Origin of the sequence: Psychrobacillus sp. NPDC096389, assembly GCF_044762855.1 — a bacterium.
GTDB lineage: Bacteria > Bacillota > Bacilli > Bacillales_A > Planococcaceae > Psychrobacillus.
Genome location: NZ_JBIWFB010000004.1, coordinates 288,099 through 340,809, shown reverse-complemented (window position 1 = coordinate 340,809; position 52,711 = coordinate 288,099). Strand labels below are relative to the sequence as shown.

Here is a 52,711-nt window from a genome sequence, read left to right as displayed (position 1 = left end):
CTTGCCACCTACGTATTACCGCGGCTGCTGGCACGTAGTTAGCCGTGGCTTTCTAATGAGGTACCGTCAAGGTACGAGCAGTTACTCTCGTACTTGTTCTTCCCTCACAACAGAGTTTTACGATCCGAAAACCTTCTTCACTCACGCGGCGTTGCTCCATCAGACTTTCGTCCATTGTGGAAGATTCCCTACTGCTGCCTCCCGTAGGAGTCTGGGCCGTGTCTCAGTCCCAGTGTGGCCGATCACCCTCTCAGGTCGGCTACGCATCGTCGCCTTGGTGAGCCGTTACCTCACCAACTAGCTAATGCGCCGCGGGCCCATCCTGTAGTGACAGCCGAGACCGTCTTTTAACATCTCCACATGTGAGGAAATGGATTATTCGGTATTAGCCCCGGTTTCCCGGAGTTATCCCAATCTACAGGGCAGGTTGCCCACGTGTTACTCACCCGTCCGCCGCTAAATCAGAAGAAGCAAGCTTCTTCGTCATTCGCTCGACTTGCATGTATTAGGCACGCCGCCAGCGTTCGTCCTGAGCCAGGATCAAACTCTCCATAATAGAGAACTTAAAAAGCTCATGTTGTTTTGCTGGCATCATCATTAAATGATGTCAAATTTGTTTGCTTATGAAATTAATCAATAAGCTATATATCTTAACGTTTTGCATGTTCAGTTTTCAATGTTCATGGTTTAAATAATGGAGCGGGTGAAGAGAATCGAACTCTCATCATCAGCTTGGAAGGCTGAGGTTTTACCACTAAACTACACCCGCATATATAAAGTTTCATATTATTGTTTGTTTGGCGCGCCCGGCAGGAGTCGAACCCACAACCTTCTGATCCGTAGTCAGACGCTCTATCCAATTGAGCTACGGGCGCTTAATGTGTGCTTTGGTGCGGCCGAGAGGACTTGAACCTCCACGGGGTTATCCCCCACTAGGCCCTCAACCTAGCGCGTCTGCCATTCCGCCACGACCGCGTAGTTATTAGTTAGGACAAGTCTTACTATACTCTTTTCAACTAAGCTTGTCAACAATAAATGATGAGCCATGAAGGACTCGAACCTTCGACCCTCTGATTAAAAGTCAGATGCTCTACCAACTGAGCTAATGGCTCGTACAAATAAATGGCTGGGGTACCTGGATTCGAACCAGGGCATGACGGAATCAAAATCCGTTGCCTTACCGCTTGGCTATACCCCAACATGGCGGTCCCGACCGGGATCGAACCGGCGATCTCCTGCGTGACAGGCAGGCATGTTAACCGCTACACCACGGGACCTTTAAAGATATACAATCGAAATGACCCCTACGGGATTCGAACCCGTGTTACCGCCGTGAAAGGGCGGTGTCTTAACCGCTTGACCAAGGGGCCATATAATGGCTCCGAAGGTAGGACTCGAACCTACGACCAATCGGTTAACAGCCGATTGCTCTACCACTGAGCTACTTCGGAATATTTTTTGTCGTTTTGTTCTTCTCGACTTTTTCTATTATAGAGAGCCTTTTACAAAACGTCAACTACTTTTATGGAATTTATTTAAGTTTTTTTGAAGAAACTAAAATAAGGTCTCCCAAACACTTGCCACATCTGTATTTGCTCGTATTTAAACGAATTTTCCGATTATATAACAAAGAGCATTTTACGCATTTATATGTGTAGATTTTACTTCTTACTCTCTCATTCTGCTCTACAAGAGTTGAACAAAATCTTGGAGAATTAGTTCTTTTTAAAAGCTCTCTAAAATCTCCATCTCGATGTTTATACCCTTTTCCTTCTATATGTAAATGATAATGACAAAGCTCATGCTTGATCACCCCGATCAATTCATCCATCCCGTGTTTTTCAAAAACAAGCGGATTAATTTCTATATGATGTGTTCTTAACATATATCTCCCACCTGTCGTGCGAAGACGTTTATTAAAATAAGCATCATGTCGAAAGTCTTTCCTAAAAACTTCTTTTGATACACTACAAACTAATTCAGTCAATTTTTCATCTGTCATATGCTGTTCCACTCCTGTTTTAAAAAGATTGTCCAATGCCTTAGCATTGGACAACCCCTCATTTATTACACTTGTTGCTCTGGAGGAAGCATTGTAAGTGCAATTCTTCCTTTATTCGCATCGAATTGATCTACCCATACTGTTACTATATCACCTAACGAAACTACATCCAGCGGGTGTTTTACAAAGCCTTTTTTCAATTTGGAAATGTGGACTAGTCCATCCTGTTTTACCCCTACATCTACAAAGGCACCAAAATCTACTACATTCCTAACTGTTCCTTGGAGTTCCATTCCTGCTTTTAGATCTTCCATTTTAAGTACATCTGTTTTCAGAATAGGTTGCGGGAAAGCTTCTCGTGGATCACGCGCTGGTTTGATCAATGTGTCTACGATATCTTTTAATGTAATGTCGCCAATTTCTAATTCTTTACTTACTTCTTCTATAGATATGTTTTTTAAAGCTTCTTCCGCTTCTTTAGAGCCAATTTGTTCTTTTTTCAGGCCAACGATTGCTAAAACTTGTTCAGCAGCCTTATAACTTTCAGGATGAATTCCTGTTGCGTCGAACGGATTTTTTGCATCTGGTACTCGTAAAAATCCGATTGCTTGCTCATATGTTTTCGCACCTAGACGAGGTATTTTCTTTAGTTGTGCTCTAGAAGTGAATCTTCCTTGCTCATTCCGTAAATTCACTACGTTTTCCGCGACTGTTTTGGATAGCCCTGAAACGTATTGTAACAGGGATGCAGATGCAGTGTTTACGTTAACTCCTACTTGGTTAACAGCAGTTTCTACTATAAAAGAGAGTGACTCGGATAATCTCTTCTGCGATACGTCGTGCTGGTACTGTCCTACCCCTACCGCTTTTGGATCTATTTTCACCAGTTCTGCTAAAGGATCTTGCAATCTTCTCGCGATTGACACAGCGCTTCGCTGCTCCACTTGAAGGTCAGGGAACTCATGTCTTGCGGTTTCGGAGGCAGAATATACACTTGCTCCCGCTTCGTTGACAATCACGTAAGCCACATCACCATCCACTTCTTTAAGACAATCTACTATAAACTGCTCTGTTTCACGAGAAGCGGTGCCGTTGCCAATAGCGATCAACGAAATTGGATACTTCTTAATATAAGAAAGAACTTTCTTTTTGGAACCTTCTACATCCATTTTCGGTGCGTGCGGATATATTGCGGAAACCTCTAGTAGTTTACCAGTGTCATCAACTACTGCTAGTTTACAGCCGGTACGGTATGCAGGATCGACTCCAAGAATTACTTTCCCCTTTAAAGGTGGTTGTAATAAAAGGTTTCGCAAGTTCTCAGAGAAAATATGAATTGCTTGCGCTTCTGCTTTTTCTGTCAGTTCCGTTCGAATTTCACGCTCTACAGAAGGTTGTATTAATCGTTTGTACGAATCTTCTATTGACAGTTTTACATGTTCTACTGCTTCACTTGATGAATGAGTTGGTACCCATTCTGTTTGCATGACTGTCGTTACTTTATTGATTGGAACTTGAATGCTTACTTTTAGTACATCCGCTTTTTCTCCGCGATTCAGCGCTAAAATACGATGTGGTACAATTTTTTTAACCGGTTCTTCGTATTCATAGTACATTTCATATACATTCTTTTCGTCTAATTCTGCTTTTTTTACAGAACTAATCATTAGTCCATCTGCACGTGAGATGTTCCGTATTTGTTCGCGAATTTTTGCATCATCTGCAAATTGCTCCGCGAGAATGTCTCTTGCTCCTTGAAGAGCATCTTCTATTGTAAGCACTTCTAGTTCCTCATTCAAAAAGTCTTTTGCTAGAACAACAATTGACTCTTTAGGGAAAGTCATTAACAAGCTTGCAAGTGGCTCTAAGCCTTTTTCTTTGGCAATAGTCGCTTTTGTTCTACGTTTTTGTTTGAATGGACGATATAAATCTTCCAATCGTTGTAGAACGGTTGCATTTTGGATAGCGCTGCTTAGTTCTTCCGTTAACTTTCCTTGTTCATCAATGAGACGAATCACTTCTTCTTTTCGCTGCTCTAATTGTTGTATGTAGTTGTAGCGATCTTCAATTGCTTTTATTTGAACCTCATCTAAAGATCCCGTCTGTTCTTTTCTATAACGCGCTATAAAAGGAACTGTATTTCCTTCTTCTAATAATTTGATAACCTGTTCAGCTTGCGTTGATTTTACGCCTGTTTCTTTAGAAACGAGCTGTAGCATTTTCTTTATTTCCAAAACAAACACACCCTTTCCGTATAAGTTATATTTTAACACAAAAAAGCTTACTCTAATCTTCTAGAGTAAGCTTCCTACTATAAAAGTCGCGTCATCGCCATGTTCAATGGATTCGAGAACTGAATGGTAGAGACACCTGGCGTTTCGTGCGCTTTTAATCGTTTTTTTAGGACTATTCATATTCACACCATCCGAATGTAATATGAATAAGTCATTTTTCTTACATGCGTAAGTTTGTGTTTTTACTTTTTGTTTCCTACCTGATAAATAGCCCATCACAGGTAGCGGGTAAATCATTTTATCTGTTTCTTGTTGGTACATATAAAACTTAATATTTCCTATGCAACTATAGGATATCGTTTGGAGTCTGTAATCGATTTTCACGAGAGCAACAGCCGCTCCTCTTTTTTGAACCATCCGTTCGTTGCATAGTAATAATAATTCATCAAGTGACTCTTCAGGGTATTTCTCCAGTATTTCTGGAATAATATCCGCAGATTCTTTTGCAATAGGTCCGTTCCCTAAACCGTCGGCAATAGCGCATAACATGAAATCTTCGTTTTTAGATACATAGTATGTATCTCCCGATTCTAAATTACCAGACTTGGCTTCTTGAAACACTAATAACTCTACGTTCTCGTCTGAAAGATTTTTCACTTAACTACTCCACCTGACGCTAATATTGCCTCTTGCAATTTTTTGATCGCTTTTCTTTGAATTCTCGAAACATGCATTTGTGAAATCCCAAGTCGATCTCCTGTTTCCTTTTGGCTCAGTTGCTCCATATATGTAAGTTGAATTACTTCCTTTTCACGTTCAGATAACACACCAAGAGCATTGGCTACAAGTAAACGTTGATCTGTCTTTTCGAATTCCCCGTCTGCTTTTCCAATTACATCAAATAACGTAATCGTACTTCCATCTGAATCGGATTCAAGAGAGTGATCCATTGATAATGCTTGATAGCTTTTTCCCATTTCCATCGCTTCTAATACATCTTCTACTTCCACATTTAAATACTCGGCAATTTCGGGAACTAAAGGAGAGCGTTGAAATTCAATTGTAAGTGTTTCTACTGCTGCTCTAATTCTAGGTCCAAGTTCTTTTATTCTCCTTGGTACATGCACTGCCCATGTTTTGTCTCGAAGAAAGCGTTTAATCTCGCCTATGATTGTTGGAATAGCGAATGCCTCAAAGTTTTTACCAAATGTTGGATCATATCTCCGTATTGCACCGAGCAGTCCTACCATCCCAACTTGTACAATATCCTCATGATGGGATTTACCATTGGAATATTTTCTGGAAATAGACTCAACCAATCTAGTGTAATTTAAGACTAAATTGGTCTGAGCTTCTTCACTCTCTGTTTGTTGATATTCACTTATCCATTCTAGGATTTTTTCCTTGGATTGCTTGTTAGGAAGAGACGTGTTTGACATTACCATCCACCTGCTCTATTCCGACATGCTTCGTCATAAATACAGTTATGCCTTCCTGTTGATGGACTTTTACTTCGTCCATTAATGTTTCGATTAAATATAACCCAAGCCCACCTTCTCTTAAAAAGGATACTTCCTCCATTTCACTATAAGGTCCAACTTGCGCTTTCGTTTCTTCGAAGTCAAAACTCTTTCCATGATCTGCTACCATGATTTCAATTTTGCTTTCGTACATTGCACATCCAATTACAACTTCGCCATCCTCATCTTCGGAATAGGCATGCTGTACTGCATTTGTGATTGCCTCACTCGCAGCTATTTTTAAATCCTCTATATCGTCATATGTAAATCCAACTCGATTGGCTAAACCCGAAATAGTTAAACGCGCTACACTTACATATTGTGGCTTTGCAGGTATTCGAATTTCTACATAATCAAACGGTTTCATCTATTTTCACCTCTCCACTACTTGCTTGAATATCCATTATTTCGCCTAAACCAGTAATATCAAACAATCGTTTTAAACGAGATGAAAGACCGATTAACTCCATATGACCATTGGAAGCATTAACACTCTTATAAAAGCCAACAAATACTCCTAATCCTGTACTGTCCATATAAGATACATCTGATAAGTCTATGATTACTTGAAGGTTTTCTTTAAGATCAATCTCAGATAGTTTTTCTCTTAGAACTGGCGCTGTAAATGCATCAATTTCTCCTGAAATGATACCGTTAACTATTAGCAAATCTTTTTGTTGTAGCTTTACTGAAATATTCATGTATTTTATCCCCCGTTTTATCTATATGTGTTTTTTATACCACCATTCAACTAAAGTTAAACATCCTTTGCTATAAAAGATTATACTTTCTTGAAAATCACAAGGGTGAAGTCATCTCGTTGTTCAAAGTCTTGCAATTCTTCCAACTTATGAAACACATATTCTACCATTTCCTGGGCAGGTTGATCTTTTACATTTTCAATAATATCCATAATCGTTTGCTGTTCGATAAAGCCCTCTTTTGAACGGCATTCCGTTACCCCATCTGTCATCATCACAACAAAGTCGCCTTTATTTAGGGTGATGGAATGTTGTTCATACTTTACATTTGGAATAACACCTAACAGTAGACCTTTCGCCTGTAATTCAGAAAAACTAGATGACTCCGAACAGTAAAAAAGTGGTGGTTCATGTCCTGCCGAAGCATACGTAAATTCACTTTTCGGCGTATCATATTTTCCGTAAAACATCGATATAAACATTGAGTCGCTTACACTTTTCTCCACGATTCGGTTGATCACATCTAACACAACTACTGGATTTGTTTCTGCCCCGTCCAGACTGTCCATCCCATATTTAATCATAGACATACACAACGCTGCAGGAATACCTTTTCCGATAACGTCTGCTACTGCTATCCCTACATGTTCACTGTCATGCAAAAAGTGCGCGTAATCTCCGTTCATTTCTTTTGCAGGCACAGAAATCATGCCGATATCTAAATCTACTATTTTCGGTACTTTCGTTTTCAGTAATGTTTGTTGCACATTCGCAGCAAGTTCCATTTCCATTTTGATATTCTGCTGTTTTTGGATTAACGTTTGGTGTTCTTTGAGTGCTAACCCATAACGAACCATCACTTCAATGAGTAGATCAAATGAATGCCATACTTCTTTTGGTAAATCCAGCATAATCTCTTCTAAAGACGCCTTATGTATGCTAATTACTTCCTCAGGAGAGATATTCTTCTGAATAAGTTGCCTACTAATATTTTGCCCTTCGTATAAATTATGTTCCGTCTGTCTTAATATATACTGTTCTAATATTTCTTTATATTGCTTTTTAAATTCTTGAGGCATTATTTACTCCATCCTTCCTAACTACCTCATCCACTTGGTTGCTGTAATCACCGTTCCTTCGCCTACTACCGTTTCAATCTTAAAGTTATCCATGAGCCTTTTCACTCCAGGTAATCCAGCCCCTAATCCCCCTGATGTTGTAAACCCATCTTCCATCACTTTGCGAACGTCTGCAATGCCTGGACCCTTGTCGGATGCAATAACTAATAACCCTTTAAGATTGCCTTCTGTAATTTGTTTTATTTCTATGTTTCCTTTTCCAGCATATAAATAAATATTACGAGCAAGTTCACTAATCGCTGTTGTAATTCTAGCTTGGTCAACTGTACCGAAACCAACATCTTTCGCTTCATTTCTTCCAAGCTGCCTAGCAGCAACGATGTCCCACTCCGTTATAATATCAACAGAAGACCTTAAGTTCATAATGGATTAGTCCTCCAATTCTCGTTCTAATTTTTCCAATCCATTTTCTAAATCTAACGCCGTTACAACGTTTTCTAGTCTAATACCTAGTTCGATTAATGTAATGGCAACGGCAGGCTGTATACCTGTAATAACTACTTTTGCCCCCATTAAGCCAGACATATTAATGACATCTCCAAGTACTTTTGCGATGAACGAATCAATAAAGTCAATTGGAGTCAAATCAAGTACTACTCCTCTTGCAGCAGTTGTATGCAATTTGGCCAATAAATCTTCTTGGAATGCTAACGCAGTTTGATCATCTAATTCCCATTGGATAGAAACGATTAAGCAGTCTCTTAGTTTTAAAATTGGAATTCTTGCCATCATTATGAATCCACCTCTACAATCGCTCGATTTGTTAAAGCCAGAGCTTGTTCCATACCTCTTTGCAATGTACTCGTCGTAGTAAAATCAGTCAAATTTATACCGAGCGTTACAATTGTTTGTGCAATTTCTGGGCGTATACCAACAAGCATACATTTGGCCCCTACTAAACGAACTGCATCCGCCGCCTGAATAATATGATGAGCGACCATTGTATCTACTACAGGAACACCAGTAATATCAATCAACACAACCTCTGCACGATGCTTTACAACGCCTTGTAGTAAGTTTTCCATGATAAGTTTGGCGCGTTCCGTATCAATCGTACCTACTAGCGGCATGACAGAGATTTTATCAAATACAGGAATGAGAGATGCCGAAAGTTCTTGCAATGCAATTTTTTGTAAGCTCACAGTTTTTTCCCATACTTTAGAATAAGCATCTACCACACTATGATTAAGAGGAGTAATCCACTTTGTCAATATTTCTCTAAATGATTTATAATTACTTTCATTTAACGATCCCGCTTCTTCCATTTCTTCATAGATTACTTCGGTAAAATTGGTAAGTGCTCTTAACACAAAAGTGATCGACCAGCCATAACGAACAATTTGAATAGAAAAATCCTTCAACTTTTCATCGTAGGTCTCTTCACTTGCTGTTAAACTAGAAACCATCAATTCACCAAATTCGCGAACTGCAGTATCAACCACTTGATCCGACATTATTTGAAAGAAACGGTCATCTTGATCATCTTCCATTTTCACTTTCCACTTTTCTAAAATATTGTCTATATTTACTTGAATGTATGTTGCAATTTGTTTGTCCATATTCTATCGTACAACTCCTCTTTTAAATACTCGTAATTATATTCTAACGAAAATCAGGCTATTTTACATCTTTTAAGGCAAAAATAAAAAACACAATGCGTATTTGTCGGCTACACATTGCGTTTTGTCTATGTATTAAAATTTTACAATTCCTAAGCTGATACCTAATGCATGATCTACCTCACACATAACATCTTCATCTAAATGCGTAATTTTATCCGTCAACCTAGATTTGTCTATCGTACGCAATTGTTCTAACAAGATAACTGAATCTCGTTCAAAATCATACTGTTTCGCATTGATTTCTACATGTGTTGGCAATTTCGCTTTTTGAATCTGTGCAGTAATGGCCGCGATGATAACAGTAGGACTGAATCGATTTCCTATATCATTTTGAATCACCAAAACGGGTCTGGTTCCACCTTGCTCAGACCCGATTACAGGTGATAAATCTGCAAAAAAAACGTCCCCACGTTTTACGATCAAGTTTTCATCCTCCACTTACGAGTCGCTCTGTCGTATGTTGCGCTTCATATTCTGCATGTAAACATTCCGAACTTATGGATAAATTTATATGAGACATCTCAACATAACCTTTCATCATCGCTTCTCTTATAAGATTTGCCTGGCCTTTCTTAATGTATTCATTTGCTTGGACACGAGCAATATTTTCACTAGTAGCTAATGATTGTTTGACAATCTTTACTCCTTCATTAACCATTTGCTTTGGAAGCTCGATAATTGCTTCCTTTTTCTTTTTTCCACTTACCACAGCAAACACCTCCGACAAAACATTTCCCTATATGACAATATACTTAATCTTACCATTACTAGAGGCATAATAAAAGACATTATAAGAAATGGTTAGACAAATCATGCACGGAGTACGAGTTTTGTCGAAGAGTTATTCACTATATAATCTAGGGAGTCTATTAGAGAAGGTACAGCAAATTTCATATGGTATTGTCTGCAAAGCGTTTGCCCATTCTTCTATTCTAATCTCTTCATTCATTTGTTTCCCTAGCAATACCACTTTTTCACCGATACTCACTTGTTCATCTAAACGGATCATGCATTGATCCATGCAAATTTTACCAACAATCGGCATTCTCTTTCCTTTTATTAGAACGAATTGGTTATGCAATTTTCGAAGGAATCCATCTGCATAACCAATCGGAAGCGTTGCAATCCATTCATCCGATGAAGCCGTGTATTCCGCACCATAGCCTATTGTGGCACCTTTTTTCACTTTCTTCACATGCACTACTTCTGTATGTAGTGAAAGGGCTGTTTCCAAGGGAAATGGAAGATTCTCTCCGATCCAAGATGATGGGGCAATCCCATACATCGATATACCAAAACGTACAGCATCCCAATATTGACTGGGGATTCTAAGCGTTGCCGCACTATTGGAAGAGTGTATGGTTGCCGGTCGTTGTTCAAATAAACGAAGCATCCGCTCGAAAGCCGCTATTTGTTTCTTTAATTGATATTCGTCTTCTTCATCTGCTGTCGAAAAATGGGTATATACACCCGTTACTTCTATCCAATTTTTTTCTTTAATGAAAGCAAGTGCTCTCTTTAATTCTTCTTCTTCTACAATGCCAAGACGCCCCATACCGCTGTCAATTTTCATATGCACTTTAAAAGGTTTTGTATAGTGACTTGTAGCAAATAACCACTCGAATGAATATGCTGTTAAGGTAATGTTGTGTTCTGTTGCAAAGGGTAAAAAAGCGATCGGGGAAGCTCCGAGAACAAGTATATCCGCAGTGATTCCTGCATCTCTTAACTGAATCGCTTCCTCCGGAGACGCGACGGCTAATTGTGTAGCTCCTGCCTGTAAGGCAGTATTCGCCACTTCAATTGCCCCATGCCCATATGCATTTGCTTTTACAACAGCCATTATATTGGTATGTTCCGGCAGCATTTCTTTTAAGCGTTTGATATTAGTCTTAATTGCTTGTAAATTTACGTGTATAAATGTTGGTCGATAGTATGGATGAGTCATGAGACTTCCCTCTTTTTTCATTTGGTTTACGATTATTTTTCTAATTATCCTACTTGTGAGAAGAAGTCGTCAATCAATTACGCCTCGATGTAGCTTCGTCCAAATTTTATTTCAGTCCAGCGATCGTCATAGATGCTGCTACTTCAATCATTTCTTCTTTCGTCAAAGATGTAGAGGCGATGAAGAATGACATGCCATCTTGTTCCCAACTAAGAGACTGATCTGTTACTGCTCCAACTGCTACCCCTAGGTCTACAGGGTCACCTGGTGCAAATACTGGTATTGTAGAAGATGTACTTGGATCGCTTAATTGCTGAATAATCGTAAACTCTTTTTCACCACTAAATGTTAAAATAACTCGTTTATCGTCTTCCACTTTCATCTCTTTTTCATCGATTAAGTGAACACCTTCCCATTGAATGACAGGATAATGTGTTTCAAATTCTTTGTTCTCCATCTCTGCTGATGCTTCTACAGTACCCTCTTCTGCTTTACCAGTTGGTGTCTGACTAATTTTATACTCTCCTGCTGCATGTGTTTTACCAAGAGATACTTGCTTGAATTTAATGTGAATTTGTTCTTCGTTATTTTCATTTAATATCGCAACATCTTTTGGCAATAAAGTCTTTTTGTCGATGTAAATTCTTTGAGTTGGCAGCATGTTTTTGTGATTGTTCGATGTTTTCGTTTCGAATACATAGTTATTTCCTTCTTCTTTGAATGTAGAAGATTTATCATTTTTAATATCTTGCGCAAGCGAACCGATTAAGTAAGCTTGGCTATTTTCCGCAGGCCAGTTACTTTGGAACTTATACGTTTTGTTAAGCGCTGGTGTTACAACAAAAACTCCTTCTGTATTGCGTACAATCATTTGCGTATTTTCAGTATTCGCATCCGATACTTTTACGCGGTAAAAATCAGGCTTTGTATGCCAAACTTCCACACCATACACTCTCGGCTCTTGACCAGTTAAGATGCTCATCTCCGCAGTTAACTCATATCCTTTTGCATCCACCCACTTATTACTCAATTTTTTTAATACATCTTCTTTTGACTCAGCTCCACATGCAGATAGTACCAGGATCATCATTGCTAATACAAATAACAGTTTGGCCACTCGGCTTTTCAATCAGTCCATCCTTTCTATTATCACTGCGTTCGTTCATTGTATGTAGTTGGACGACCGGTTATGATTGTAGAATTACTTGAGCGGCTGCATATTCTTTTGTATGGGTGATGGAGACAAAGCCATTTACACGTTTTCCTTTAAAATAAAGACTTGGTTTCCCGTTATTTTCCTTTAAGATTTCAATATCATGAAAGCTACATTCTTTTCCTATTCCCGTTCCTAACGCTTTGGAATATGCTTCTTTTGCTGCAAATCGACCTGCTAAAAATTCAATTTGTCGCGAAGTAGATAATTGATGCATTTGTACAATTTCTTTGTTCGTTAAAATACGCTCTTCAAATTTACTTGTTTTTTCTTTAATTTTTTTTATTCTAATTAATTCCGTTATATCTAAACCTATTCCAGTAATCATGAGCGTTTCTCCTTTCAAATGTAACTTATACACGCTATACTATTAGTAGAAAAATTGAGGTGAAATAATGTTTACGAGAACAGAAAATTTTAAACAGTACATTCGATTATATCCGGTCGTTTCTACTTTACTTGCTTTAAATATCGCTATTTATATTTTAACAAATATTCCTATTCTCGGAGACGCAATATACTCTAAAGGGATCCATTTTAATTTACTTATTAGTGAAGGGGAATATTGGCGTTTAGTTACCCCTATGTTTTTACACGCAACTTTTTTTCATCTGTTATTCAATATGTTCTCACTTTATCTATTTGGTCCAGAGTTGGAACAGATTGCGGGTAAGGCTCGTTTCTTAACCATTTATATGTTGGCTGGTTTAGTAGGTAATATCGCCACATATTTAATACATGATTGGAATTACATGAGTGTAGGCGCTAGTGGGGCAATTTACGGTATTCTCGGCGCATTCGGAGCATTGGTTTATTATACAAGAAATTTCATGCCACAGCTAAAACAAATTATTGTCCCAATAATAGTAATAGGTGTTGTTATGACATTTCTTCAACCACGTATTAATGCCACTTCACATATTGCAGGTCTCATAACCGGGTTTGTGATTGGTTTTATTTACTTCCACCCAAAGAGAATTGCAGCTTGGAGAGCACGTAAAAGCCACTTAAAATCAGTAAAGTAAAAAAAGAACAGCCTAGTCTAGTGGCTGTTCTTTTTCTATGTTTGTTTTTCGATATGGTTCGTACCAATCAAATAACATTTCTGCATCTGATTTATCGATATGCGGGATGATGGTAGATGCTCCGGTCACACCAGATTTAATCGTTGTAATAATAGAAGAAACATCCGCTCTTTTTTGAAAAATAGTAGTTCTTTCCGTCATCGATTGAATCCGTTTTTTCTCCATCCACACCCTTGTTTTACTAAATAGACGATATTGTATAACCAACTGACGTTCATTCATATAAAAGCCCGCTGTTTTCTGTTGCCAAATTCCAAGCCCATAGCTTAGTGGAAATAACAGCAAGGAGAATAAGCCAAAGGGAAAGAAAAAATAACTAACTGCCGCTGCAACTGGAATCATCCATATAAAATCTAAACGATAGAAAAATCTTCTCGACCTTCTCGGTACTTTCGTAAGGGCAGGATTAAATTGAAGTTCTGGAAATATTTCTTCTAATATTGGTGTTATTTTCTCTTTTTTAATAAGTGGAATTAAACGGATCTTTTCATCTTTTTCCGCTAAAGAACCCCCAGCACTATCCACAATTACCGCTGCATAGCCCATAAGTTGACGCAAAGGATTTTCAACTACTCGTATCCCTTGAATTCGGGAAAGTGGAATCGTTACTTTTTTCTTTTCTAACAATCCTCTTGTAATAATAATCTCTTCATCCTCTACTACAATTGTAAATTCATAATAGTTAATGAACGTGAGCACCACGGATACAATCCAAGCGATTAACAAAACAACAAAAACAACTAAGGCCACAATAAGTGCTCCAAAACGTATGAACACAACGATTTCTTCATAAATCGCTTCATATGGAATAACATTTGAAAATTGAGAAACAAAGACGGCTAGCCCTGAGAAAAATACCCCTACTCCACCAGAAGTGCTCGCCAGTATAAACAAGTCTTTTCCTGACATTTTAAAAATTGGTCGTTTTTCCTCTTTTACAAGTGGTTGTACTTCCAGAGACTCCTCTAACTCTTCTGGTAGTTTATTTTTCGCGTGTAGCATTTCATATTTAATCTGTTCTGCTGCTACTTTTGTAATCGCTGTTAGTTCTGCATCCGCTTCTTTAGTAGCGCCTCCACCAGCTGTTTCTACTTTTACTTTCACTAAACCAAAAGGTCTGTGAAAAATACCTTCTGTATAGTTCAAACTTTGAATTCGCTCAAAAGGGATATATCGCTTTTTCTTCACAAATAAACCATATTCAATACGAAGTTCCTCATCTTCGAACCAATACCTGAAACGTTTCCATTTAATAATGCCACTAACCAATAAAAAGATTAAAACAATTGTATAAATACCATACATAATATAAGAGGACCAATCCCCAGAATCCTCACTTCCACCAAATCCATTGACGGCGATTACTACAATAAATGGGATTATCATATCTTTTAATACTTTTACAAAATTGATCACTGCAGAAATCGGATGTAATTTATATTTTTCTTTAGACATCATCTTCCGCCACCCTTGCAAGTACAGAAATTCTGCCACGTAGTTCATCCGCTTCTGCCGTAATTAGTGCGGGTATTGTATGATTCGTTGCTGCTGTGGAAATTGTAATAGATGCCAAATCATATTTTCGTAAAATGGGTCCTTGCTCTGTGTCAACATGTTGCACACGAACCATTGGTACTAGTGTCCGTTTTACAACAAATAAACCATGCTGCAGTTCTATTTCTTGTTCTCTTACTTCATAGCGCCAACGCATCCATCTTACTTTTGGAAATAAATAAATTAGCAAGTAAGCAATGATTAATACGATTACCACATCCACTATGTACAGCCAAATGTACTCGCCTGTAAAGAAATTTATAACTCCCACTCCTGTACCGAGTAGCAATGCAATGAGTGTTTGAAAGACACCATAGATTCTCCACACACGTAATCCTTTTTCCGATATTCTATTTATTGGTTCTGCTCTCATTATCAACACCTCTTCCCTTGTATTGTATACGATTTTAGGGAGGAAATGTTTCAAATTAAAAAGGAATGTTTCTAGGCTAGTGAATTATCCTATTCTGCTTATTTTAGGAATAATAAATACTCATTAAAAAAAATCGTTCACAGTTTAAGGATGATACGTCCTAGTATATTCGCTATGATTAACGCTGGAGAGCGTAGAGTCATTCTCGCCACTTGTACGTAGGTTGAGCGGTCTCTCCTCGAAGTTGGACGATCTCGCCTGATAGTTGGACAATCCCTTCGCAAAATTGGACAATCATTGAAGAGTTAGGCAATCTCCCTTCCAACCACTGCAAATAGATGAAATTATGCATATAAGCTGAAACTAATTGAGCTTCCTTGCGATGCATTATCTCTATAATACAAAAGAAAAAGGACGAACCTGCATCGAAATGCAAGATTCATCCTTTATAATATTTATTTTAGTTTTCGTTACGTGGAGAACGAGTTCTAGTGCTACGTTGAGTAGAGCCGTCACGTGGACCACTGCTACGACGAGAGCTGCTAGGACGTGAACCGCCACCTGAGCGTGCAAATCCACGGTCGCTTCCAGAGCGTCCTGATGAACTACGTCCGCCGCTACGGTTACCTTTGTAACCACCGCCGCCTGAACGAGATCCGCCACCACCACTACGTTCTCTGCGAGCAGGTAGTGGACGCTCTTCAGAAAGAGCGATTGGAGTATCATCTGGCTCTTTTGTCATTGATTTTAAAGCTGCAGCAATTACATCTACTGCTTCAAATTTTTCAAGCATTTCCGCAGCTAAAGTACGGTAGTCGCCTAAATCATTTTTATTCACAATTTCTGATAACGTCTCAATCGCCACACGTTGTTGACCGATTAGCGCTTCGTCAGAACTTGGTGGACGAAGTGGAGTCATACGTTTTTTCGTTGTATCTTCAACAATACGTAAGTAACCCATTTCTCTTGGTGTTACGAAAGTTACAGCGACACCATTTTTCCCTGCTCGACCTGTACGACCGATACGGTGAACATAGCTTTCAGGATCTTGTGGGATATCAAAGTTGTAAACATGTGTTACACCAGAAATATCTAGTCCACGTGCTGCCACGTCTGTTGCAACTAGGATATCGATTTTATTCGATTTAAATTGTTTTAAAACAGACATACGTTTCGCTTGGCTTAAATCACCATGAATTCCTTCTGCAAGGTAACCACGGATGCTTAATGCATGCGCTAATTCATCTACACGACGTTTAGTACGACCGAAAACAATTGCAAGCTCTGGTTGGTGTACATTCAAGATTCTTGATAATACATCAAACTTTTCACGCTCATGCGCTTTTACAAAGAATTGCTCAATGTTTTCAACAGTCATTTCTTTAGACTTGATCTTTACTTCCACTGGATCTTTCATGAATCTCTCTGCAATTTTACGAATAGGTCCTGGCATTGTTGCTGAGAACAATAGCGTTTGACGTTCAGCAGGAACGCTTTCTAAAATTGTATTGATGTCTTCGATGAATCCCATGTTAAGCATTTCATCTGCTTCGTCTAAAATAAGTGTTTCTACTTGATCAAGTTTCAATGTACGACGGTTAATATGGTCTAAAATACGACCAGGCGTACCAACGATTACTTGTGGTTTATTTTTAAGTGCGCGAATTTGACGACCAATTTCTTGACCACCATAAACAGATAATAGACGAACTTTTTTATCGTACCCTAATTTATAAAGCTCTTCTGAAACTTGGATTGCAAGTTCACGTGTTGGAGCGATGATTAACGCTTGAATATTAGGATTTTTAGTATCAATTTTTTCAATCATTGGGATACCAAATGCAGCAGTTTTACCTGTACCAGTCTGTGCTTGACCGATAACATCGCGTCCACCCATAGCATGTGTAATAGTACCTTCTTGGATTGGTGTTGCTTCTTCAAATCCCATACGTTGAACGGATTTTAGAGTAGAAGCACTAATATTTAATTCTGAAAAATTTGTCAAAATTTTAATCTCCTTTTTCTTGTGTTTTGACAAATGGTTACATTTTCAGATGAAATTGCGGCAAATTCGAGCCTATACGAGGAACGTTTCCGTTACTTAAAATTCTCTGTGGTTTACAGTTCAGAGGGGTCTTATATAAAGGGAAAGCCCGGTCTTTTGCCGAGCGGTTCGTTAATGAGTGATTTAATCATACTACTTCAACAAACCGTTATGTTCAAAAAAAAGTACTCTTCATCAAATTCTGAAGAGTCTTCACACAAAATGTATCCATTGCTCTAAACGTAGTATATCATGCCTTATTATTAGTTGCAACGAAATAGCAACTGTTGTAATTATTAGTTTAATCATCCGCTCCTTTGTCGTTTAAAAATGTTAATGCACGTTGAAACCAATCTTCACAGTCATCACAATAACAAATATGGTGTTTACCCGTTTCAGAAAAGATAAGTTCTTTTTCTGCCGAGCCAATTTGATCAAACAAGAACTCAGCGGTAGTGTAAGGGACAATACCATCTTTTTTACCTTGGACTAAACAGACTGGTATTTTAATTTGGCTATAGTAGGGTTCAACTATACGTACTAATCGGATAAATTCGAGCGTCGCACGAATGGGCGTTTCTTTCCATTTGGAACTGTATCGCTTGTACAATATATTTTCTTCTAGTTTTCCTTCCACTGCTTCTTTCGCCATTTCTTTAATATCTTGTAAGAGCTGTGCAGGATAAATATATTTGGCTGCAGCACTTAGCAAAACAAGTTTAGCAATTGGGTATCGCATCGCTAAGTACATGGCAATAATACCACCCATAGAAAACCCAACAATATAAATCTTGTCCACTTCTTTTTGAAGTTTTCTTAACGCCAGTTCTGCCGCCATCAACCAATTTTCTGCAGTTAGTTTTTTAAGTGCCAACGTTTCCCCATGACCAGGGAGAGTCGGGACAATAATTGTCCAATTTGTCCTTTCCTGTAAAAAATCCACGAATGGCTGCACCTCATATGGTCCACCAGTAAAACCGTGAATACAAAGGACACCTGTTTTCATATTGCCCGACTCCTTTTTCGCTGTTATTTTTGGAAAGGTTCAATGATGCGTTCTAACTGCATTCCACGTGAGCCTTTTACTAACACAATCGATGCTTCATTTATTTTTTTATGCAAAAATGAAATAATTTCCGCATATTCATGTTCTACCCAAATTAGCTGTTCCACACTAAATTGGTCTACTAGTTTTTTGTAAAGCCATTCCATTCGCGGTCCGAATAAACAAACACCTGTAAACACTTTGTCTGAGATATATGTGCTCATCTCTTCATGATACTGCTTTTCGTTTTCACCAAGTTCCAACATATCACCAAGTACAAGCCATTTTTCTGATTTAATCGTCGACTGCTCTACAAAAGAAATGGCAGCTTTCATCGAGGTTGGTGCCGCATTATAAGCATCATTGATGAAAATAGCTCCGTTTTTCGCTTCCATTACTTGCATACGCATGTCAGTTAAAACGATTTCTTTTAATGCATCTCGCATTTGTTCCGCAGTCAGTCCTACTTCTTTAGCGATCAATAAAGCCGCTAATGTATTTTTCACTTGATGCTCTCCAAGTATTGGAATAGACATTTCTTCACTTAACAAGCCTTCGGTACGGAACTTACTACCTTGTTCAGTGAATGCCACTTCTGCTATACGTAAATCATTAGCTTCATCTACACCAAATGATTTTGAGAGCAAGGAAGGGGTATTTTCAATAAATGGACGAAGTAATGGCTCATCACCATCATAAAAAAGTTTCCCTTTCGCCTGTAAACCTGCAATAATTTCAAACTTCGCTTTGGCAATTCCTTCACGCGAGCCAAGGTCTTGCATATGTGCTTCGCCAATATTTGTAATAACTGCATACATTGGTTTTGCAAGCTTCGATAGAAACTCTATCTCACCAAAAGAACTCATTCCCATTTCTAGTACGGCAAATTCCGTATCTTCTTCTAGGGAAAGGATTGTTAAAGGTAATCCTAATTCATTGTTAAAATTTCCTTCTGTCTTTTTCACACGGAAATACGGGGAAAGTATGCCAGCTACTAAATCCTTTGTAGACGTTTTCCCGTTCGATCCTGTAATACCTATGAAAGTAGCTTCCAATTCCGCTCGGTATGCTACAGCCATTTGTTGAAGTGCTTTTTCACCACTATCTACAATTAAAAGTGGAACATCCTTTGGAGGATTTGGCTCATCCTTTAACCAAAGTGATGCGACAGCCCCTTTATCAAAAGCATCTTGCACAAAACGGTGCCCATTTACATTTTCCCCTCGGAAAGGGATAAACAAATCGCCAGGTTGCAATGTTCTTGTATTAATGGAAACACCTGTTACAAGCGGATTATTTTCAAGGGATACATCTCCCCCTAACCAGTTTGCGATTTCGGCCAAACTTTTTTTCAATTTGCTCACTCTCCGTCCTTCGAATGCTCCAGCTGTTGCTTTTCCTCGTAACGTTCTAGAGCTAGCGTAATTAATTCTTCAATTAGCTCCGAATAAGATAAACCAGATTCGATCCAAAGCTTCGGATACATACTAATCGGGGTAAAACCTGGCATTGTATTTACTTCATTAATAATAACTTCTTCCTCATCCGTCACAAAAAAGTCTGCACGAACAAGCCCAGAACAATCGAGTACTTTAAATGCACGTACCGCTGCATCTTCCATTTTCTTCAACAACTCATCAGAGACTATCGCTGGAATCGCATAGTTCGTCGTGCCGTCTTCATATTTTGCTTCGTAATCGTAAAAGTCTTTCGTCGGCAAGACCTCTCCTGCTATGGAACATTTTGGCTGATCATTACCTAACACACTCATTTCTAATTCGCGTGCCTTGATACCTTGTTCCACAATAATTTTCCGATCATATTTGAATGCTAATTCTATTGCTTTCATGAGTTCTTCTCTATTGGCTGCTTTTGTAATACCTACGCTTGATCCAAGATTTGCCGGTTTGACAAATAAAGGCCATTGCAAACTTTTTTCCATTTGATCAAGCAGAGTCTTTTGATTATTTTTCCATTCTTTACGGATGAAGTGCATGTAAGGAACTTGGGATAATCCCGCTTGTGCAAATAATTGCTTCATCACTACTTTATCCATACCTGCTGCAGATGCGAGCACACCATTTCCAACGTATGGTAAATTCAATACTTCTAACAACCCTTGCACCGTGCCATCTTCTCCATTTGGTCCATGTAGAAGCGGGAAAATAACATCGAGCTTCGATGTTTCATCATCTTCAACTGGTAAAAAACTTGCGATGGAATTTGGTTTAGATGCTTCCGAGCCAAATTGAAGCGTCTTTGTGGACTCTGCCGGACCAACAAGAGCGCTTCCTTTTATCCATTCACCTGTTTTTGTTATATAGATTGGATATACTTCATATTTATCAAAATTTATCGCTTGGGATACTGCTCTTGCTGTAAGTAACGACACTTCATGCTCAGCAGATTTACCACCGTATAGTAAGCCTAATTTTATTTTCATTTGTAAATAACCTCCACGTTTTGGGATATTACTAGTTTATCACGGACAGCATCATTAGATGAATCATTATCCGAATAATTTCAAGCCAACCACTCCAAAAATAATACAACTTAAAAAGAATAGTTTTTTCCAGCTTTTCTTTTCTTTAAAAAAGTACATTCCTATTAATACACTTCCAGCTGCTCCGATTCCGGTCCATACCGCATAGCCAGTACCTACTGCTATATCTTTCAACGCAAGCGATAATAGGAAAAAGCTTAAACATGCCGAAATAATAGTGAAAATCGTATATTTCACATTTTTAAATCCGTCCGAAAGTTTCATATTGACCACGAATGCTACTTCAAATACACCTGCGATTATTAATACAATCCACTCCATTATGCATCCTCCTGTTCATCATCTACAAGCTTTAATCCAATGATGCCAAACAGTAATACACATAAAAAGAATAGTTTAGCGAAGCTAATGGTTTCTTGAAACCAAAGAATCCCGACAACTACAGTACCCGCTGCACCGATCCCTGTAAAAATAGCATATGCCGTTCCAATCGGAATCGTCTTCATTGCTTTAGCAAATATGAAAAAGCTTACGATTAAAAAGACGATTGTCACAATAGAAGGTACGAGTTCCGTAAAGCCATTTGCTTCTTTAAGGCCAATTGCCCAAATAACTTCCGTCAATCCTGCAATGATTAATAATAACCAAGCCACTTATAAACACCTCTGTTCTTTTACATCCACTCATTTTAGCACATGAAGGATTAAGAAATAAAAAACACAATGATTAGATATGCCGTGTTTTGCATTATAGGGGTACTGTGTCGTAAAGCCCTGTTAGGTGGCCGCTAAGATTTTCGCTGCAATCGTACGCTTTCCGCCGGGTAAGCGATGAGCCATCCCCGCCGCTTAGGCGTACGTTGGGATGTCTCATTTTGCTCACTTATCCGGCTGGAGTCGACGCTTGCAGCGAAAATCAATGGAAATTACTTGCTTATTCAATATTTGCTTGCAAATAACAAAGCTTACTACATTTTATGGGCCTATTTTATCCAGTAAATGGCTTAGAGCAACCAACCATTCATGGAAAGCAACCAATTCCATTCTGAAAGCAATCAAATCATCGCGAGAGCAATCAAATAGCCGATGAAAGCAACTAAATTCTTAAATCAGCTCTTTACTTAGGGTGAGATGACTATAATTTTTATATATTATTGGAACAATACGTTATAAAGCCATCTGAACAGGCAAGCTAGTATCGGATAGGCTGGGGTTGTCGTGTTCAGCTCCCATGTTTTCTCTTTCGAGGTGTGTATTCTAATGTTCGGAATTGTGATTGTCACGCACACTGTGGAAATTGGCTGGTTCAACCATTTATTGTTAATTTAGGATACTAATAAGTTAGTATTTTCCATTGGATTTTCGTAGCAGGGCGGCGACTCCAGTAGAGGCCAACAGGATGTTGGTCACGAAGACGTTGCCACACGATGTGGCGTTCCTAGCCTTTGCTCCTCTGCCTGAGTAAAATGAGACTTCACAACGTACGCGCGTAGGCGCGGCGGTGAAGGCTCATCGCTCACCCTACGGAAAGCGTCCGCCCTGCTGCGAAAATCCCTGCGGACACTTTATACAATTCACTAAGACGCATTATCCTTAAACAGTTACGCACTATCTTCTTTAGTTATTTTTCACAAAAAATAAACGCTCTTGCAACTTACCATTGCAAAAGCGCCCTAAGTTAAAGTTCAATTATAAAATCTGCTGACTTTTCCAGATGAAGTTTTAAATCGCCGAGTACTTCATCTGGAAAGATGTTCTCGGGCAAACTTCTAATTTCAATTCCATAATTGGTTTTGCCCATTTTAAATAAAGACATGAGCACGCCATCTTCATAATAGTCGGCATACGTTTCTACTTTTTCCGTCGTCAACTCCGGCAAGATGATATTATTTTTTTTCCGCCAAAAAGCAGTAGTTTTTGCTTTTTCGTTAATGTATTGATTGAACACACTAGCGACTAAATGATTAAAATCTTCTGTATCGCGGAAATAAATTTTCGTTATCTCTTGACTCTCATCCGTTAAATAGACGAATCTATTTTGAAGATGGTGATAAAATGGTAATCGCAATGTCTCTTTTTTATGAGCAATATACAATAGCTCTGCTTGCTCTTGCGGAGATAGCATATTTAACTTACGTTCATCCGTAAAATCTAAAAAACATAAAGCTGTTGATCGTTCAGTGAAATCCTTTAAAAAGCGATTGAATTCATCGTTTACGACAAATTCTAACTGGGTATGAATATTAAAAGACGCTTCTTCGTATCGATGTTTTAATAATAAAAGAGCGGACAAATCCGAGAAATGCCGTATAAACTGTTGAACAGAAATACCGCTAAACAACACAAAATGCTCTATTTCATTTACATGGACATATAAATGCGTTATATATTCTTCTATTTCTTTCTCTTTTTTCGCCACTAAAAACACCCCTTTATTCTACGTAATATGATAGCATAATTTTTCCAATGAAACATCTTTATCTCCATCTTCGTCACTTATACCTACAAGCCAAAAACATCATTTTAAGCTATAATGAATATGGGAAATTTGATAGAAATTTAGGTGACTCTTATGGAAAACAAAAAAGGCTTTGCCGATCGCTTTGATTGGACGCTTGCTTTTATCATATTATTATTTTTAATCGTTAGCTTACTAGCGATTTCTTCGGCAGTAACAACTGGTCAATATGCAGGATACAACTTTGTAACTAAACAAGTTTTTTGGTATGGAGTAGGTGCTGTCATTGTCGGACTCGTCATGTTTTTTGAACCAGAGCAGTACAAAAAAATGTCTTGGATTATTTATGGCTTTGGAGTATTTCTACTTTTTGTTCTTTTTATCCTTCCGGGAAGCTTGGATCTTGTTGCTCCTAGAAACAATGCCAAAAGTTGGTTCCACTTACCGATCGGAGACATACAGCCAGCAGAGTTTATGAAGACCTTCTATATTTTAGCTCTTGCTCGTTTAATTACTAAACATCACGAGTTGAATCTCATGAAGACCATAAAGACCGACTTAATCTTACTTGGAAAAATTGGGATAACTTTGCTTGTACCCTTGTTCTTTATCCTGAAACAACCTGACCTTGGGACGGCGCTTGTGTTCTTAGCAATTACGGCTGCTTTAGTTATTGTAGCGGGTATTACTTGGAAAATCATTCTTCCTTTGTTGGTAGGCTCTGTAACAATTGGAGCATCCCTTCTTTGGATGGCTCTTTATATGCAAGATTTTTTAGAAGACAAGTTCGGCTTACAAGCTTATCAATTTGCTCGTATTTACTCTTGGTTGGACCCATATTCCTATGCAGCCGATGAAGGGATGCACTTAATCACTTCTTTAAACGCAATTGGTTCAGGTGAAATTTTTGGAAAAGGTTATGGTGGACGTGTAGTATATGTCCCTGAAAACCATACAGACTTTATATTTGCAGTTATCGGTGAAGAATATGGATTTATCGGAACGAGTATTGTTATCAGTATTTTCTTCTTACTTATTTTTCACTTAACGAAGATCACCCTACAACTAAAGGATGCATACAGCACGTATGTATGTGCAGGAATTATTGCCATGATCACATTCCATGTGTTCGAAAATATTGGCATGACGATACAGTTACTACCGATTACGGGAATTCCACTTCCCTTTATAAGTTATGGTGGTAGTTCGCTTATGGGTAATATGCTTGCCCTTGGCTTAGTGTTTAGTATGAAGTTTCATCACAAAACATATATGTTTGCAAAAAATGAAGATGAATAAAAAGAGTGGCTCTAAAGTTCATGTCTATACGAACTTTTCGAGCCACTCTTTTTAACTTTGCGTGTGTGGAGTTTGTGCTGGTGGTGCTAACGCTTTAAGTATGTCAAGTCTCGATTTTGTCATTGTAACAGTAACACCCAGCTTCGAAAGATTACTTACAATTTTCTTTAAATCAACTTCCTTTGCCATTCTATCCACCTCGTCCTCTCCAATTATTATTACGATTTATCTTGAAAAAAGTTTCTTCTTTTGATTTTGTTTTTATCATACCACTTTTTTATGCATTTTAAACTTACTTTTATATTACATATTTTAAACTTTTGTAAACCAAGCTAGTAATGAAAATAGCGAACAAAAGGAGTGATATCAAATGAATGTGAAAGATGTGATGAGCAGAGAAGTTGTGACATGTAATCCACAAGATTACGTAAATGAAGTTGCTGATCAAATGCGTACACTGGATATTGGCTGTTTACCAGTTGTCAGCAACAAAAAATTAGTCGGTATGATTACTGATCGGGATATCGTAACACGTTCAGTTGCAAGAAATGTACGGAGTAAAGTCGAAGAAGTCATGACGAAATCTGTTATTTCCGTCTCCCCTAACGATACGACCACAGATGCCTCCGTTGTAATGGCTCGTAATCAAGTGCGCAGACTCCCCGTTATGGAAGATGGATTACTAGTTGGCTTTGTGTCACTGGCGGATCTTGCTTTTCCTTTTCCACATGTGCATGAAATTTCTAACGCTATGGAAAGCATATCCGAACCACGAGATTATTAAATATAAGAGCTATCCCTAAATTTTCGGGGGATGGCTTTTTTGAATACATAAATAGCGACTTCATTTCTAATGTGCCAAACTATAGGGAAACGTGTAATATAGAGGGTATAAGATTTGCAGAAAGCAGGTTTACCCATGAAAAAGACTCTTTTTATATTAATGTCCATACAATTTTTAGTCTATTTAGGTTTCGGGATTATCATTCCTGTGTTACCCGAAGTAATTTTACAGCAAAATTATCATGAAGTGCATGTGGGTGGTTTACTAACCGTTTACTCACTTGCTTCCTTTTTCACTGCACCGCTATGGGGAATGTTATCTGATCGCGTCGGTCGAAAAACACTTATTTTAGTTGGACTAGTTGGATTCAGCCTAAGCTTTTGGTTGTTTTCATTATTTTTCGATTCGCTGTTTATGCTTTACTTGTCCCGTGTAGTGGGAGGATTATTTTCTGGCGCCCTGTATGCAGCAGTGACTGGATTTGCAGCAGATTTATCAGATGAAGAAAACCGTAATAAGTATATGGGCTTTCTCGGAATGTCGATTGGTTTAGGGTTTATTTTTGGGCCTGCAATTGGCGGTGTGCTTGGACATGTTAACTTGACCTTACCTTTTACTGCTTCAGCGCTATTATTACTTTTAATTTTTGTGTATGCGTCTATTATTTTGAAAGAGCCAGCACGTACGGGGGAAGCAAACAAACGGGCACTTCTTCCGAAAGGTGCCGCAAGCCTTTGGGGTTATCGTATTAAGTATTTGTTCTTATTTTCATTTATGGTAACGTTTTTGCTTGCTGGTTTAGAGGCTACATTCCAATTATTCCAAATTGAAAGAATTGAAATTACACCGCTTCAAATCGGATATTTGTTTATGTTTAGTGGATTTGTCGATGCAGCTATCCAAGGCGGAGTTGTCCGTCGTATTAAAAATGGTACAGAAACAAAATGGCTTTTATATGCACAAATTATTACCGCAATCGGTTTGTTTATGACTGTATTTACCAATAGTATTATATGGGCAGGTTTCTCGCTATGTGTGTTTACGGCTGGAAATGCACTTGCACGAACAACCATTGTATCGCTTACTTCGAAAGAATCAGGAGGACGCTACGGCACCGCAGCTGGCATGGCCTACTCCATGGATAATCTCGGGCGAATCATTGGTCCATTATTATTCGCATGGTTGTTTACCGTTCAACCCGATAATATTTATGTAGTATCTGCAGTGCTCGCGATTCTGTCTATAGGATTGATCTTCGCATTCCGTAATTCGATGAAATCTTTAAAAATTGTAAAGTAAGATTAAATGCCAAGGAGACGAAGAGTCGCTCCTTGGCATTTTTCTATTGCAGTTCAGGATGCGCAGTACGTACAACAGATGGTCTTGCAAGTATTAATACGACCGCTATTAATAACAAGCTCGAAACGATAAGAATGCCTTCAGCTGGTAACAAATCATATAAAAATCCGTATATGACAGTACCTAGTGGCATTAGCGCCATTGCCATCGTTTCGATAATAGAGAAAACGCGACCTTTATAATCATCATCAATCATTTTTTGCATCATCACTTGCATTGGGGTGTTCGTAATAATCATTGCAGAACCTAAGCAAAACATCAAAACAACATAATAACCGAACGTGACAGGATAAGGCATGCTAATGATTAGCGGCATCGCTACTGCTCCCATGAGTATACCCATCACCGTTATGCTTCTTTTCGAAAGTAATAAAGGATATTTCACTTCATTTCTAGTAGAGAAGTAAATGGACATAAGCAACATCCCTACGGCAAAAGCCCCTTCTGTTAGACCAAAATGTGCAGGAGCCATTTTCAGCTTTTCGATTAAAATAAAAGAATAGCCGACCATATAAGCTCCAAATAAAAAATTGATAAAAAGGGAAATCCACACAATCGCTTTCAAAATCGGTTCGTTTTTTAAATAACGCAATCCTTCCTTCATACTTTGAAGCATTGGTTCTTTTTCTTCCCCTTCTACCACTTCTTTTCGTTTTGCAAATAAAGTGAAATTCATCGTCGACTCCAAAATCACTGCAATGGCGGATGCAACCAAATACATAATAAGAAATACCGGCATAGGAACTGCTCCATATAATAGTCCACCTAACGCAGGACTTCCGATTGCAGCAAATGAAATCGACATTTGGTTCAGCGACATCGCCTTTTGAATTCTGCCTTCATCCACTAAACCAGTTATGGATGAACTAAATGTGACACTAGAAAAAGTAGAAGCTAACGATAAAATAACGGTCGTAGTATAAATTGCTAGTAGTGACAATCCCGCTGTTAAACTAACAATCAGGAGGCCACTTATCGCTAAAGTCGTTGCGATTTGTGCCACAATGACAATCATTTTCCTCGAATATCTGTCCGCAGCATATCCTGCAAATGGTGCAGCTAAGGTTCTTGGTAAAATACTACATATCAAATTCAATGCAAAATTGGAAGCGGATCCCGTCATTTGCAAAATGTAAAAACTAATTGCGAAAGCATACACTTGTGCACCAAAACTCGATATCATCTTACTAATAGTAAACGTCCATAAATGATAAGTAGCCCTTTTCAGCTTTAACGCTTCTTCCATTTTCATTTCCCCTTTGAAATGTTTAATTTGATTAAACAAATAATAGCATAGCATTACTTTCATTTCAACCAAAAGTTTAATATAATTAAACTAATAAGATGAGGTGAAGAAAATGCCAACATTAGGAGAACGAATTCGCAAGCTAAGAAAACAGCAAAAGATGACATTGGAAACTCTTGCAGGTACAGAGCTCACAAAAGGAATGCTCAGTTTAATCGAAAACAACAAAGCCAACCCTTCTATGGAAAGCTTAAATTATATAGCTGGAAGATTAAATGTGGACATGACGGAGCTTTTAGAAGAAGTCAGTAACATGGAACTAAGGGAGATACTTGAAAAAGCGGAAATCCTTTTTAGCACGTCGTATGAGGATTTAACAGATGAGTATGAGCAATTGATTGAATTAGTAAAACCATATGTACCTAAGCTTACAAAAGGATATGAAGCTGCCCGTTTAATGGAAATGTACAGTCGCTGTTTATCTTTGACTAATACTGATGACTCTGAACATCTATTAAAACGAGTTGCCGTGATGTATGAACAATTAAACTTAACTACGAGGAGGGCAAGTATAGGGGCAGCTCTTGCGGTAATTCCATATCGGAAACATCAATATCAAGAGTCTCTGGACATACTCCTTCAAGAACGAACAAAACTGGAAGCAAATCCATTATGGATAGATCCTCTATCTCGTCTAGATTACGATTATTTAGAAGCTACTTTATATTTTGCTGTCGGCAAATATGAAGATGCTATTCGCGTAATGGAAAAAGCCATTCAATATTCCAATAGACATAAAATTTTTAAACAAGTGGATAATTTATATAGATTAGCGGCTGCTCAAGCAATGATGGCAGAAGATGAGGTAAAAAAAGAATATTATTTAAATAAGCTTCTTGCCTATAGTGAATTTGCCGATGATGAAGATTCAAAAGTTTTCATCTACTATGCGGAAATACATTACTTAAATTCTTATAAAAAAATGTACAAAGAAGCAGATCGTTTATACAATACACTATCGATTAAAAATATAACCAAAAAACTATTTACCCCTTTTTTCTTGCTAGAAAAAGGAAAAACTTTATTTGGTTTAGGTCACTACGAACAGGCGATTGAAAAGTTAAAGGAAGTTGCCATTCCGGAAATCCTTCATCATCCAATTGATTTATCGATTTTCTTCGAGAAAGATGCCTATATCGCATTATGTTACTTGGAACTCGAACAAAAAGACCAAGCAATGGAAACAGTACAAGTTGCTTTAGATAATATCAATAAAATGCCAGATACTCCATATAAGAAGTTTATCGAAAAAACTTATAAAAAAGTGTCGTCTTCCCATTCTAACTGATTGGGAGACGACACTTTATTTATGCGAGCTGATATACATTCTTTTTACTCCGAATGATATGTCCAATAATTATCCAACCAATTTGTAAACTTAGTCCAAGCATCTTCAAAATCTGGTTGAATGCAGGAAATTTGGATTAAACCTCTTTCCACCAAGTAATCACTCTTATAATGAAGATCAAATCCAGACATACGTGCATCTTCCGCTAAATAGGGAAACGTTTTTTCCTCCCAAGTAAAAATCATTGGATAAGGATCATCTGCTAATAATGGAATTTGATGTTTTCCTACCTCTGCCTCTATAAATTTCATTCGATCATGTAAAAGTGTATATCTTGCTCCTTTTTCATATGCTTTTAGGGCATATTCTAAGCTGTGTACAAGCTGTGATGACATCGTAAATGGAATCATTTGACTAGCTGTCAATCCAATATCTAAATAAGCTGGAATCTTATCGCTCGTCACTATTTCCGAGTTGGAAAAGACAAATGCTAAGCCACTCATCGTACCAATCGCTTTACCACTCACTCCAGTTGCTAAATATACACCATCCATTGAAAATGGAAGTGCCCCAAAAGAACTCACACAATCTGCACATAAAAATACATTGTACTTTTTGCACAGCCTAGCTATCTCTTCTAAATCATTTAACATTCCCGTCGAGGTTTCTCCGTGCGTCATAAGTAACCAGCTATATTTACCACTTGCAAGTTCCTTCTCTATAGCTGCTATATCAAATGATGTTCCCCACTCATACGCTTGTGACTTGTAGGAAAGTCCCCATCTTCCTGCTTGCTTTTCTAGACGTTCTCCAAAAGCTCCATTTGTGAGGATTAAGCCCTTCTCATCTAGTACATGTAATTGTGCAATCATCGCTTCGTTGGCAAGCGTGCCACTTCCAACTAAAAGATGTACATGTCTCGCTCCACTCATTGTCAGAAGACTATTTTTAACCCGCTCTAGCATCACTTTGAATTCATGCGAACGATGAGAAATTGGTCTTTCTAAAAATGCTTGTTGAATTTGTTTTGATTGTTGAACAGGTCCAGGGTAAAACGAATATCTTTTTTGCTTAAAACGAGCGGCAACCGAACGATCAAATCGTTCTCTCGTTAACACCATTGGGACGAAAAGGGCATCGCCTGTCCCTACCGTGTCTGCAAAAGGTTCAAAGCCTAGCTGATTATATAATTTTTGCTCTCGTATCGTCCCAGAGATAACCGCCGCACCATATCCGTTCTCATAGGCATAATCAGATAATGCTCGAGCTAAATAGTAAAATACTCGTCCATTTCGATGCGCTTTGTCGACTGCCATCAATCGTACTTCGCATAGCATTCCCTGAAGCGCATCATCTGGAAGTAAATCTTCTACCGGTCCAAGCTTTAAATCTAAGGAAAAAGGACGGATTGCGCGAAAAGCAACCATCCCTGCCAGTTCCTGATCCTTTAGCACAATCACATAGACGTTTTCATGATGAAACGGGTCAACCCGCATACCACTTGGATCCGGTTCATGCTGGGGAATTTCTTCCACAAATGTTTGATAGTTTAATCTAGCAATCGCTTCAAATTCTTTTTCCGTTCTCGCAATTTTACACCAGTACATCCAAACACCCCTATCTACTCACTAGAATGGTATCGCTCTGTTCTTTTTTCTAGTAAAGTAATACCAATTGCTATTAATAATGTAGCTAAAAGTAGCATTATACTTATATACGTAATAACCCCACCTAAAGTTTCCCCATAAATGGTAACTCTTTTTAAAGCTTCCATTCCGTAATAAATAGGAGATATCCACTTCATCGCAAGTAACCCTTCTGATTGCACTATTTCCAACGGCCAGTACGCTCCCCCAATCATGGCAAAAGCTACTGCTAGCAATGAAATAATAACACCGCTTTGACTAACTGTCTTCACAAGTGAGATGACAAACAAAGAGAATGCCAGTACAAGTAATACATAAAAACTACAAATAAACACTACTTTCCAAAATCCATCGTACATATTCGTGCCCATGATAAATCGGAATACTAACAGGACTAACAACATTTGAATGAGCCCGATTACATAGCTAAACGATAGATGACCGAAATACAATTGAAATCTACTAATTGATGCAAGCTTTAATCTATTCCAAACACCAGAGCGCTTATCTTCTAATATAAATTGCACATTGATGGAAATGGTATAAAATACGAAATAGAGCATAAATCCAAATAAACTTTGTAACGCCCCATCGTATCTAAATACTTGCGATTCATCCATGGAAGATTTATTCACTTGAAAAGACTTAGCTTCTACTAATCTTTTCTCTACTTCTTCCCACTTGCTTTCTCCACCTATTGCGAGAATTTGATGCTCAAAAGCAAGTTCATTATAGATCGTTTCGATTTCAAGCGAAAGCATTCTAACCGTATCGGATTCTATATTTGCTAAAACTGTATACGTTTTTTCAGTTAACAATACACCGATTTCGTCCGTCTTTTTCTTCATCGTTTCTTGTAGTTCTTCTTCCGTTAATACAGTTATCGTATAATCGTCCTTGTTTTGAAGCTCTTCTAAAACACCTCCACTTATAGTCGTATCATCTGTCGCAACAAATATCGGAAAACTGCTGCCGACAGAGCCACTTAATACATATGCAAAAATAACAGTCATCGCTGTCATCGAAATAAGTACAAAAGGCTTCCTTTTTAAATTTTGAAGTCTTGCAAGCCATATTCCCTTCATGACGTCACCCCTCTTTTCGGAAATAAAACAATAGCAAGCAACACACAAAGAATAAGCCAAGCATATAAAACAGGTAGATTTGTCCAAATTACTTCGAAATCCTGTCCTTTTTGAATCGATAAAATAGCGGTCATCGTTGCCCCATTTGGTGTGAAGTTCCCAATATTAGCAAGGAAACTAGAAACATCTCCTATATTGAAAAATGAGCCCCCTAAAAAAGAAAAGACGGAAACGACGAAACCAGTAAATATGGTAGAGGCTCCTTCCGATTTCGTTCGCAATTGGATCGTTGTTAATAAAGCAGAAAGCCCACCTATAAATAAGCTATAACTTAAAACAATGACAAGCATTGCTTCCAGCCCTATCCAATCTATCCCTAATACAAATCGTCCAAATAATAACAGAATAGCTTGCTGTACAAAGGCTACTGCCGTTCCAGTTAGGAAGATTGAACAGGCATATAAAGTCGCCGGTACACCCGCTAAAATGAGTCGGTCATATACTTTCCACTGGACTTCCTGCAAAGCAAACCCTGATAAAAACGCTGGAGTATATAGTGCAAACATTACAAGCATTCCAACTGTGTAATATATAGAAGCAGGGATTTTCCGCTCTTGCTCTTCCAATACTTGCTCTATTTTTTCAACGGCTTGATTGTTTTGTATAATTTGATCTGGCGCAATCCCTGCTTTTGACAAAGCAAGTGACTTCGTATAACCCATTTGCCAGCTGTCGATGATCGATTGAATAATGGATGCTCGTATTTCATTTTCTTGGCTTAAAAATAATTCTAATTCAGGTATATTACTATCTTCAAAATAAGCCGATTGTATATAATTCAGACGAAAGTCCGCTGGAATAGTTAGTATGCCATCTATTTCCTTATCTTTTCGCATTTCTTCTAAATTCACCGTTTGTTTCTTCTCCAAAACAATATAGTTACTTACTTCTTCAGAGGCTAATATAGCGTTTTCTAATATATAAATAGGATCATTGCGTTTAAATTCATAGATCACACTATCTAGTGCAAGTCCATTAATCCCTTGATTTGATAAAAAGTTGTGGATAGTTGCTTCATCTTGTTCCCAGCTCGATTCATCGACTAAGACGAATCTTGCCTGTATAGCCATTTCCTCTTCATTATTCATGACACTTGCAAGTGCTGTCGATAGAATGGTAATAAGTACGACTGGCATCACTAGTAAAATGATAAGCGGTTGCTTGTTGCGCAAGAGCATTTTCATTTGTTTTCCTATTAAACTACTTAGCATAACAAATCCCCCTAGTCCCTTAATGCTCTTCCTGTTAAGTGTAAAAACACGTCTTCGAGCGAAGGAATTTTAACAACTGCAGAAGTAATCGTTATATCATTTGAGGCTGCTAACGCAAAAATAGTAGCAAGTGGTTCCTCGTTTTTAGGCAAGGAAATAGAAAGTGTCTCTTCCTCTTTTCGAATAGTTGCAGTCGGAAATTGTTTTTGAAGGACTTCTTCAAATTCTGGAGAAAGGAGATGTGCTTGGAGCTCAATCGTTTGATTGTCCGAAACGAGCGATTTAAGTGTCTCTTTTGTTCCGTGTGCGATAATTTCTCCTTGGTCCATAATATAAATTTTATCGCAAAGCAGTTCAACTTCTTCCATATAATGACTTGTATATAATAAGGTCATTCCTTCTTCTACTAATTGTTTCACTGTCTCCAAAATGTACGCTCTTGATTGGGGATCGATTCCCACTGTAGGTTCATCCATGATCAATATCGAAGGTTTGTGTAAAAGAGCTGCTCCGATATTAAGTCGTCGCTTCATGCCTCCAGAAAACGTTTTGACTATATCGCTCTGACGCTCGGTCAACCCGATTTTCTCCAATACTTCTTCCGTCCGTTTTGCCAGAGTTTCCCCCTTTAACCCATAAACACGGCCGAAAAAGTGAAGATTTTCTTTTGCAGTTAGTTCTGGATACAATGCTATTTCTTGTGGTACGACTCCTAGTACTTTTCGAAGTGCTTCTGGATTTTTATTAATAGATTGTTCGTTCCAAAGTACTTCTCCGCTAGTCGGCATGATCAGTGAAGAAAGCATAGAAATTGTTGTAGATTTCCCTGCACCATTTGGACCAAGTAATCCTACAGATTCTCCCGCTTCCAGCTTCATATTAATCTGCCGTACGACCTCCTTGTTTTTGTATTTCTTATGTAAATCAATTGCTTGCAGCATCCAGCCAACTCCTTGTTTTCATAGTAGTATAAATTATATCAAACTATTTCTATAATTCCGTTCTTTCAACCGTTAAGTTTATGTAAAAAGAATGCATAATATTTTAGGGAATAAAGACTAGGAAGCTTCTTTTGAGAAGGGTTAGTTCACCTATTAGGGAAAGTATGTCTTAGTGAACTCTGAGCCATTCCCAACGCTTGCGCGAAAGTTGAGAAATCTCTTCACGAAGTTGGACGGTCTATCCAGATAGTTGGACAATCTCTCCTCCAAACACTACAAATATATGAAATTATGCATAAAAGCTAAAACTAATAGAGCTTTCTTACGACGCATTACCCCTATATTACGTTTCTAACAAGTAGCATCATTAAATTTTAAAAAGTTACACACAACCTAAATTTTATTATTTCCACGAACAAAAAAAGCCGACCATTTCGGACGGCTTTTTATGCTGTATTTTAAGCTTCTACAGTTTGCGTTTTTAGTGGTGTATCGTATACTTCTTTGTCTAATTCCCCAGTAATTTTCGCTGTTGCGACTCCCGCTGTCATCGATCCACTTACGTTTACAGCTGTACGTCCCATATCGATTAATGGTTCTACTGAAACTAGTAAACCAGCTAAAGCAACTGGTAGATTTAAAGCAGAAAGTACTAGAATCGCAGCAAATGTTGCTCCTCCACCAACTCCCGCTACACCAAATGAACTAATTGCAACAATCGCTACAACCGTTAAGATGAACATTGGGTCAAGTGGATTAATCCCTTGTGACGGTGCAATCATAAATGCCAACATCGCTGGATACACTCCTGCACATCCGTTTTGACCAATCGATAAACCAAATGAACCGGAGAAGTTAGCGATTCCTTCAGATACACCTAGTTTCGATGTTTGCGTATTAATATTAATCGGCAGCGTACCTGCACTTGAACGAGACGTGAACGCAAATATTAATGGTTCTGAGGCCTTTTTCAAATAAGTGATTGGATTTAATCCAGATAAAGAAATAATGATTAAATGCATTGCAAACACGACTGCTAATGCTACGTAAGAAGCTACAACGAACTTCCCTAAGTTAAATATCGCTCCAAAATCAGATGTTGCTACTGTTCTAGCCATAATTGCTAAAATACCATAAGGCGTTAAACGTAATACAATTTTCACTACACTCATGACAAGTGCATACACTGCATCAATACCTTTTTTAATAATTGTTGCATTATCTTTGTCTTTTCGCGAAACCCCTAGATAAGCAAACCCTAAAAATGCCGCAAAAATAACAACAGCAATTGTGGATGTAGAACGTGCTCCTGTGAAATCTAAAAATGGATTTGCAGGAAGTAAATCAATTATTTGTTGAGGAAGTGCTTTGTCTGCGACTTCTGCAGAACGCCCTTCGTAGTATTCGGCACGTGCCGATTCTGCATCTCCTTGCACAATTTGCTCAGCATTCAAATCGAAAATTGCTGCTGAACCGATACCTACAACCGCTGCAACTGCTGTCGTTCCAATTAAGAAACTTAAAATAATTGCCGCCATTTTCCCGAAGTTTTTACCGATCGTGATTTTCGTAAATGCCCCTAAAATAGAAATGAATACTAATGGCATTACGATCATTTGAAGAAGCTTCACATACCCTGATCCAATTAAGTTATACCATTCTACAGAGTCGGCCAACACTTCTGAAGTTGCTCCGTAAATAAAATTAAGTGCTAACCCTAGCGCAATCCCAAGTCCTAAAGCTGTAAATACTCGCTTGGAAAATGATACATGTTTCTTTTGCATTATGATTAAAATCCCAACGAATATCAACAAAGCTACTACATTGAGAATTATAAATAATAAATCCATCTAAAATACCTCCCTTTCTAACTCTTAACATATAATAATTCTTTTAATCCTATTGGTCAAGTAGGTTTTATTAAATTTTTCTCAAAAAAAGTTGAAATCTAAAATGAACTACACTGAGGTGTGATGGATAGTTACTTTTCTTCTTTCTTTTCCATAAATCAGCTATACTGAAGATAAACTTCACCATACGTTGTAGGAGGTGTTATTATGGCAGCAAGTTTGTATACTCTAGTCGTTTCGGGTGTTCTGATTTTAAATATTTTCCTTGCTATTGCATTAATATTTTTAGAAAGGCGAGATGCTTCTTCTACGTGGGCGTGGATTATGATTCTTTTTTTCATCCCCATTTTAGGGTTCGGCATTTATTTATTATTTGGTAGAAAATTACGCAAAAAGCATTTATTCCGATGGGAAGGAAAAAATAAAATCGGGATTGATAAACTAATTGAATTTCAAATGGAAGCGATAGAAGATGACTCATTCGATTTTCGCCTAGATGATGCTAGTCTCTATAAAGAGCTTATTATAATGCACTTGCACAATAACCACGCAGTTCTAACGCAAGACAATGATGTCGAAATCTTCACGGACGGTCGTAAAAAATTTGATGCCCTCTTGCATGATTTAGAAAATGCAAAAGATCATATTCATATTCAATATTATATTTTTCGATTAGACAACCTTGGGCAACAAATTTACCAAGTGCTCTTAGCTAAAGCAAAACAAGGAGTAAAAGTACGAATATTATACGATGATACCGGCTCTCGTTCTTTACGAAAAAGACATTTTAAAGAATTAATTGATTTAGGCGGTCGAGTGGAAGCTTTCTTCCCTGCTATTTTGCCTCTTATCAATCCACGGATGAACTATCGTAATCATCGAAAAATCGTTGTAATTGATGGTCGTATTGGCTATATCGGAGGCTTTAACGTCGGGGATGAATATTTGGGATTAAACAAAAAGTTTGGATACTGGCGCGACACGCATTTACGTATTGAAGGGAGCTCTGTTCATCCTCTACAAACACGTTTTATACTCGATTGGAACCAAGCTTCTGCGGAGCATGATATTGAATACTCCGATATATTTTTCCCGGCTATCCCTTTGAAAGGTTCCGTCGGTTTACAAATTGTTTCAAGTGGGCCAGACTCTGAATGGGAACAAATAAAAAATGGATATTTAAAGCTAATCATGATGGCCAAAAAATATATTTATATTCAAACACCATACTTCATTCCAGATGCTAGCTTTATGGATACATTGCGTATTGCCTGTTTATCGGGTATAGATGTACGCATAATGATTCCAAATAAACCAGACCACATTTTTGTTTATTGGGCAACTTACTCTTATGTAGGGGAACTCATCAAGGCCGGGGCAAAAATATATATTTACGAAAATGGATTTTTGCACACAAAAATGATCGTGATTGATGATGAAGCTTCCACAGTAGGTACTGCTAATATTGATGTGCGTAGTTTCAAGTTGAATTTTGAAGTAAATGCATTTATTTATGATCGGGAAACCTCTCATCAACTAGCGGAGATTTTCGAAGAAGATATGAAAGTATCAACCGAAATGACGTGGGAGATTTACGAAGAACGAACTAAAATGATTAAATTTAAAGAATCACTCGCTCGACTATTGTCACCAATATTATAAAAAAGAGGTTTCCAAAATCGGAAACCTCTTTCTTTTATAAATTAAAATATTCTTCTAAAGTTGTACCTGCTTCATAAACCTTCGGCGCCAGTTCTTTTCCAACATATCGGAAATGCCAAGGTTCGTACATATAGCCGGTGATCTTTTCTTTACCGTTTGGATAACGCATGATAAAACCATATTTATGTGCATTGGCAGCTACCCATTTACCAGCTTCTGTTTCTCCGAAGCTCTCTCTTGCAAAATGCTGTTCAAAATGTTGTTCTCCTATATCAAAAGCAAGCCCCGTTTGATGCTCGGAATATCCAGGTCGCGCGCTATAACGATCCGCTGCTTCTTGACCATCGTTACTCACATATTTTTCATATAGAGTTGTTTGATAATCAAATGAACGATACGTACTAAATGCAACTAGCTCATAGCCAGAAAGTGTAGCTTCTGCTGCCATTTCCTCGAATGCCGCTCTTGCTTCCTTACTTTCGCCTGGTGCATAAGTAGATGGCAATGGATACTTTTTACTTGCTATCAAAATCCCTTCCACATAGGTCGGTTCTTCTGGCAATGTTTCGTTGCCTACGTAACCTTTTGCTCCAGACAAATCAACTTCCGGTTCTTCTACAACTGGCGTTTCCACTACAGGTTCCTCTTCTACTGGTTCTTCTTTCGGTTTTTCCTCTACGGGATTAGACTCCTCCGCTTTAAGCGAAATTCCTAAAGCATTCATACTTTTATCTATATCCCAGTCATTCCACCAAATCCATCCCACACTTATTACTATCAAAACCCCTAAAATGGATCCGAAAACAATATAAGGCCATTTTCTTTTTTTCTTCTTTTGTGACAAACTATATCTTGACTGCATATCTGGTCTTCCTTCTTTCCACTCTCGATACTTCTAGTTTAACATTTTCCCACGAAAATTTCGCTAGACTATCTTCTCATAATACAAAACAAAAAACTATCTTAATAAAGGAAAGTACGCATAATAAGGATAATGCGTCTTAGTGAATTGTATAAAGTGTCCGCAGGGATTTTCGCAGCAGGGCGGACGCTTTCCGTAGGGTGAGCGATGAGCCTTCACCGCCGCGCCTACGCGCGTACGTTGTGAAGTCTCATTTTACTCACTTAATCCTACTGGAGTCGCCGCCCTGCTGCGAAAATCCAATGGAAAATACTAACTTATTAGTATCCTGAATTAACAATAAATGGTTGAACGAGCCAATTTCCACAGTGTGCGTGACAATCACAATTCCAAACATTAGAATACACACCCGGAAAGAGAAAACATGGGAGCTGAACACGACAACCCCAGCCTATCCGATACTAGCTTGCCTGTACAGATGGCTTTATAACGTATTGTTCCAATAATATATAAAAATTATAGTCATCTCACCCTAAGTAAAGAGCTGATTTAAGAATTTAGTTGCTTTCATCGGCTATTTGATTGCTCTCGCGATGATTTGATTGCTTTCAGAATGGAGTTGGTTGCTTTCCATGAATGGTTGGTTGCTCTAAGCCATTTACTGGATAAAATAGGCCCATAAAATGTAGTAAGCTTTGTTATTTGCAAGCAAATATTGAATAAGCAAGTAATTTCCATTGATTTTCGCTGCAAGCGTCGACTCCAGCCGGATAAGTGAGCAAAATGAGACATCCCAACGTACGCCTAAGCGGCGGGGATGGCTCATCGCTTACCCGGCGGAAAGCGTACGATTGCAGCGAAAATCTTAGCGGCCACCTAACAGGGCTTTACGACACATTATCCCTACACTATGTTCAAAATACAAAAAGTTACATAACCTCTATTATTAAAAGATATTTTCCGATTACTAATAAGAAAAATGCGCCTACCTTTCTCAGGTAAACGCACTTGTTAAAATAATATTAATGCTAGTACGACGAAAAATAGGACAGTAAAAACGATTGCCATCGTCCTCATCCACTTTGCTTCTCGCGGGAAACCTTTTTCCTTAAAACTTATCGCACGATAGCCGTTACTAAGTGCAAAAATAGCTGTCATAAATAGTACTGCCAAATTTAAATTACCTTTGATAATAAACACTAATGCAGTAATTGCCGCTCCAACAATTAAAACAGAAAAAATCCAATTTTTCTTCATTACACATACACCTCACAAGAAAAAAACGAAGCTCTCGAAGCTTCGTTTTTATACTGATTCTTTTGCTTTCTCTGGATGATTCGAGTAGAATTTTCTTCCTAAGTATGTTTGGAATATTAATAATAACCCACCAACTGTCCAGTAAAGTGGCAATGCTGCCATCGAGCTAAACGAGATGAACATAATCATAATAGGCGAAATATAAATCATCATCTTCATTTGTTGCTTTTGTTGTTCAGGTACAGTCCACAATGACACTTTCGCTTGGATGAAATATACTGCCCCTGCTATAAGCGTCATCGCAATATCAGGTGAACCTAAATTAAACCACATAAATGGGTGTGCTTTGATCTCAGTTGAGTGTGAAATCGCAAAGTAAAGTCCCATGACAATAGGCATTTGAATAATCATTGGTAAACAGCCCATATTTAGTGGATTTACTCCGTGTTTACGGTACAGCCCCATCATTTCTTGCTGTAAAGCCATTTGCTCTTCTTTAGATTTTGTTTCCTTTAATTTCTTTTGGATTTCGTCCATTTCTGGTTTCAATTTATCCATTTTTTCTTTCATACCTTGTTGGTGCTTATAGTTTCTAAGCATTAACGGCATAAGGGCTAAACGGATGATAACTGTAATAGCGATAATCGCTAGTCCATAGCTACCATTAAACATTTCACCGAAGAAGTGTATTAAAAACTCAAAAGGTCGAACAAATATATTGTAAAAAGTACCCTCTTTGTTTTCTACTCCCGCACATCCACTAAGTACAATGGCTGCGAATACAAGAATAGAAAGTAAACTAATTTTCTTTTTCAATTCATTCACCTACATTTATCAAACTATACCGAGTATACATCACTATGAAGCTATTTATCAAATCTAAAGCGATTTAGGCTCATTAGGGAAAATATATTTGAAATTTGGATGTTCCAGATGATTTCTAAATTGTTTTGGTGTAACCCCTGTATATTTTTTAAATATACGGGTGAAATAACTTTGGTTACAAAAATGGAAGGAATCCGAAATATCCAAGATAGCTTTATTCGTATGTCTTAAAAAGTACTGACATTCCTCGACCTTACGAATATTTAAATATTCTACGAGAGTTACTCCCGTATGTTCCCTAAAAATACGAGATAAATGGCTTGTACTAATATTGAAATGGTTTGCAATATCCTCCACTGTTAGGTTTGTCTCATTTCCATCGCTTATAAATAATATAACCTTGTTAACCGTTTGATGACCAAAGGATGGCTTTTTTCTTTCTGTGATGACCATAACAAAAAATTCTACTAATTCATCTGCACATTGAAGAAACTGTGCATCATTCATTTGTGTATCAATAATATCAACACTAGCAATATTAAATGCCATTACTTTATCAGTGGGCACCTGGTTTTCATACAGTTTTCTTGCCATAATGGAAGCTAATTGTATGTAGTAATTTTTCACATTTAAAATCATATGTTTGCCAGTTCTGGCAATGATTAAATCAATCATTTTTCTTAAAACTGCTTTTGCTTCTTCAATTTCATATGAAAACATATGAAGGAATAACTTCTTTTCTAATTCGAAAAATTGATCTAAACCTTCAATTCTATTAGTGACACCCATTTCTTTGTTATAAGACTTAGAGAAATACTCTAAAAATATTTTATCTTTACTATACATATAATCCTCATCTTTCTTTTTCCTAGTACTTTTGAAATACCTTTTGATTTAGGGACACAGCATCATTTTATATCATTATACTGGTAATTAAAACTATTTTCTCTTAAAATAAGTGAAATCATTCACGTTGAATTTTTCACCTATTATATTCATAATTTTTTTCCTATTATAGTAAAACTCTTCGTTTTCTATTATTTATTTCGGCTATTACTTCTATCTTTCAAATAGTTAATATGAATTTTTTGGAATTATTTCTACTAGCTTCGCCCCTTCCCCATATTTCTAGTGAGAAACAGTTCTAAATGATAAACTAAAGAGTAGTTCAATATAGAAATGAGGAACTAATTTGCGCTTTTTTGTATATATTATTATCTTTTTTTCCTTTTTTGATTTATTTACACAGTTGCCAATCATGAGTCCATTTGCCACGACGCTTGGGGCAACTCCATTTATTACTGGCTTAGTTGTAGGTATGTATTCATTTTCGAATACAATCGGAAATGTTATTTCTGGTTTTTGGACCGATAAAAAGGGACCATTTTATATCTTACTATTCGGTTTGGTTACAACGAGCGGAGCCTTATTCTTATATCAATTAGTAACAGAACCAATCGGCCTATTATTCATACGTTTTATCCATGGTTTGGTTGCAGGTTTAATCGTTCCTGCAGCGTTTACTTTTTCAGCTAACCAAACTGCTAGCGAAAAACGCGGAAAAGGCGTGGCATTATCTGGAGCATTTGTCGGTTTAGCTGCTATCGTTGGTCCCGCTATGAGTGGTATCATTGCGAGTAAAAAAAGTGAAGTATTTGTACTTAGTATTACTGGTTCCATCATGCTTTTGTTAAGTCTCTTAACGCTGATTATTTTAAGATCCGTTACAGTACATAAAAAAACACCAATTGCTAGGTCCACTTCCTCTATATCCATTCGTTCATTTTTTAAGGAAGCTGGTTTAGTTAAAGCTTTTGCTGGGGCATTTTTCTTAATGTTTTCACAAGGCGTATTGGCATATATGCTCCCTCTTAAAATTGTGCAGCTCGGATTTGATTCGAAAACTAGTGGATTACTACTAAGTACATTTGGATTTGTTGCTATTCTAATTTTTATCCTTCCAACTAATCGGATTTTCGATCGAGTGAAACCTGTTAAAACATTAGCTTTTGGGATGGCACTTATGGGTATTAGCATGTTACTCTTGGGTCAATCAGAGATACTGTCACTTATGTATATATGGATGGGTGTTTATGGGGTTGGCTTTGCGTTTTTATTTCCTTCCATTAATTCGTTATTAATAGATTCTACAGATACTTCTTACCGTGGGAAAGCATATGGATATTTTTATGCGTTTTTCTCGATCGGGGTTGTCGCTGGTTCCAGTTTGACTGGTTATTTAGAGTTAACTGCGAATGATGGCTTTTTATTAACAGGAGTTATTTTACTCATTACGTCAGTACTGTCTATTTTTAATAATAAAAAGGCGCCATGATAGGCTCCTTTTTATTTTGTATCCTCTTTAGATTTGTTTGCTTTGTCTTGTACTTCTTCGTTATAGTACTGGACACTTGTCATTGCCCCTTCAGATACCATTTTGTTATCTGGGATATTTTGTGGATCTGGATTACCAGTTTCCGTTAAATCTGAATTATTATGCTTTTGTGCTTCCATATACGAATTTACTTTGGCTTTCGTATTGTTAAAAGCTACAACTGCTTTATCTCGATTCTCTTTTTTTCTGAAATAGGCATATGCCCCCGCTGCAAGACCTGCTAACAATAATGATTTATTTTTTGCCATTAGTATTACCTCCGAGTTTTTCTGATATTCTACCTGTTAATATACATACCCATATTTAAATCATCTAAACGTATATTCTTTCTTATAACTTGTATTGCTTGTAACTTTATTCTACTTATTGGTAGAAGATTGTTCGTATTTTTGATATGATAACAAAAAGAATTTAGAGGTGATTTCAAATGATTAGGGCGACAACGTTAGAAGATATTTCAACTGTACAACAAATCGCAAAGATCAGTTGGAACGAAACATATAAAGATATCATTCCTGATAATATACAAGCACTGTTTTTAGAAAAGGCTTATTCAAATACAATGCTTGCGAAACGAATGGAAAAAACAATTTTTTTACTCGCTGAATATAAAGGGCAACCAGTTGGATTCGCAAGCTTTACCTATGTAGATGAGGATGGTGATGCAGAACTTACTGCCATTTACATATTACCTGAGTATCAACAACTCGGGTTAGGTAAAAAGCTACTGCAAGCAGGGTTAGAAGAAATGCATACCGGTCGCCAATTATTCGTTTATGTAGAAAGCGAGAATAAAAAAGCTCGTGAGTTTTATGAACACTTCGGATTTGAGTGCTTAGAAGAATTTGACGAATATTTTGAGGGCCATCCTTTATCCACAGCAAAATATATGTATCTATTGAAAACACTAGCTTATTAGGCTAGTGTTTTTCTAATTACACAGTTTTATAATATTCTTCTTCAGCAAATTGCACTGGCGGCTTACGAACGAAACACATAATTGCAGCGATATACAATAAAATAGAAGTTAAAGAAATAATTCCAGCTAACAGACCAGCTATTATAAACATAGCACCTGCAAGCTTTGGTTTTTTGTTTTTAGTAACAGCAACAATTCCAACGATATTCAACACAAGGCTAATCACAAGGACAATAACAAATCCCCATCCAAAAGCGCTTAACATGTCTGGTAATACATCCACAAATTGAGCAACCATTTCAGCTTCTTCTCCTGTAAAAGTTGGATCATTCAAGATTTGTTGTTGAAATTCAGACTTTACAGACTCGTCTTGCATCGCGGCACTACCGCTTACTACGAGAATAGATAATCCTATAATTGCAATAATAGTAAATAGAGCACTAATAACACCTAAAACAATTTCTCCAGTACGTGACATATAAATAACCTCCATAAAAGTTTTATTACAATTTATTCTACGAATACAATTAATAAAAGTTCCGTCTTTTTTAATCTTCCCCCCATCTTTTGGGTTAAACCTGTTTAAAAATTTTAAAACTTGGGCATTTATATACTAACACTTATTTAAAGGAGGATGATTAGATGGAGAAAAAGTTGATTTTTAACCAGTCTGATTTCTTTTATACATTGGCAGGTGCTTCCGTATTAACAGGAATTTTAGTATTATTTACACAGATATAGTAGGAAAAAGATAAAAGGCAATCCACTCATTTAAAAGCGGATTGCCTTTTTGTTTTAGTTTTACTCAAGCTTTTACATCATTATATTCATCTGATTTATTGAAGACGGCTACAACGTAAGAGCATACAGCTTCCATTTTCAAATTGTTTTCGCGAGCATGAGAAGCGGCAGTATCAAGTAGTTTTTTTGCTACACCTTGGCCTCTTAACTTATCAGAAACGTAAGTGTGATCCATAACCATGATATCTCCAAGTAGTGTCCACGTTATTTCACCAAGTTTTTCTCCCTCTTGTATATACTCGTATGCAAAAACGTCATTGCCTAATTCTTTGTATTGAAAATCCATTGTTTACCACTCCTTTTCTGAATTTTAACACATCTATTTGTTAATTGACAACGGACGCAACTTGGCTTCAATTTGTGCTCTTTGCGGCTCTAAAAAAGGCGGCAGTGCGAGTTTTTCTCCAAGTGATTCCATCGGCTCATCGGAGTCGAAACCTGGTTCATCCGTTGCCAATTCATATAGAATACCGTTCGGTTCTCTAAAGTAAATAGATTTAAAATAATAACGATCAACTAAACCAGAAGTAGTAAAGCCATGTGAGTGCAATAATTCTTCCCATTTCGGATAATCTTCCATTGTCGGTACCCGGAATGCCACATGGTGCACGCTTCCTCGTCCAGGTTGCTCAATTGGTAAGTCTGTGCGGGTTTCTATATGCACTTCTCCAGCTGGTCCTCCTTTTCCAGTTGTGTAAACTAGAATATCGGGCATTTTTTCTATTGGGGATGGATAAGATCCTGCTAACGTGAACCCAAGTATATCTTGAAGTACTTTTTCTGTTGCTGTCGATTTTCTTACCGTTAATGTTACCGGACCTAAACCAACGATAGCATTTTCAGCTGAAATTTCATCTTTTACCCATGCTTCTCCGTAAGGAATTCCTTTACCATCATCTACAACTAGCATCAATCTTGAACCTTCAAAATCTTCAAAGTAAAGCGTGTTTCTACCATATCTTTCCGTAATTTGATCGTGCGGTACTTCATATTGCTCGAATCTAGTTTTCCAAAATATTAATGCAGCATCGCTTTTTACTCGAAATGCCGTGTTACTAATACTAGATACTCCAGGATATGTTCTACCTGCCATCGGAATGTCAAAGTACGTCATATCCGTTCCTGGTGTCCCAACTGCGTCTGCGTAAAACAAATGATACGAAGAGGTGCTATCCTGATTGACGCTCTTTTTGACTAAACGCATTCCTAATATTCTTGTAAAAAAATCATGGTTTTTATCCGCATCTCCAGTAATGGCCGATACATGGTGTATACCTGCTAATTTCATATTAACTTCCTCCTTCTTATATATCTTGAATTCGAGATATCTTGATTTTATATTAACAAATATTTATTTAGTGTGCAAATAAAACGTCCCTGTGCAACAAACAATTCTGAATTGTTTGTTGCACAGGGACAAATTTTAGTTAAAAATAGAACGAATAGAATCGATTAAATTCTTGAAGAAATCTTTTACACTTTGCCAAAAACCTTCGTTATCGACAAGATTACCTACTTTTTCTTCAATTGTTTTACTTAAATCATTTAACTGATCGGACCATTTACTAAAATCGATATCTAATTGACGAATACGATCCATAATATCGATTAATAACTGTCGATCTTTTTCGGAAAGCTCAATTTTCAAGTTGGCAAGCTGCTCCGATACAATTTTTTCTACTTCTTCACGAGAGACTGGGTTTTGTTCAGCAATTTGCTTTTTAATTTCTGTCAATAACTCACTTACTTTTGCTTCATCAATACCTGCTTCTTTTGAAAGTATGGTCGCTACAGATAACTCATCACTTGCTACATCTGTACGTTCTGTATCTAGCTTTCCACCTGTTACTTCATACGCTTTATAGATCCCAACTAATGCCGAATGGCCAGTAACTGGTTTGGGTGCTGCAATTTCAACAACTGCATCTTGAATACCAGCTGTTAGCATTGCATTGGCATACATTTCAGAAGTTACTTCTGTAATATTACTTGGGGTAACAATATTAATAACTAACCCTTTTCCTGCATCTTTTCTAGTAATCTTAGCAGAAGAAAACATTCTAGCAGATGCATCTCCGTCTTTTAAATAAGTCACCAAATCTTGCCCTGTTACTTCAATTTCTTGAACATCAGAGCTATCTGTTATTTTTAAACTTTCTTTTACACTATTCTTTTGTTCTTCTGTTAGATTGCCACCGTAAACAACGATTGGAGCACCAAATTTCTCATTTACTACTTCTTCGGTTGTCGTCGATCCATCAGAGTCAGCACTTGCAATAGACGGGGCAATAAATGCTCCTATTACTAGTATTATAGCCATTATGGTTTGCAAAAACTTTTTCATTTCATCAAACTCCTTTCCAGTTGGCTCATCCATTAGTACGTAAAAAGGAGTAAAAAGTTCCGAATGAATCGATTCTTTTTACCCCTTTTCTCATTCTTTTACTTGCGTCCAGCCATCGCTTTGAACGATTTTGCCTTCTTTCATAAGTTTACCAAGCGCACGTTTAAATGCTGCTTTGCTCATCGTGAACATTTCTTGGATTTCTTCTGGAGTTGATTTGTCTGTAAACGGCATTTTTCCACCAACATCATTTATATAACGGAATATCGACTCTGCATCGTCTCCTATGCGCTCGTGTCTCCGTGGAAGTAGTGATCCGTTTAAAGAGCCATCTTCTTTCGTATCAATAATACGAACGGTAAGATCTTGTCCAAGTCTTGGTTCTTCTACGCGTTCTGATTGATGAACGAAAATTCGATAGTTCTCGGGTACGCTTAGTAAAAATGTTCCAACAGGGAGTAATCGATAAGGTCTTGCTTGTAAGTTTTGGTTGAATAATGTTGTAGGTGCATCAATATACAGTTCCTCTACTCGATCCTCTGTTGCCAAACGCCCAAATAGTTCTCCGTCTTTATCCGTTCGAAGGGTCATATATAGATGATCCCCATTTACTGGCCAAAGTTCTTTTATCTTCGGTAAGTCTTCTGCTTTTACTTGTACTTCTTTGGACGTACCGATATCTACAAAAGCTCCTTCTTTTTCAGAAACTTTAATCACTCTTGCCCATCCATACGTTCCTTTTTGTATAGTAGGAAGCCCAGTCGTCGCGGATAGATTACCTCTTCGGTCTACAAATAAAAACACCTCAATCGTATCATCTATTTGTAAATCTTCTGGCGCTTCAGATGCATTTAATGAAATTTCCATCTCATTATGATGAAGAATCCATTTGGAACCTTCTTGTGACTTTACTTGTAATTTTACAATTTCTCCTGATGATAGTTCTGTCAAATATATCGCTCTCCTTTTTATCTATATAGTTGGTTTTGTTTTTTAGTCTTTTGTTTCTTCTTTTAAAGCAAGTAGTCTCGATTGCAACTCAGGATTCTCTTCCAAAAATAAAACTAAATCGGCAATTCGATCAATAGAATTCCAACTTAAATGATGTTCAATACCTTCAACATCTCCATAAATATTTTCTTCTTCCACACCAATTAATCGTAAAAAGTCTTCTAGTAAGTCATGTCGCTTCACTAGTTTTTTTCCAAGTTTCATTCCTTTGGTTGTAAGGGTTAAGCCACGATATTTTTCGTATATTAAGAAACCATCTTTATCCAACTTTTGTACCATTTTTGTTACGGAAGATGGTAATACCGATAATGCTTCTGCTATGTCAGACACACGAGCATATCCCTTCTGCTCGATTAATATATAAATTTGTTCTATATGGTCTTCCATGCTTGGTGTTGGCATTTACATCTTCCTTTCCTCACTTCTTTGTTCATTTTACTACATCCTGTCCCCCTTCACAATTCAAGACATTATTTCCTACAGCCTACATCATTCAGAAATGGAATTATTTACTATTCACATAAAATGTTTAATACACCCTTGTAAGGGGTAACTTTTTAATAACGATGAGTAACAATGGAAAGGATGTTCTACATGGGTAAATTACTATGGACGATTATCGTCATATTAATCGTACTTTGGTTATTAGGTTTAGTTTTAAAAATAGGCGGCGGGCTTATCCACGCACTATTAATTATTGCCGGTATTATTTTCGTCATTCAACTTGTAACAGGAAGACGATCGCTTTAGAAAAAGGTGTTGCCTAATAGGCAGCACCTTTTTTCTAGCTTATCCTTTTGTTTTAGCGTAAATACAAGTATCTCTTAACTTTTTACCATCAGAAGATAAAGAATCATGATGAAGGGTTCCTTCTAACGTATACGCGAGCCTTTCTGCGACCGAGCGACTTCGTACATTTTCACTATCGCATCGAATTTCTACACGATTTGCATCTAATTCTTCAAACGCAAATCGAGTGATGCGTTCAACCGCTTCAGTCATTAGCCCTTTTCCTTCGAACTTACTGTCTATCCAATAGCCAATTTCAAACTTACGCACTTTCCAATCGATCCGATGTAGACCCGAAGAACCTACAAATTCTCCCGTCTCTTTTAAGAACAAATGCAGTCGTAAATCTTTTCGGGTGATAAAATCAGCTACTGCTTGTCGCAAATTAGTAGTAGTCTGCTCTAGAGTTTCTTTCGTTTGCGCCCATGGCATCCATTCTTTTAATGCGTCGTGGGAATTTATAATTGCTTTCCATGCTACTTCCGCATCTTCTACTTTAGGTGCTCGAATGATTAATCGTTCTGTTTCCAACTCTTCCGAAAAAGAATAGTCTTCTTTTTTACTCACTTCTGGATGCGAATCATCATCCCATTTTACTGGCGTTGCCGTCCCTTTTAAAAAGTCTTCTCTCGTCATCCCATATGTAACTGCATCATAATAAGATTCTTCTTTCGGAGAAAACCAAGCTTGACGGAGCTGAGCTTCTTTTACAAAGCCAGCTCGTTCAAACGTTTTACGCATAGCAAAATTATCTTGTCTTGTATGGCCTTCTAAACGAATTTTAGCCTCCGGTAGTTGGAAAACATATTCTGTTACCATCTTTAATGCAAGTGGACCATATCCTCTTCCTCTTGCTTCATCTGCAATTCGCAAATCAAATAAAGGAATCTCGTCTCGCAAATCATAAATTTTAACGATTCCAACCTGTTCATTTTCTTCATTCTCTACCCAAAAGGTTTTTACTTCGTCGGATTGATATCCGCCTTCTTCAATTGTCTTTTCAATTAGTTCCCTTGCCGGATGAGCATTTCCATGATACGGCCAAGTATTAGTCGTCATAAAATGGATAAGCTGTTCCTGCTCTTCCATTGTCCATTCTGTAAGCTTCATTTTATATCCCTCCGAACGTACTATTTATGCACTTTTAATAGTCGCAACGAATTTAGCACTACGAGTAATGTTGCACCCATATCCGCGAAAATGGCAATCCATAATGTTAACCACCCTGGAATGATGAGCAAAAGCGCAATAATCTTTAACCCTAAAGCAAACATAATATTTTCTTTAATAATATGCAATGCTTTTCGACTTAATCGTATCGTATATGGAAGCTTTTCTAAATCATCTGCCATTAATGCAACATCTGCAGTTTCGAGTGCCGCATCTGTTCCTGCTCCACCCATCGCAATTCCTACAGAAGCTGCAGCAAGTGCTGGTGCATCATTTACTCCGTCTCCGACCATTGCAACGGCTCTATATTTTTCTTTTAACGCTTTAATAGCTGTTAGCTTTTGTTCAGGCATGAGATTTGCTTCTACATCTGTCATTCCAAGTTTAGCAGCAATGGCATTTGCCGTTCGTTTGTCATCGCCTGTAAGCATAACCGTATGTTTGATACCTGCACTTTTAAGATCTTGTAGCACTTTCTTGCTTGTCGTACGAATAGGGTCTGCTACTGCAATAAACCCTTTATATTGTCCATCCTCTACTGCAAGCATTACTGTATTTCCTTCTGATTGCAATTGTTCTGTACGCGCAATTACTTCACTCGGAACAGTACTGACAGAAAGAATCCATGCCACACTGCCTACTGACCATTTCTTCCCATGGACGATCCCTTCTGCTCCTTTACCAGTAATAGACTGAAAATTTTCGACTTCCAAAGCGTGTATATGCTTCTCTGAACCGTATTTCACAATTGCTTGTGCTAGTGGATGCCCCGAATATGTTTCGATAGACATCACTTTTTGTAGCAGATCATGTGGATTTTCTGACTCGACAACTGTTACTTCTGGATACCCTTTTGTTAAAGTTCCCGTTTTATCAAAAGCAATTGCTCGTATACGTCCGATTTCTTCTAAGTGTATCCCACCTTTAATAAGCACACCTTGCTTCGCTGCATTTCCGATAGCTGTTACGATGGCTACCGGTGTGGATACAACTAATGCACAAGGACATCCTACTACTAATACCGCAAGTCCTTGGTAAATCCATGTTTGCCAATCACCACCAAATAGAGGTGGTACAATTGCTACTAAAAAAGCAATGGCAATAATGACAGGGGTATAATATTTAGCAAATTTATCAACAAACTTTTGGGAAGGTGCTTTTTCTGCTTGCGCTTCCTCTACTAAGTGAATAATTTTTGCAATCGTTGTATCTTCCACTCTTTTCGTTACTTTGACTTCTAACGAACCTTCTTCGTTTAAAGTTCCAGCAAACACTTCGTCTCCAGTCGCTTTATAGACAGGTACTGCCTCTCCTGTAATCGAAGCTTGGTTGACCGATGAAGCCCCATTCAAAACAATCCCATCCATGGCAATCTTTTGCCCTGGCTTTACGATTAACACATCATTTATTTGAATAAATTCCGTATCAATCTCTACTAATTGGCCGTCCCTGCGAATCGTTGCCGAAGGAGGTGCTATGTCTATTAATTGGCTGATTGATTGACGCGCTTTATTCATCGAGTAGGCTTCTAATGCTTCACTAACTGCGAATAAAAACACAACAACCGCACCTTCACGCCACTCACCAATAATCGCTGCACCAATAATCGCAATCGTCATAAGCGTTTTCATATCAAAATAAAAGCGTGATAAATTCAACAACCCACTTTTGAACATATCATATCCACCAACTACAATGGCGATAACAAACAAGCCAATCGCAAGGGGATGCGTTTCTTCATACATAAACGAAACGACAATTCCAATCACTAAAAAGAGAAAGGAAATGGCTGTAACGACATTTTCTTTCCGTTTGAAAAATGGCGTTGTTTCTTGTTTTCGCTGTTTAAGCGGTGCTACTTTAATGCCGTCAAAAGCACCTGCCTTTTCAATGTCTTCTACAGTGACATTGCCAATAACAGCAACTTTAGAAGCACCAAAATTTACGATTGCCTCTTCCACATTTGCGAGGCTTTTTATATTATTTTCAAATTTCATCGCACAGTTGGCACATGAAAGATTCTCTAAGCGATACTCTTTTTTAGTTGCTTTCTCCAATCTTCTCCCCCTCTTCCATCGCGTGTTCATATGCAATTTTCACTAACTGATTCACATGATGATCCGCTAATGAGTAATAAACTAACTTTCCTTTTCTTTCAGATTTGGCTAGTGACAGATCGCGTAAATAGCGTAAGTGATGTGATGCGGTGGCGGTAGAGGAACTAATTATTTCACTCACATCACACACACAGAGTTCTTCTTCTATTGTTAGTGCATACGCAATTTTTAAACGTGTCTCATCAGCTAATGCTTTAAAAATTTTCGCAACGTTCGTTACATCCGGAAGTTGCTGTTTCACAGAAAATACTACATTTTCGTTTGCTTTTGTTACCTCACACATATCTTTC

The 52,711-nt window shown here is 37.7% G+C and carries 54 protein-coding genes, 8 tRNA genes and 1 rRNA gene (1 of these 63 running past the window's edge); 9 read left to right on the top strand and 54 right to left on the bottom strand.

Annotated features, from left to right (window positions below; all coding sequences use genetic code 11):
- The 24 genes from ACIQ38_RS13300 to acpS all read right to left on the bottom strand — a co-directional run.
- Positions 1 to 556 (bottom strand): 16S ribosomal RNA (locus tag ACIQ38_RS13300); the annotation flags it as partial.
- Between the two features lie 139 nt (positions 557 to 695).
- Positions 696 to 769 (bottom strand) — tRNA-Gly (locus tag ACIQ38_RS13295).
- A gap of 29 nt (positions 770 to 798) precedes the next feature.
- Positions 799 to 875, bottom strand: a tRNA-Arg gene (locus tag ACIQ38_RS13290).
- 13 nt (positions 876 to 888) lie between these two features.
- Positions 889 to 975: transfer RNA gene (locus tag ACIQ38_RS13285), tRNA-Leu, on the bottom strand.
- Positions 976 to 1,039: 64 nt separating this feature from the next.
- Positions 1,040 to 1,112, bottom strand: a tRNA-Lys gene (locus tag ACIQ38_RS13280).
- Positions 1,113 to 1,123: 11 nt separating this feature from the next.
- Positions 1,124 to 1,198, bottom strand: a tRNA-Gln gene (locus ACIQ38_RS13275).
- Between the two features lie 3 nt (positions 1,199 to 1,201).
- Positions 1,202 to 1,277: transfer RNA gene (locus ACIQ38_RS13270), tRNA-Asp, on the bottom strand.
- 21 nt (positions 1,278 to 1,298) lie between these two features.
- Positions 1,299 to 1,370: transfer RNA gene (locus ACIQ38_RS13265), tRNA-Glu, on the bottom strand.
- Positions 1,371 to 1,376: 6 nt separating this feature from the next.
- Positions 1,377 to 1,451 (bottom strand) — tRNA-Asn (locus tag ACIQ38_RS13260).
- 80 nt (positions 1,452 to 1,531) lie between these two features.
- Entirely contained in the window at positions 1,532 to 2,002 is a 471-nt protein-coding gene (locus tag ACIQ38_RS13255) for a SprT family protein (protein WP_402823530.1), read from the bottom strand.
- 65 nt (positions 2,003 to 2,067) lie between these two features.
- On the bottom strand, positions 2,068 to 4,236 hold the full coding sequence (locus ACIQ38_RS13250) for a Tex family protein (RefSeq protein WP_402823527.1): 2,169 nt from the start codon (positions 4,234 to 4,236) through the stop codon (positions 2,068 to 2,070).
- A 60-nt stretch (positions 4,237 to 4,296) separates the two neighbouring features.
- On the bottom strand, positions 4,297 to 4,893 hold the full coding sequence (locus tag ACIQ38_RS13245) for a SpoIIE family protein phosphatase (protein ID WP_402823524.1): 597 nt from the start codon (positions 4,891 to 4,893) through the stop codon (positions 4,297 to 4,299).
- The gene (gene sigB / locus ACIQ38_RS13240; RefSeq protein WP_402823521.1) at positions 4,890 to 5,675 is read right to left on the bottom strand and encodes an RNA polymerase sigma factor SigB; all 786 of its coding nucleotides are present in this window, start codon (positions 5,673 to 5,675) and stop codon (positions 4,890 to 4,892) included. Before sigB ends, ACIQ38_RS13245 begins: the two co-directional genes overlap by 4 nt.
- Positions 5,653 to 6,123: an anti-sigma B factor RsbW gene (rsbW, locus tag ACIQ38_RS13235; RefSeq protein WP_402823518.1), complete on the bottom strand. Its 471-nt coding sequence runs from the start codon at positions 6,121 to 6,123 to the stop codon at positions 5,653 to 5,655. The genes sigB and rsbW overlap by 23 nt, the downstream gene beginning before the upstream one ends.
- Positions 6,110 to 6,457 (bottom strand): anti-sigma factor antagonist, encoded by a 348-nt coding sequence (locus tag ACIQ38_RS13230; protein WP_402823515.1) that lies wholly within the window; start codon positions 6,455 to 6,457, stop codon positions 6,110 to 6,112. Before ACIQ38_RS13230 ends, rsbW begins: the two co-directional genes overlap by 14 nt.
- Before the next feature lie 80 nt (positions 6,458 to 6,537).
- Positions 6,538 to 7,536, bottom strand: a complete 999-nt coding sequence (locus ACIQ38_RS13225) for a PP2C family protein-serine/threonine phosphatase (RefSeq protein WP_402823512.1) — start codon at positions 7,534 to 7,536, stop codon at positions 6,538 to 6,540.
- Between the two features lie 21 nt (positions 7,537 to 7,557).
- Complete coding sequence (locus ACIQ38_RS13220; RefSeq protein WP_402823509.1) at positions 7,558 to 7,959, bottom strand: anti-sigma regulatory factor; 402 nt, start codon at positions 7,957 to 7,959, stop codon at positions 7,558 to 7,560.
- 6 nt (positions 7,960 to 7,965) lie between these two features.
- The gene (locus ACIQ38_RS13215) at positions 7,966 to 8,328 is read right to left on the bottom strand and encodes an STAS domain-containing protein (protein WP_402823506.1); all 363 of its coding nucleotides are present in this window, start codon (positions 8,326 to 8,328) and stop codon (positions 7,966 to 7,968) included.
- Positions 8,328 to 9,155: an STAS domain-containing protein gene (locus tag ACIQ38_RS13210; protein ID WP_402823503.1), complete on the bottom strand. Its 828-nt coding sequence runs from the start codon at positions 9,153 to 9,155 to the stop codon at positions 8,328 to 8,330. The genes ACIQ38_RS13215 and ACIQ38_RS13210 overlap by 1 nt, the downstream gene beginning before the upstream one ends.
- Before the next feature lie 135 nt (positions 9,156 to 9,290).
- Complete coding sequence (locus tag ACIQ38_RS13205; protein WP_093271851.1) at positions 9,291 to 9,641, bottom strand: type II toxin-antitoxin system PemK/MazF family toxin; 351 nt, start codon at positions 9,639 to 9,641, stop codon at positions 9,291 to 9,293.
- 4 nt (positions 9,642 to 9,645) lie between these two features.
- Complete coding sequence (locus tag ACIQ38_RS13200; protein ID WP_402823500.1) at positions 9,646 to 9,927, bottom strand: transcriptional regulator; 282 nt, start codon at positions 9,925 to 9,927, stop codon at positions 9,646 to 9,648.
- Between the two features lie 132 nt (positions 9,928 to 10,059).
- Positions 10,060 to 11,166 carry an alanine racemase gene (alr, locus tag ACIQ38_RS13195; RefSeq protein WP_402823497.1) on the bottom strand — a complete coding sequence of 369 codons (1,107 nt, stop codon included), beginning with the start codon at positions 11,164 to 11,166 and terminating at the stop codon, positions 10,060 to 10,062.
- A 106-nt stretch (positions 11,167 to 11,272) separates the two neighbouring features.
- Positions 11,273 to 12,295: a LolA family protein gene (locus ACIQ38_RS13190; protein ID WP_402823494.1), complete on the bottom strand. Its 1,023-nt coding sequence runs from the start codon at positions 12,293 to 12,295 to the stop codon at positions 11,273 to 11,275.
- A gap of 58 nt (positions 12,296 to 12,353) precedes the next feature.
- Positions 12,354 to 12,707 (bottom strand): holo-ACP synthase, encoded by a 354-nt coding sequence (acpS, locus tag ACIQ38_RS13185; protein ID WP_402823491.1) that lies wholly within the window; start codon positions 12,705 to 12,707, stop codon positions 12,354 to 12,356.
- 67 nt (positions 12,708 to 12,774) lie between these two features.
- Here acpS and ACIQ38_RS13180 point away from each other — a divergent pair, with 67 nt between their 5' ends.
- The gene (locus ACIQ38_RS13180; protein WP_402823488.1) at positions 12,775 to 13,404 is read left to right on the top strand and encodes a rhomboid family intramembrane serine protease; all 630 of its coding nucleotides are present in this window, start codon (positions 12,775 to 12,777) and stop codon (positions 13,402 to 13,404) included.
- A 12-nt stretch (positions 13,405 to 13,416) separates the two neighbouring features.
- On the opposite strand, the gene ACIQ38_RS13175 is transcribed toward ACIQ38_RS13180, so the two are convergent.
- The 9 genes from ACIQ38_RS13175 to ACIQ38_RS13135 form a co-directional block, all read right to left on the bottom strand.
- On the bottom strand, positions 13,417 to 14,919 hold the full coding sequence (locus ACIQ38_RS13175; RefSeq protein ID WP_402823485.1) for a PH domain-containing protein: 1,503 nt from the start codon (positions 14,917 to 14,919) through the stop codon (positions 13,417 to 13,419).
- A complete protein-coding gene (locus ACIQ38_RS13170) occupies positions 14,912 to 15,391 on the bottom strand; it encodes a PH domain-containing protein (protein WP_402823482.1) in 480 nt (159 codons plus the stop codon). Before ACIQ38_RS13170 ends, ACIQ38_RS13175 begins: the two co-directional genes overlap by 8 nt.
- A 460-nt stretch (positions 15,392 to 15,851) precedes the next feature.
- Complete coding sequence (gene cshA, locus ACIQ38_RS13165) at positions 15,852 to 17,396, bottom strand: degradosome RNA helicase CshA (RefSeq protein WP_402823479.1); 1,545 nt, start codon at positions 17,394 to 17,396, stop codon at positions 15,852 to 15,854.
- 340 nt (positions 17,397 to 17,736) lie between these two features.
- The gene (locus ACIQ38_RS13160; protein ID WP_402823476.1) at positions 17,737 to 18,441 is read right to left on the bottom strand and encodes an alpha/beta hydrolase; all 705 of its coding nucleotides are present in this window, start codon (positions 18,439 to 18,441) and stop codon (positions 17,737 to 17,739) included.
- A gap of 23 nt (positions 18,442 to 18,464) precedes the next feature.
- A complete protein-coding gene (locus ACIQ38_RS13155; RefSeq protein WP_402823473.1) occupies positions 18,465 to 19,835 on the bottom strand; it encodes a UDP-N-acetylmuramoyl-tripeptide--D-alanyl-D-alanine ligase in 1,371 nt (456 codons plus the stop codon).
- A 5-nt stretch (positions 19,836 to 19,840) separates the two neighbouring features.
- The gene (locus tag ACIQ38_RS13150; RefSeq protein ID WP_402823470.1) at positions 19,841 to 20,923 is read right to left on the bottom strand and encodes a D-alanine--D-alanine ligase; all 1,083 of its coding nucleotides are present in this window, start codon (positions 20,921 to 20,923) and stop codon (positions 19,841 to 19,843) included.
- Positions 20,924 to 20,989: 66 nt separating this feature from the next.
- Positions 20,990 to 21,304, bottom strand: coding sequence for a DMT family transporter (locus ACIQ38_RS13145; protein WP_402823467.1), 315 nt, complete (start codon positions 21,302 to 21,304; stop codon positions 20,990 to 20,992).
- Entirely contained in the window at positions 21,304 to 21,636 is a 333-nt protein-coding gene (locus ACIQ38_RS13140; RefSeq protein WP_402823464.1) for a DMT family transporter, read from the bottom strand. The genes ACIQ38_RS13145 and ACIQ38_RS13140 overlap by 1 nt, the downstream gene beginning before the upstream one ends.
- Before the next feature lie 1,024 nt (positions 21,637 to 22,660).
- Positions 22,661 to 23,401, bottom strand: coding sequence for a hypothetical protein (locus ACIQ38_RS13135; RefSeq protein ID WP_402823461.1), 741 nt, complete (start codon positions 23,399 to 23,401; stop codon positions 22,661 to 22,663).
- Between the two features lie 153 nt (positions 23,402 to 23,554).
- Between ACIQ38_RS13135 and ACIQ38_RS13130 the strand changes: the two genes are divergently transcribed.
- The gene (locus tag ACIQ38_RS13130) at positions 23,555 to 24,739 is read left to right on the top strand and encodes an FtsW/RodA/SpoVE family cell cycle protein (protein WP_402823458.1); all 1,185 of its coding nucleotides are present in this window, start codon (positions 23,555 to 23,557) and stop codon (positions 24,737 to 24,739) included.
- A 51-nt stretch (positions 24,740 to 24,790) separates the two neighbouring features.
- On the opposite strand, the gene ACIQ38_RS13125 is transcribed toward ACIQ38_RS13130, so the two are convergent.
- A complete protein-coding gene (locus ACIQ38_RS13125) occupies positions 24,791 to 24,928 on the bottom strand; it encodes an Lmo0850 family protein (RefSeq protein ID WP_170206517.1) in 138 nt (45 codons plus the stop codon).
- 181 nt (positions 24,929 to 25,109) lie between these two features.
- On the opposite strand from ACIQ38_RS13125, the gene ACIQ38_RS13120 reads away from it, so the two are divergent.
- Together ACIQ38_RS13120 and ACIQ38_RS13115 are read left to right on the top strand one after the other, a co-directional pair.
- A complete protein-coding gene (locus tag ACIQ38_RS13120) occupies positions 25,110 to 25,523 on the top strand; it encodes a CBS domain-containing protein (RefSeq protein ID WP_402823454.1) in 414 nt (137 codons plus the stop codon).
- Between the two features lie 135 nt (positions 25,524 to 25,658).
- On the top strand, positions 25,659 to 26,822 hold the full coding sequence (locus tag ACIQ38_RS13115) for an MFS transporter (RefSeq protein WP_402823451.1): 1,164 nt from the start codon (positions 25,659 to 25,661) through the stop codon (positions 26,820 to 26,822).
- 43 nt (positions 26,823 to 26,865) lie between these two features.
- On the opposite strand, the gene ACIQ38_RS13110 is transcribed toward ACIQ38_RS13115, so the two are convergent.
- Positions 26,866 to 28,128, bottom strand: coding sequence for an MFS transporter (locus tag ACIQ38_RS13110; protein ID WP_402823448.1), 1,263 nt, complete (start codon positions 28,126 to 28,128; stop codon positions 26,866 to 26,868).
- A gap of 112 nt (positions 28,129 to 28,240) precedes the next feature.
- On the opposite strand from ACIQ38_RS13110, the gene ACIQ38_RS13105 reads away from it, so the two are divergent.
- Complete coding sequence (locus ACIQ38_RS13105) at positions 28,241 to 29,476, top strand: helix-turn-helix domain-containing protein (protein ID WP_402823445.1); 1,236 nt, start codon at positions 28,241 to 28,243, stop codon at positions 29,474 to 29,476.
- Positions 29,477 to 29,520: 44 nt separating this feature from the next.
- Here the strand turns inward: ACIQ38_RS13105 and ACIQ38_RS13100 are convergent, their stop codons facing one another.
- From ACIQ38_RS13100 to ACIQ38_RS13080, 5 genes are all read right to left on the bottom strand, one after another.
- Positions 29,521 to 31,083, bottom strand: coding sequence for an aminotransferase class V-fold PLP-dependent enzyme (locus ACIQ38_RS13100; RefSeq protein WP_402823442.1), 1,563 nt, complete (start codon positions 31,081 to 31,083; stop codon positions 29,521 to 29,523).
- 14 nt (positions 31,084 to 31,097) lie between these two features.
- Positions 31,098 to 32,207, bottom strand: coding sequence for an ABC transporter permease (locus ACIQ38_RS13095; RefSeq protein ID WP_402823439.1), 1,110 nt, complete (start codon positions 32,205 to 32,207; stop codon positions 31,098 to 31,100).
- Complete coding sequence (locus tag ACIQ38_RS13090) at positions 32,204 to 33,478, bottom strand: ABC transporter permease (RefSeq protein WP_402823436.1); 1,275 nt, start codon at positions 33,476 to 33,478, stop codon at positions 32,204 to 32,206. The genes ACIQ38_RS13095 and ACIQ38_RS13090 overlap by 4 nt, the downstream gene beginning before the upstream one ends.
- A gap of 11 nt (positions 33,479 to 33,489) precedes the next feature.
- Positions 33,490 to 34,419, bottom strand: coding sequence for an ABC transporter ATP-binding protein (locus tag ACIQ38_RS13085; protein ID WP_402823434.1), 930 nt, complete (start codon positions 34,417 to 34,419; stop codon positions 33,490 to 33,492).
- Positions 34,420 to 34,877: 458 nt separating this feature from the next.
- Entirely contained in the window at positions 34,878 to 36,269 is a 1,392-nt protein-coding gene (locus ACIQ38_RS13080) for an L-cystine transporter (RefSeq protein WP_402823431.1), read from the bottom strand.
- A 207-nt stretch (positions 36,270 to 36,476) separates the two neighbouring features.
- Here ACIQ38_RS13080 and cls point away from each other — a divergent pair, with 207 nt between their 5' ends.
- Complete coding sequence (gene cls, locus ACIQ38_RS13075; RefSeq protein ID WP_402823428.1) at positions 36,477 to 37,931, top strand: cardiolipin synthase; 1,455 nt, start codon at positions 36,477 to 36,479, stop codon at positions 37,929 to 37,931.
- A 34-nt stretch (positions 37,932 to 37,965) separates the two neighbouring features.
- Here the strand turns inward: cls and ACIQ38_RS13070 are convergent, their stop codons facing one another.
- The 4 genes from ACIQ38_RS13070 to ACIQ38_RS13055 form a co-directional block, all read right to left on the bottom strand.
- A complete protein-coding gene (locus tag ACIQ38_RS13070; protein ID WP_402823425.1) occupies positions 37,966 to 38,793 on the bottom strand; it encodes a M15 family metallopeptidase in 828 nt (275 codons plus the stop codon).
- A 1,011-nt stretch (positions 38,794 to 39,804) separates the two neighbouring features.
- The gene (locus ACIQ38_RS13065; protein ID WP_402823422.1) at positions 39,805 to 40,050 is read right to left on the bottom strand and encodes a hypothetical protein; all 246 of its coding nucleotides are present in this window, start codon (positions 40,048 to 40,050) and stop codon (positions 39,805 to 39,807) included.
- Between the two features lie 48 nt (positions 40,051 to 40,098).
- Positions 40,099 to 40,866, bottom strand: coding sequence for a membrane protein insertase YidC (gene yidC, locus ACIQ38_RS13060; protein WP_402823419.1), 768 nt, complete (start codon positions 40,864 to 40,866; stop codon positions 40,099 to 40,101).
- A gap of 63 nt (positions 40,867 to 40,929) precedes the next feature.
- A complete protein-coding gene (locus ACIQ38_RS13055; RefSeq protein ID WP_402823416.1) occupies positions 40,930 to 41,721 on the bottom strand; it encodes a helix-turn-helix transcriptional regulator in 792 nt (263 codons plus the stop codon).
- Positions 41,722 to 42,067: 346 nt separating this feature from the next.
- Between ACIQ38_RS13055 and ACIQ38_RS13050 the strand changes: the two genes are divergently transcribed.
- Complete coding sequence (locus ACIQ38_RS13050; RefSeq protein ID WP_402823413.1) at positions 42,068 to 43,210, top strand: MFS transporter; 1,143 nt, start codon at positions 42,068 to 42,070, stop codon at positions 43,208 to 43,210.
- 11 nt (positions 43,211 to 43,221) lie between these two features.
- On the opposite strand, the gene ACIQ38_RS13045 is transcribed toward ACIQ38_RS13050, so the two are convergent.
- Complete coding sequence (locus ACIQ38_RS13045; protein WP_402823410.1) at positions 43,222 to 43,518, bottom strand: hypothetical protein; 297 nt, start codon at positions 43,516 to 43,518, stop codon at positions 43,222 to 43,224.
- A 179-nt stretch (positions 43,519 to 43,697) separates the two neighbouring features.
- Here ACIQ38_RS13045 and ACIQ38_RS13040 point away from each other — a divergent pair, with 179 nt between their 5' ends.
- A complete protein-coding gene (locus tag ACIQ38_RS13040; protein ID WP_402823407.1) occupies positions 43,698 to 44,189 on the top strand; it encodes a GNAT family N-acetyltransferase in 492 nt (163 codons plus the stop codon).
- Between the two features lie 16 nt (positions 44,190 to 44,205).
- Here the strand turns inward: ACIQ38_RS13040 and ACIQ38_RS13035 are convergent, their stop codons facing one another.
- From ACIQ38_RS13035 to mntR, 6 genes are all read right to left on the bottom strand, one after another.
- Positions 44,206 to 44,667 carry a DUF4064 domain-containing protein gene (locus ACIQ38_RS13035; RefSeq protein ID WP_402823404.1) on the bottom strand — a complete coding sequence of 154 codons (462 nt, stop codon included), beginning with the start codon at positions 44,665 to 44,667 and terminating at the stop codon, positions 44,206 to 44,208.
- Between the two features lie 327 nt (positions 44,668 to 44,994).
- On the bottom strand, positions 44,995 to 45,276 hold the full coding sequence (locus ACIQ38_RS13030; RefSeq protein WP_402823401.1) for a GNAT family N-acetyltransferase: 282 nt from the start codon (positions 45,274 to 45,276) through the stop codon (positions 44,995 to 44,997).
- A 33-nt stretch (positions 45,277 to 45,309) separates the two neighbouring features.
- Complete coding sequence (locus ACIQ38_RS13025) at positions 45,310 to 46,278, bottom strand: ring-cleaving dioxygenase (RefSeq protein WP_402823398.1); 969 nt, start codon at positions 46,276 to 46,278, stop codon at positions 45,310 to 45,312.
- A 135-nt stretch (positions 46,279 to 46,413) separates the two neighbouring features.
- Positions 46,414 to 47,334: a DUF1002 domain-containing protein gene (locus tag ACIQ38_RS13020; protein WP_402823395.1), complete on the bottom strand. Its 921-nt coding sequence runs from the start codon at positions 47,332 to 47,334 to the stop codon at positions 46,414 to 46,416.
- A 90-nt stretch (positions 47,335 to 47,424) separates the two neighbouring features.
- Positions 47,425 to 48,285, bottom strand: a complete 861-nt coding sequence (locus ACIQ38_RS13015) for a CvfB family protein (protein ID WP_402823392.1) — start codon at positions 48,283 to 48,285, stop codon at positions 47,425 to 47,427.
- Between the two features lie 42 nt (positions 48,286 to 48,327).
- Positions 48,328 to 48,747 (bottom strand): transcriptional regulator MntR, encoded by a 420-nt coding sequence (gene mntR, locus ACIQ38_RS13010; protein WP_142608786.1) that lies wholly within the window; start codon positions 48,745 to 48,747, stop codon positions 48,328 to 48,330.
- Positions 48,748 to 48,939: 192 nt separating this feature from the next.
- Here mntR and ACIQ38_RS13005 point away from each other — a divergent pair, with 192 nt between their 5' ends.
- A complete protein-coding gene (locus ACIQ38_RS13005) occupies positions 48,940 to 49,095 on the top strand; it encodes a lmo0937 family membrane protein (RefSeq protein WP_402823387.1) in 156 nt (51 codons plus the stop codon).
- A gap of 39 nt (positions 49,096 to 49,134) precedes the next feature.
- Here the strand turns inward: ACIQ38_RS13005 and ACIQ38_RS13000 are convergent, their stop codons facing one another.
- The 3 genes in view from ACIQ38_RS13000 to ACIQ38_RS12990 are tightly spaced (at most 20 nt apart) and all read right to left on the bottom strand, a layout consistent with a single transcriptional unit that may run on beyond the window.
- Positions 49,135 to 50,244, bottom strand: coding sequence for a GNAT family N-acetyltransferase (locus tag ACIQ38_RS13000; protein ID WP_402823384.1), 1,110 nt, complete (start codon positions 50,242 to 50,244; stop codon positions 49,135 to 49,137).
- A 20-nt stretch (positions 50,245 to 50,264) separates the two neighbouring features.
- Positions 50,265 to 52,391 carry a heavy metal translocating P-type ATPase gene (locus ACIQ38_RS12995; RefSeq protein WP_402823381.1) on the bottom strand — a complete coding sequence of 709 codons (2,127 nt, stop codon included), beginning with the start codon at positions 52,389 to 52,391 and terminating at the stop codon, positions 50,265 to 50,267.
- Positions 52,345 to 52,711: the 3' portion of an ArsR/SmtB family transcription factor gene (locus ACIQ38_RS12990; protein ID WP_402823378.1), read on the bottom strand. Its footprint extends 8 nt past the window's final position; 367 of the gene's 375 nt are visible here — the last part of the coding sequence; its start codon lies off the right edge, out of view — the gene reads right to left on this strand; it ends in the stop codon at positions 52,345 to 52,347. Before ACIQ38_RS12990 ends, ACIQ38_RS12995 begins: the two co-directional genes overlap by 47 nt.

What these genes read in the sequence shown, in the direction of transcription:
- ACIQ38_RS13255 (WP_402823530.1), bottom strand. Translation starts at nt 2,002, where the DNA reads ATGACAGATGAAAAATTGACTGAATTAGTTTGTAGTGTATCAAAAGAA.
- sigB (WP_402823521.1), bottom strand. Translation starts at nt 5,675, where the DNA reads ATGTCAAACACGTCTCTTCCTAACAAGCAATCCAAGGAAAAAATCCTA.
- rsbW (WP_402823518.1), bottom strand. Translation starts at nt 6,123, where the DNA reads ATGAAACCGTTTGATTATGTAGAAATTCGAATACCTGCAAAGCCACAA.
- ACIQ38_RS13230 (WP_402823515.1), bottom strand. Translation starts at nt 6,457, where the DNA reads ATGAATATTTCAGTAAAGCTACAACAAAAAGATTTGCTAATAGTTAAC.
- ACIQ38_RS13225 (WP_402823512.1), bottom strand. Translation starts at nt 7,536, where the DNA reads ATGCCTCAAGAATTTAAAAAGCAATATAAAGAAATATTAGAACAGTAT.
- ACIQ38_RS13220 (WP_402823509.1), bottom strand. Translation starts at nt 7,959, where the DNA reads ATGAACTTAAGGTCTTCTGTTGATATTATAACGGAGTGGGACATCGTT.
- ACIQ38_RS13215 (WP_402823506.1), bottom strand. Translation starts at nt 8,328, where the DNA reads ATGATGGCAAGAATTCCAATTTTAAAACTAAGAGACTGCTTAATCGTT.
- ACIQ38_RS13210 (WP_402823503.1), bottom strand. Translation starts at nt 9,155, where the DNA reads ATGGACAAACAAATTGCAACATACATTCAAGTAAATATAGACAATATT.
- alr (WP_402823497.1), bottom strand. Translation starts at nt 11,166, where the DNA reads ATGACTCATCCATACTATCGACCAACATTTATACACGTAAATTTACAA.
- acpS (WP_402823491.1), bottom strand. Translation starts at nt 12,707, where the DNA reads ATGATTACTGGAATAGGTTTAGATATAACGGAATTAATTAGAATAAAA.
- ACIQ38_RS13180 (WP_402823488.1), top strand. Translation starts at nt 12,775, where the DNA reads ATGTTTACGAGAACAGAAAATTTTAAACAGTACATTCGATTATATCCG.
- ACIQ38_RS13175 (WP_402823485.1), bottom strand. Translation starts at nt 14,919, where the DNA reads ATGTCTAAAGAAAAATATAAATTACATCCGATTTCTGCAGTGATCAAT.
- ACIQ38_RS13170 (WP_402823482.1), bottom strand. Translation starts at nt 15,391, where the DNA reads ATGAGAGCAGAACCAATAAATAGAATATCGGAAAAAGGATTACGTGTG.
- ACIQ38_RS13160 (WP_402823476.1), bottom strand. Translation starts at nt 18,441, where the DNA reads ATGAAAACAGGTGTCCTTTGTATTCACGGTTTTACTGGTGGACCATAT.
- ACIQ38_RS13150 (WP_402823470.1), bottom strand. Translation starts at nt 20,923, where the DNA reads ATGAAAATAAAATTAGGCTTACTATACGGTGGTAAATCTGCTGAGCAT.
- ACIQ38_RS13145 (WP_402823467.1), bottom strand. Translation starts at nt 21,304, where the DNA reads ATGGAGTGGATTGTATTAATAATCGCAGGTGTATTTGAAGTAGCATTC.
- ACIQ38_RS13130 (WP_402823458.1), top strand. Translation starts at nt 23,555, where the DNA reads ATGGAAAACAAAAAAGGCTTTGCCGATCGCTTTGATTGGACGCTTGCT.
- ACIQ38_RS13125 (WP_170206517.1), bottom strand. Translation starts at nt 24,928, where the DNA reads ATGGCAAAGGAAGTTGATTTAAAGAAAATTGTAAGTAATCTTTCGAAG.
- ACIQ38_RS13120 (WP_402823454.1), top strand. Translation starts at nt 25,110, where the DNA reads ATGAATGTGAAAGATGTGATGAGCAGAGAAGTTGTGACATGTAATCCA.
- ACIQ38_RS13115 (WP_402823451.1), top strand. Translation starts at nt 25,659, where the DNA reads ATGAAAAAGACTCTTTTTATATTAATGTCCATACAATTTTTAGTCTAT.
- ACIQ38_RS13110 (WP_402823448.1), bottom strand. Translation starts at nt 28,128, where the DNA reads ATGGAAGAAGCGTTAAAGCTGAAAAGGGCTACTTATCATTTATGGACG.
- ACIQ38_RS13105 (WP_402823445.1), top strand. Translation starts at nt 28,241, where the DNA reads ATGCCAACATTAGGAGAACGAATTCGCAAGCTAAGAAAACAGCAAAAG.
- ACIQ38_RS13100 (WP_402823442.1), bottom strand. Translation starts at nt 31,083, where the DNA reads ATGTACTGGTGTAAAATTGCGAGAACGGAAAAAGAATTTGAAGCGATT.
- ACIQ38_RS13095 (WP_402823439.1), bottom strand. Translation starts at nt 32,207, where the DNA reads ATGAAGGGAATATGGCTTGCAAGACTTCAAAATTTAAAAAGGAAGCCT.
- ACIQ38_RS13090 (WP_402823436.1), bottom strand. Translation starts at nt 33,478, where the DNA reads ATGCTAAGTAGTTTAATAGGAAAACAAATGAAAATGCTCTTGCGCAAC.
- ACIQ38_RS13085 (WP_402823434.1), bottom strand. Translation starts at nt 34,419, where the DNA reads ATGCTGCAAGCAATTGATTTACATAAGAAATACAAAAACAAGGAGGTC.
- ACIQ38_RS13080 (WP_402823431.1), bottom strand. Translation starts at nt 36,269, where the DNA reads ATGGATTTATTATTTATAATTCTCAATGTAGTAGCTTTGTTGATATTC.
- cls (WP_402823428.1), top strand. Translation starts at nt 36,477, where the DNA reads ATGGCAGCAAGTTTGTATACTCTAGTCGTTTCGGGTGTTCTGATTTTA.
- ACIQ38_RS13070 (WP_402823425.1), bottom strand. Translation starts at nt 38,793, where the DNA reads ATGCAGTCAAGATATAGTTTGTCACAAAAGAAGAAAAAAAGAAAATGG.
- ACIQ38_RS13065 (WP_402823422.1), bottom strand. Translation starts at nt 40,050, where the DNA reads ATGAAGAAAAATTGGATTTTTTCTGTTTTAATTGTTGGAGCGGCAATT.
- ACIQ38_RS13055 (WP_402823416.1), bottom strand. Translation starts at nt 41,721, where the DNA reads ATGTATAGTAAAGATAAAATATTTTTAGAGTATTTCTCTAAGTCTTAT.
- ACIQ38_RS13045 (WP_402823410.1), bottom strand. Translation starts at nt 43,518, where the DNA reads ATGGCAAAAAATAAATCATTATTGTTAGCAGGTCTTGCAGCGGGGGCA.
- ACIQ38_RS13040 (WP_402823407.1), top strand. Translation starts at nt 43,698, where the DNA reads ATGATTAGGGCGACAACGTTAGAAGATATTTCAACTGTACAACAAATC.
- ACIQ38_RS13035 (WP_402823404.1), bottom strand. Translation starts at nt 44,667, where the DNA reads ATGTCACGTACTGGAGAAATTGTTTTAGGTGTTATTAGTGCTCTATTT.
- ACIQ38_RS13030 (WP_402823401.1), bottom strand. Translation starts at nt 45,276, where the DNA reads ATGGATTTTCAATACAAAGAATTAGGCAATGACGTTTTTGCATACGAG.
- ACIQ38_RS13025 (WP_402823398.1), bottom strand. Translation starts at nt 46,278, where the DNA reads ATGAAATTAGCAGGTATACACCATGTATCGGCCATTACTGGAGATGCG.
- ACIQ38_RS13020 (WP_402823395.1), bottom strand. Translation starts at nt 47,334, where the DNA reads ATGAAAAAGTTTTTGCAAACCATAATGGCTATAATACTAGTAATAGGA.
- mntR (WP_142608786.1), bottom strand. Translation starts at nt 48,747, where the DNA reads ATGCCAACACCAAGCATGGAAGACCATATAGAACAAATTTATATATTA.
- ACIQ38_RS13005 (WP_402823387.1), top strand. Translation starts at nt 48,940, where the DNA reads ATGGGTAAATTACTATGGACGATTATCGTCATATTAATCGTACTTTGG.
- ACIQ38_RS13000 (WP_402823384.1), bottom strand. Translation starts at nt 50,244, where the DNA reads ATGAAGCTTACAGAATGGACAATGGAAGAGCAGGAACAGCTTATCCAT.
- ACIQ38_RS12995 (WP_402823381.1), bottom strand. Translation starts at nt 52,391, where the DNA reads ATGAACACGCGATGGAAGAGGGGGAGAAGATTGGAGAAAGCAACTAAA.